This is a genomic window from Aliiruegeria sabulilitoris (genome assembly GCF_001558155.1).
GTDB classification, from domain to species: Bacteria; Pseudomonadota; Alphaproteobacteria; order Rhodobacterales; family Rhodobacteraceae; genus Tropicimonas; species Tropicimonas sabulilitoris.
This window is the reverse complement of sequence record NZ_LOAS01000027.1, coordinates 1-57,281: the sequence shown is the minus strand read 5'-3', so window position 1 is coordinate 57,281 and position 57,281 is coordinate 1. Positions and strand designations below refer to the sequence as shown.

Annotated in this window: 51 protein-coding genes, 1 other RNA gene and 1 riboswitch; of the genes, 29 read left to right on the top strand and 23 right to left on the bottom strand. The window is 63.0% G+C overall.

Annotated elements, in window-relative coordinates:
- Positions 1-346 precede the first annotated feature (346 nt).
- Positions 347-2,809 (top strand): tetratricopeptide repeat protein, encoded by a 2,463-nt coding sequence (locus AX756_RS20065; RefSeq protein WP_163886984.1) that lies wholly within the window; start codon positions 347-349, stop codon positions 2,807-2,809.
- Between the two features lie 38 nt (positions 2,810-2,847).
- Entirely contained in the window at positions 2,848-3,867 is a 1,020-nt protein-coding gene (locus tag AX756_RS20060; RefSeq protein WP_068316137.1) for a glycosyltransferase family 2 protein, read from the top strand.
- On the opposite strand, the gene AX756_RS20055 is transcribed toward AX756_RS20060, so the two are convergent.
- Entirely contained in the window at positions 3,864-4,835 is a 972-nt protein-coding gene (locus tag AX756_RS20055) for a sulfotransferase domain-containing protein (protein ID WP_068316134.1), read from the bottom strand. The genes AX756_RS20060 and AX756_RS20055 overlap by 4 nt on opposite strands.
- Before the next feature lie 122 nt (positions 4,836-4,957).
- Between AX756_RS20055 and AX756_RS20050 the strand changes: the two genes are divergently transcribed.
- The gene (locus AX756_RS20050; protein WP_163886986.1) at positions 4,958-6,430 is read left to right on the top strand and encodes an oligosaccharide flippase family protein; all 1,473 of its coding nucleotides are present in this window, start codon (positions 4,958-4,960) and stop codon (positions 6,428-6,430) included.
- On the opposite strand, the gene xrtD is transcribed toward AX756_RS20050, so the two are convergent.
- Together xrtD and AX756_RS20040 are read right to left on the bottom strand one after the other, a co-directional pair.
- A complete protein-coding gene (xrtD, locus tag AX756_RS20045) occupies positions 6,427-8,037 on the bottom strand; it encodes a VPLPA-CTERM-specific exosortase XrtD (protein WP_068316127.1) in 1,611 nt (536 codons plus the stop codon). The two genes, AX756_RS20050 and xrtD, sit on opposite strands and share 4 nt — an antisense overlap.
- A 146-nt stretch (positions 8,038-8,183) precedes the next feature.
- The gene (locus AX756_RS20040; protein WP_068316124.1) at positions 8,184-9,941 is read right to left on the bottom strand and encodes a DNA polymerase III subunit gamma/tau; all 1,758 of its coding nucleotides are present in this window, start codon (positions 9,939-9,941) and stop codon (positions 8,184-8,186) included.
- Positions 9,942-10,160: 219 nt separating this feature from the next.
- Between AX756_RS20040 and AX756_RS20035 the strand changes: the two genes are divergently transcribed.
- The gene (locus AX756_RS20035) at positions 10,161-11,690 is read left to right on the top strand and encodes an ankyrin repeat domain-containing protein (RefSeq protein ID WP_068316121.1); all 1,530 of its coding nucleotides are present in this window, start codon (positions 10,161-10,163) and stop codon (positions 11,688-11,690) included.
- 68 nt (positions 11,691-11,758) lie between these two features.
- Here the strand turns inward: AX756_RS20035 and rsgA are convergent, their stop codons facing one another.
- Both rsgA and ffs read right to left on the bottom strand, forming a co-directional pair.
- Positions 11,759-12,793, bottom strand: coding sequence for a ribosome small subunit-dependent GTPase A (rsgA, locus tag AX756_RS20030; RefSeq protein WP_068316119.1), 1,035 nt, complete (start codon positions 12,791-12,793; stop codon positions 11,759-11,761).
- Positions 12,794-12,928: 135 nt separating this feature from the next.
- An RNA gene (gene ffs, locus AX756_RS20025) (signal recognition particle sRNA small type) lies at positions 12,929-13,027 on the bottom strand.
- A gap of 616 nt (positions 13,028-13,643) precedes the next feature.
- Between ffs and AX756_RS20020 the strand changes: the two genes are divergently transcribed.
- Positions 13,644-14,156, top strand: coding sequence for a cell wall hydrolase (locus AX756_RS20020; RefSeq protein WP_068316115.1), 513 nt, complete (start codon positions 13,644-13,646; stop codon positions 14,154-14,156).
- Between the two features lie 525 nt (positions 14,157-14,681).
- Here the strand turns inward: AX756_RS20020 and rpiB are convergent.
- The 8 genes from rpiB to pdxR form a co-directional block, all read right to left on the bottom strand.
- A complete protein-coding gene (rpiB, locus tag AX756_RS20015; protein WP_068316112.1) occupies positions 14,682-15,122 on the bottom strand; it encodes a ribose 5-phosphate isomerase B in 441 nt (146 codons plus the stop codon).
- A gap of 116 nt (positions 15,123-15,238) precedes the next feature.
- A complete protein-coding gene (locus tag AX756_RS20010) occupies positions 15,239-16,459 on the bottom strand; it encodes a glycosyltransferase family protein (protein ID WP_068316109.1) in 1,221 nt (406 codons plus the stop codon).
- 9 nt (positions 16,460-16,468) lie between these two features.
- Entirely contained in the window at positions 16,469-17,245 is a 777-nt protein-coding gene (locus AX756_RS20005) for an HAD-IIB family hydrolase (protein ID WP_068316106.1), read from the bottom strand.
- A gap of 10 nt (positions 17,246-17,255) precedes the next feature.
- A complete protein-coding gene (locus AX756_RS20000) occupies positions 17,256-18,011 on the bottom strand; it encodes an ABC transporter permease (RefSeq protein ID WP_068316103.1) in 756 nt (251 codons plus the stop codon).
- Complete coding sequence (locus tag AX756_RS19995) at positions 18,011-18,820, bottom strand: ABC transporter ATP-binding protein (protein WP_068316100.1); 810 nt, start codon at positions 18,818-18,820, stop codon at positions 18,011-18,013. Before AX756_RS19995 ends, AX756_RS20000 begins: the two co-directional genes overlap by 1 nt.
- A 147-nt stretch (positions 18,821-18,967) precedes the next feature.
- The gene (locus AX756_RS19990) at positions 18,968-19,978 is read right to left on the bottom strand and encodes an ABC transporter substrate-binding protein (protein ID WP_068316097.1); all 1,011 of its coding nucleotides are present in this window, start codon (positions 19,976-19,978) and stop codon (positions 18,968-18,970) included.
- Between the two features lie 204 nt (positions 19,979-20,182).
- Positions 20,183-21,076 (bottom strand): DMT family transporter, encoded by an 894-nt coding sequence (locus tag AX756_RS19985; RefSeq protein ID WP_068316094.1) that lies wholly within the window; start codon positions 21,074-21,076, stop codon positions 20,183-20,185.
- A gap of 76 nt (positions 21,077-21,152) precedes the next feature.
- Positions 21,153-21,297: riboswitch (FMN riboswitch) on the bottom strand.
- A gap of 81 nt (positions 21,298-21,378) precedes the next feature.
- Entirely contained in the window at positions 21,379-22,800 is a 1,422-nt protein-coding gene (pdxR, locus tag AX756_RS19980; RefSeq protein WP_068316090.1) for a MocR-like pyridoxine biosynthesis transcription factor PdxR, read from the bottom strand.
- A gap of 80 nt (positions 22,801-22,880) precedes the next feature.
- On the opposite strand from pdxR, the gene AX756_RS19975 reads away from it, so the two are divergent.
- Positions 22,881-23,540: a pyridoxamine 5'-phosphate oxidase family protein gene (locus AX756_RS19975; protein WP_068316088.1), complete on the top strand. Its 660-nt coding sequence runs from the start codon at positions 22,881-22,883 to the stop codon at positions 23,538-23,540.
- Between the two features lie 56 nt (positions 23,541-23,596).
- Here AX756_RS19975 and AX756_RS19970 read toward each other — a convergent pair whose 3' ends face one another.
- Both AX756_RS19970 and nudC read right to left on the bottom strand, forming a co-directional pair.
- On the bottom strand, positions 23,597-24,046 hold the full coding sequence (locus AX756_RS19970) for an SRPBCC family protein (protein WP_068316085.1): 450 nt from the start codon (positions 24,044-24,046) through the stop codon (positions 23,597-23,599).
- Between the two features lie 42 nt (positions 24,047-24,088).
- Positions 24,089-25,057, bottom strand: a complete 969-nt coding sequence (gene nudC, locus AX756_RS19965) for an NAD(+) diphosphatase (RefSeq protein WP_068316082.1) — start codon at positions 25,055-25,057, stop codon at positions 24,089-24,091.
- A 331-nt stretch (positions 25,058-25,388) separates the two neighbouring features.
- Here nudC and AX756_RS19960 point away from each other — a divergent pair, with 331 nt between their 5' ends.
- On the top strand, positions 25,389-27,368 hold the full coding sequence (locus AX756_RS19960) for a bifunctional 2',3'-cyclic-nucleotide 2'-phosphodiesterase/3'-nucleotidase (protein ID WP_068316079.1): 1,980 nt from the start codon (positions 25,389-25,391) through the stop codon (positions 27,366-27,368).
- A 217-nt stretch (positions 27,369-27,585) separates the two neighbouring features.
- On the opposite strand, the gene AX756_RS19955 is transcribed toward AX756_RS19960, so the two are convergent.
- Together AX756_RS19955 and AX756_RS19950 are read right to left on the bottom strand one after the other, a co-directional pair.
- Entirely contained in the window at positions 27,586-28,026 is a 441-nt protein-coding gene (locus tag AX756_RS19955; RefSeq protein WP_163886988.1) for a YybH family protein, read from the bottom strand.
- A 99-nt stretch (positions 28,027-28,125) separates the two neighbouring features.
- The gene (locus AX756_RS19950) at positions 28,126-28,962 is read right to left on the bottom strand and encodes a prephenate dehydratase (RefSeq protein WP_068316071.1); all 837 of its coding nucleotides are present in this window, start codon (positions 28,960-28,962) and stop codon (positions 28,126-28,128) included.
- A 124-nt stretch (positions 28,963-29,086) separates the two neighbouring features.
- Between AX756_RS19950 and AX756_RS19945 the strand changes: the two genes are divergently transcribed.
- From AX756_RS19945 to AX756_RS19910, 8 genes are all read left to right on the top strand, one after another.
- Positions 29,087-29,614, top strand: coding sequence for a c-type cytochrome (locus AX756_RS19945; RefSeq protein WP_068316068.1), 528 nt, complete (start codon positions 29,087-29,089; stop codon positions 29,612-29,614).
- Positions 29,615-29,775: 161 nt separating this feature from the next.
- The gene (locus AX756_RS19940) at positions 29,776-30,252 is read left to right on the top strand and encodes a Tse2 family ADP-ribosyltransferase toxin (protein WP_068316064.1); all 477 of its coding nucleotides are present in this window, start codon (positions 29,776-29,778) and stop codon (positions 30,250-30,252) included.
- A 20-nt stretch (positions 30,253-30,272) separates the two neighbouring features.
- The gene (locus AX756_RS19935) at positions 30,273-30,509 is read left to right on the top strand and encodes a hypothetical protein (RefSeq protein WP_068316061.1); all 237 of its coding nucleotides are present in this window, start codon (positions 30,273-30,275) and stop codon (positions 30,507-30,509) included.
- Positions 30,510-30,617: 108 nt separating this feature from the next.
- A complete protein-coding gene (locus tag AX756_RS19930) occupies positions 30,618-32,498 on the top strand; it encodes an extracellular solute-binding protein (RefSeq protein ID WP_156461577.1) in 1,881 nt (626 codons plus the stop codon).
- A gap of 24 nt (positions 32,499-32,522) precedes the next feature.
- Positions 32,523-33,677 (top strand): microcin C ABC transporter permease YejB, encoded by a 1,155-nt coding sequence (locus AX756_RS19925; protein WP_068316057.1) that lies wholly within the window; start codon positions 32,523-32,525, stop codon positions 33,675-33,677.
- 1 nt (position 33,678) lies between these two features.
- A complete protein-coding gene (locus AX756_RS19920; protein WP_068316054.1) occupies positions 33,679-34,845 on the top strand; it encodes an ABC transporter permease in 1,167 nt (388 codons plus the stop codon).
- Positions 34,842-36,464, top strand: coding sequence for an ABC transporter ATP-binding protein (locus AX756_RS19915; protein ID WP_068316051.1), 1,623 nt, complete (start codon positions 34,842-34,844; stop codon positions 36,462-36,464). Before AX756_RS19920 ends, AX756_RS19915 begins: the two co-directional genes overlap by 4 nt.
- 101 nt (positions 36,465-36,565) lie before the next feature.
- Positions 36,566-36,952: an acyl-CoA thioesterase gene (locus tag AX756_RS19910; RefSeq protein WP_068316048.1), complete on the top strand. Its 387-nt coding sequence runs from the start codon at positions 36,566-36,568 to the stop codon at positions 36,950-36,952.
- Between the two features lie 12 nt (positions 36,953-36,964).
- On the opposite strand, the gene hemN is transcribed toward AX756_RS19910, so the two are convergent.
- Positions 36,965-38,320 carry an oxygen-independent coproporphyrinogen III oxidase gene (gene hemN / locus AX756_RS19905; RefSeq protein ID WP_068316047.1) on the bottom strand — a complete coding sequence of 452 codons (1,356 nt, stop codon included), beginning with the start codon at positions 38,318-38,320 and terminating at the stop codon, positions 36,965-36,967.
- A 78-nt stretch (positions 38,321-38,398) separates the two neighbouring features.
- Between hemN and fnrL the strand changes: the two genes are divergently transcribed.
- Positions 38,399-39,130 (top strand): transcriptional regulator FnrL, encoded by a 732-nt coding sequence (gene fnrL / locus AX756_RS19900; RefSeq protein WP_269432966.1) that lies wholly within the window; start codon positions 38,399-38,401, stop codon positions 39,128-39,130.
- Positions 39,131-39,229: 99 nt separating this feature from the next.
- On the opposite strand, the gene AX756_RS19895 is transcribed toward fnrL, so the two are convergent.
- Positions 39,230-40,066, bottom strand: a complete 837-nt coding sequence (locus AX756_RS19895) for a universal stress protein (RefSeq protein ID WP_068316041.1) — start codon at positions 40,064-40,066, stop codon at positions 39,230-39,232.
- A 198-nt stretch (positions 40,067-40,264) separates the two neighbouring features.
- On the opposite strand from AX756_RS19895, the gene ccoN reads away from it, so the two are divergent.
- From ccoN to ccoS, 8 genes are all read left to right on the top strand, one after another.
- Positions 40,265-41,872 carry a cytochrome-c oxidase, cbb3-type subunit I gene (gene ccoN, locus AX756_RS19890; RefSeq protein WP_068316038.1) on the top strand — a complete coding sequence of 536 codons (1,608 nt, stop codon included), beginning with the start codon at positions 40,265-40,267 and terminating at the stop codon, positions 41,870-41,872.
- A 14-nt stretch (positions 41,873-41,886) separates the two neighbouring features.
- Complete coding sequence (gene ccoO, locus AX756_RS19885; protein WP_068316034.1) at positions 41,887-42,612, top strand: cytochrome-c oxidase, cbb3-type subunit II; 726 nt, start codon at positions 41,887-41,889, stop codon at positions 42,610-42,612.
- A gap of 12 nt (positions 42,613-42,624) precedes the next feature.
- Positions 42,625-42,828 carry a CcoQ/FixQ family Cbb3-type cytochrome c oxidase assembly chaperone gene (locus tag AX756_RS19880; RefSeq protein WP_068316031.1) on the top strand — a complete coding sequence of 68 codons (204 nt, stop codon included), beginning with the start codon at positions 42,625-42,627 and terminating at the stop codon, positions 42,826-42,828.
- Entirely contained in the window at positions 42,825-43,727 is a 903-nt protein-coding gene (gene ccoP, locus AX756_RS19875) for a cytochrome-c oxidase, cbb3-type subunit III (RefSeq protein WP_068316027.1), read from the top strand. Before AX756_RS19880 ends, ccoP begins: the two co-directional genes overlap by 4 nt.
- Positions 43,728-44,357: 630 nt before the next feature.
- Positions 44,358-45,797: a cytochrome c oxidase accessory protein CcoG gene (ccoG, locus tag AX756_RS19870; RefSeq protein ID WP_068316024.1), complete on the top strand. Its 1,440-nt coding sequence runs from the start codon at positions 44,358-44,360 to the stop codon at positions 45,795-45,797.
- Position 45,798: 1 nt separating this feature from the next.
- Positions 45,799-46,245 (top strand): FixH family protein, encoded by a 447-nt coding sequence (locus AX756_RS19865; protein WP_068316021.1) that lies wholly within the window; start codon positions 45,799-45,801, stop codon positions 46,243-46,245.
- A gap of 6 nt (positions 46,246-46,251) precedes the next feature.
- On the top strand, positions 46,252-48,459 hold the full coding sequence (locus AX756_RS19860; RefSeq protein ID WP_082739207.1) for a heavy metal translocating P-type ATPase: 2,208 nt from the start codon (positions 46,252-46,254) through the stop codon (positions 48,457-48,459).
- Between the two features lie 6 nt (positions 48,460-48,465).
- Complete coding sequence (gene ccoS / locus AX756_RS19855) at positions 48,466-48,624, top strand: cbb3-type cytochrome oxidase assembly protein CcoS (RefSeq protein ID WP_068316018.1); 159 nt, start codon at positions 48,466-48,468, stop codon at positions 48,622-48,624.
- A 200-nt stretch (positions 48,625-48,824) separates the two neighbouring features.
- On the opposite strand, the gene AX756_RS19850 is transcribed toward ccoS, so the two are convergent.
- Both AX756_RS19850 and AX756_RS19845 read right to left on the bottom strand, forming a co-directional pair.
- Positions 48,825-50,246, bottom strand: a complete 1,422-nt coding sequence (locus AX756_RS19850) for a D-alanyl-D-alanine carboxypeptidase family protein (RefSeq protein ID WP_082739206.1) — start codon at positions 50,244-50,246, stop codon at positions 48,825-48,827.
- 183 nt (positions 50,247-50,429) lie between these two features.
- Positions 50,430-51,128: an HAD family hydrolase gene (locus tag AX756_RS19845; RefSeq protein ID WP_068316016.1), complete on the bottom strand. Its 699-nt coding sequence runs from the start codon at positions 51,126-51,128 to the stop codon at positions 50,430-50,432.
- A gap of 129 nt (positions 51,129-51,257) precedes the next feature.
- On the opposite strand from AX756_RS19845, the gene clpS reads away from it, so the two are divergent.
- Positions 51,258-51,584, top strand: coding sequence for an ATP-dependent Clp protease adapter ClpS (gene clpS / locus AX756_RS19840; protein ID WP_068316013.1), 327 nt, complete (start codon positions 51,258-51,260; stop codon positions 51,582-51,584).
- A gap of 98 nt (positions 51,585-51,682) precedes the next feature.
- Here the strand turns inward: clpS and AX756_RS19835 are convergent, their stop codons facing one another.
- Both AX756_RS19835 and AX756_RS26125 read right to left on the bottom strand, forming a co-directional pair.
- Positions 51,683-52,615: an endonuclease/exonuclease/phosphatase family protein gene (locus AX756_RS19835; protein ID WP_269432967.1), complete on the bottom strand. Its 933-nt coding sequence runs from the start codon at positions 52,613-52,615 to the stop codon at positions 51,683-51,685.
- Between the two features lie 19 nt (positions 52,616-52,634).
- A complete protein-coding gene (locus AX756_RS26125; protein ID WP_170307768.1) occupies positions 52,635-52,787 on the bottom strand; it encodes a hypothetical protein in 153 nt (50 codons plus the stop codon).
- 216 nt (positions 52,788-53,003) lie between these two features.
- On the opposite strand from AX756_RS26125, the gene AX756_RS19825 reads away from it, so the two are divergent.
- The 4 genes from AX756_RS19825 (at position 53,004) to fusA (ending at position 57,166) form a co-directional block, all read left to right on the top strand.
- Positions 53,004-53,885: a DMT family transporter gene (locus AX756_RS19825; protein ID WP_269432965.1), complete on the top strand. Its 882-nt coding sequence runs from the start codon at positions 53,004-53,006 to the stop codon at positions 53,883-53,885.
- 281 nt (positions 53,886-54,166) lie between these two features.
- Complete coding sequence (gene rpsL / locus AX756_RS19820; RefSeq protein ID WP_008182915.1) at positions 54,167-54,538, top strand: 30S ribosomal protein S12; 372 nt, start codon at positions 54,167-54,169, stop codon at positions 54,536-54,538.
- Positions 54,539-54,550: 12 nt separating this feature from the next.
- Entirely contained in the window at positions 54,551-55,021 is a 471-nt protein-coding gene (gene rpsG, locus AX756_RS19815; protein ID WP_068316003.1) for a 30S ribosomal protein S7, read from the top strand.
- A gap of 27 nt (positions 55,022-55,048) precedes the next feature.
- The gene (gene fusA, locus AX756_RS19810) at positions 55,049-57,166 is read left to right on the top strand and encodes an elongation factor G (RefSeq protein WP_068316000.1); all 2,118 of its coding nucleotides are present in this window, start codon (positions 55,049-55,051) and stop codon (positions 57,164-57,166) included.
- The last annotated feature ends 115 nt before the right edge of the window (positions 57,167-57,281 follow it).

The following is a 57,281-nucleotide window of genomic DNA, read 5'->3' as shown; positions in this document are numbered from 1 at the left end:
CGTATTGGAGCCTGTCGGGTCGAAGGAAACGGCCACCGTTCCGGTAGCTTGTTTCGCCTATCATCGTTAATAAAACTTTCAAAGGATGATGGCCTTTCAGTGACCGAGTGTTGCCACGGAAAAGGTAAAACGGCGCTGCGATACAACAGTTTTGACGCAATTGCGGCGCTGAAGACGTTGTTTTTGCCTTGATGCATGCAGGATTGGTGAGAAAAACTGCCCCCAAAATGGCACTTTTCGGCAGATATGGCAGGGAAACGCGTGACAAGGTGGTGCGATGGGCGGGGGCTGGATAGAGTTGCCGACAAAACCGAGCAGACCCTACAGGCAAATGCGAGAACATAAAGTGACCTATCGAGTGATGGCCGTTGCCGCGGTCCTGGCAACCCTGTTCCTGAGCGGGTGCGATAGCAGCGAGGACCGGGCCGAGGAACATTTTCAGGCGGCTCTGGCATTGCTGGAAGACGGGGACAGCACGCGCGCGGTGCTGGAAATGCGCAACGCACTGCAGCTTGTGCCGACGCATGAGCAGGCGCGCCAAAGGCTGGCCGAGATTCGCCGCGAGCAGGGTGATCTGACCGACGCGGTGGAGCAGTTCCGGGCCTTGATCGAGGATCACCCGGAAAATGGGGCCGGCCAGTTGGCGCTGGCGGAGCTGGCAATGGAGCTGGGCAATTGGGAGGCGGCCGAGAAGCACAGTGCGCTGGCGGCGGAGTTGCTGGGCGAGGTGCCGGCCGTTCGGGTCGTTCTGGCCAACCTGTCCTACCGGGCAGCGCAGGCGGCGGGCGACCGGGAGGCGCGCGATACCGCGATTGCCGAGGCCGAGGCGCTGGTCGCGTCTGATCCGGGCCTGACCTATGCCCGCCGGATCGTGATCGATGGGCTGCTCCGGCAGGAGCGTTGGCGCGACGCGCTGGAGGAAATCGACGCTGCGCTCGTGCATGATCCGGACGGATACACGCTCTACCAGATGCGGCTTGGCGTGTTGGAGCAACTCGGACGGACTGACGAAATCACGCGGCAATTGCAGGACTTGGTGGAGCGTTTCCCGGAGGAGAAATCGCTGCCGCTGACGCTTGTCGGCTGGTATGCGCGGCAGGGGCAGATGGACGAGGCCGAGGCCTTCCTGCGCCGTCGCGCGGAGGCCGCGCCCGATGCGCTGGAGCGGCAGACGCAGCTGGTGCGCTTCCTGAACGAGGCGCGCGGCGCCGAGGTGGCGGCTGCAGAACTGGAACGACTGTCGGCGCAAGGGGGCGACAATGCGCTGACCTATCGCGCAATGCATGCCAACCTGACATTCGAAGGTGGCGATGCGGAGGCCGCGGAGGCGGAACTGACGGCATTGCTTGCAGAGCTCCCCGAGGATCAGCTCCGCTCCGGCATTGCAGATAACGTCCGGGTGGATCTGGCCCGGATGCGGACCCTGACCGGCGATCCGGAAGGCGCCGCCGCGCTGATCGAGGATATCCTTGCCAATGACCCCGGCCATGTCGCCGCGCTCAAGATGCTGGCCAGCCGCCAGATCGAGGAAGACGAGGTGGGCGAGGCGATCGTGAACCTGCGCGCGGCGCTGCGGGAAAGCCCGCGTGACCCGGCTATTCTCACCCTGATGGCCGCTGCGCATGAGCGCGCGGGCGAGACCGACCTTCAACGCGAGATGCTTTCGCTAGCCGTGGAGGTGTCCCGCGCGGCGCCGGAGGAATCGCTGCGCTATGCCCGGATGTTGATCGCACAGGAACGGTTCCGGCCGGCCGAGGATGTGCTGGTCGACGCGCTGCGCCTGCACCGCGACGACATTGCGCTCTATGCGGAGCTGGGGCAGGTCTATGTCGCGCTGGAAGACTGGATGCGCGCCGAGCAGGTCCTCCAGACGCTGCGCCGCCTGTCCGAGGAAAGCGGCGACCGTTCCGCCATGGAAACTCTCAACGCCCTTCAGGTGAAGCTCCTCGCGGGACAGAAGCGCGATGAGGAGCTGTTCGACTTCCTGGAGGACCTTGCCGGGCAGGAGGCTGGCGGGCTGGCCGCGGAGGTTGCGATTATCCGCACCTATGCCGCGCGCGGCGAAACGGACAAGGCGCAAGACCGCCTCGAACAGGCGCTTGCCAGAAATCCCGACCAGCCCTCGTTGCGCTTCCTGTCGGCCACGCTCAAGGCCTCCAGCGGCGAATACGCGCTTGCCGAACAGGAGCTGGAAGCCCTGCTTGAGGACTTCCCGCAGGCCGAGCCGGTCTGGATCGCGCTGTACCGGACCAAACTCACCCAAGGCGAGCGCGAAGCGGCCTCCGAAGTGCTGGACAGGGCCCTCCTGGCGCTGCCCGATGGGGCGAACCTGCTGTTTTCGCGCGCAGGGGAGTTGCAGCAACTCGGCGACTACGACGGTGCGATCGACATCTATGAGGCGCTCTATGCGCGAAACAGCGCCAACGAGATCGTGGCCAACAACCTCGCCAGCCTGCTCTCGATGCATCGCGAGGATGCGGAGTCCATGGAGCGGGCCTATCGGATCGGGCGCCGGTTGCAGGATTCGCAGCGTCCCGCCTTCCGCGACACCTATGGCTGGATCGCGGCCCGGATGGGGCGGCTGGAGGAAGCCGAACCGCATTTGCGCTTCGCTGCCGAGGGCTATCCGGAGCATCCGGTTGTGCAATACCACTATGCGGTGGCTCTTGTCGGGCTCGGGCAGGAGGACGCCGCGTTGGAGCATTTCCGCAAGGCGGAAGAGTTTGCCGGAGACCTCCTGCCCGCGGCCGATCTGGAAGCGGCCCGGGCCGAGATCGCCCGACTGGAAGCGGCGCAGGACGCGCGTTAACCGTTAGATCGCCCAGCGGGGGCGGGGATACTTCGAACATGCAGCGAGACGTCATCTGGAGCAAACTGGAGTTCCGTCAGAAGCGGCTCGCGACCTGGCTGCGCACACGCCACATCAGCGGGCCGTCGCGGTTCCACCTCGCGGCGGACGAGGTCTGCGGTGTCCTTCTGGGCCGCAATATCGCCTATTACATCCCCGGCTTCATGGCGCATTACCGCGCGCTCGGGATGAAGTACCTCATCTACATGGATAACGGCTCCGACGATGGCTCCATCGACCTGATGCGGGGTTTCGAGCGGGTGATCGTGCTGAGCAACCGCTCGAACTTCCGAGAATATCAACCCTATATGCGGATGCATCTGGGCCGCTCCTATGCCGAAGGCGGCTGGCGGCTGGCCGTCGATGCCGACGAGATCCTGCGCTATCCGGGCGAAAGACGGGTCGACCTGCCGGCACTTGCAGGCATCCTGTCTGACCGTGGCCATAGCGGCCTGTTGGCGCAGATGCTGGAAATGGTGCCGGAGGGTCCGCTGTCGGATGTCGATGACCTTGGCTTCGAGGTGGTGCGGGAACGGTTCCGGAATTACAGCCTGAACGACATCTCGGCGCTGCCCTATCATTCGCAGAAGATCCCGTTCCGCGGCTTCCTTGCCCAGAACAGCCTGTCCGACGACCGGGTGAAGATCCTGTTCGGTGGCCTGCGCCGGAGCCTCTTTGCCGAGGAGTGTTGCCTGAGCAAGCATGTCCTCTACCGACCCGGCCCGAACGTCCTGCCGCAACCGCACCCGCATGTCAGCACCGGGCTGCACATGACCGATTTTACCGTGGCGCTTCAGCACTATAAATTCGCCGGCGGGTTTCTTGAGCGGGAGAAGCGGCGGCAGGCCGAGAAGCGGATCTCGCATAACGCAACGGATATGCGGCTGGCTGCCTTTGCGAAAGAGCCGCGGATGGCGCTGAGCGTGCCGGGAATGCAAAGCGATCCCACGCCGGACGGCCTGTTAGAAGCCGGCTTCCTGACCGCTTCGGATCCGGCGCGCGCGACGCTCGGCCTCTAGCCAGCCTTGGCGTCGATCTCGCGCCATGGCGTCAGGTCGAGTCCAGTCAGCCGTTCGATTTCCTCGTAGCGGGACGCGAAATGCCGGGTCAGCCAGGCGCGCGTCTCGGCTGTCATCGGGGGCGGCACTACCGTCTTCACGCCCGTGGCCCGGTTGACCGACAGCAATGCCCGCCGCAGTCCCGCCCGCCAGCTTTCCGGCAGCGCGTCATTTATCCAGGCAGGCACGAAACGACGCTTGAAATCCGCCACCTGTTGCTGTTGGGCGGTCGTCGAGAAATGGTCGCTGGAAGTGTTGCGCGCCTCATACGCGGTGGCGGTCTCGGCCTCCTCCGGGTCCAGCCCAAGGAAGGCGAGGACGGAGGCCAGATTGTCCACGATGTCCTTCACATAATCCTCGAACAGGATGAATCGGATCTGGTCGCGGGGAAAATGGCGCAGGTATTCGCCCGCCTGCAACGCGTAATCGCTGCCATCGAGAAACAGGCCCGGATCGTCCGGCAGATGGGCGTCGAACCGGGCGAAGACCTTCTCGCGCGGGGCGCGCTCGGGGAAACGTTCGGGAAACAGGAATTCCTCGAAGCTCCGGTTCACCTCCCCGGTGCCGTTGTCATTCTGGTAGTGTTTGAGCACTTCGAGATACATCGAGTAGCTGCGGGCAACCGGGTGGCGCACCATGTAGATGATGCGTGCCTGTGGTGCGGCCTCGGCAATACGTTTTGCAGCCCGCGGGAAATACGGGGCGAGGGCGTGGATCGTCGAGCTTTCACCGGTGATCTGGCCCGGCTTGGCCTCGGCAAAGTGCGCGGCATACCATTCTGGCCCAAGGGCGAAGCGGTCGTCGCGGGCAAAGAATTCTGGCTCCTTCGGCGTGGTCATGAACACGGAAGAGCAGGCTTTGAGCTGCGAAGTGAGCGAGGTTGTCCCGGCCTTGGCGGCGCCGACGATGAAGAAATCGGGGAAATGCATGTCTCTTGAGCCACTTGGCTGGGGCGTGTGTTCGAAGGCAGCTCCTATCTTGGAAGAAACCGCTTAACGAAACGTAAAGCCAGGATCGTGGTTGTTTGGTCGGCATGAGGAACCGAAACAGGATGTTGCCGAAGACCGACACAACTCGCTTCCCGTCCGCGTGTGGCTCAGGGCTATTGCCTACGGACCCGGCTTGCAGCATGCACAGACACGGCCCTGAGATTTGCGGGATTTCTACATTGAAGAGGCTCGCGCGCCTGTTTTCTGGTTCAGATATTGCTGCCCGCACCCGGCGCGGCTCGCTTTGGGTCATGCTGGATTTTGGCGGAAACCAGTTCTTGCGGCTTGTCTCCAACCTCGTGTTAACGCGCCTTCTCTTTCCGGAAGCTTTTGGCCTCATGGCCGTGGTTCAGGTTTTCATTACCGGATTTCAGATGTTTTCTGACGCTGGTGTTCAGGCATCGATCATCCAGAACTGCCGCGGCGACGACAAGAATTTCCTCGATACGGCCTGGACGGTACAGATCCTGCGCGGGGTCGTTCTTTGGCTGTTGAGCTGGCTTGTCGCCGGGCCGGTTGCGGCCCTGTATGGGGTGCCGGTACTGGCCGAGATGCTTCCCTGGATGGGGTTGACGCTGTTTTTGCAGGGTTTCACACCAACGGCGGTTCATACCGCAAGCCGGCACTTGCTGCTTGGCAGGGTGACGACGATCAATCTTTGCGCCTTCAGCTTCCAGATCCTGGCGGCCTGTATCCTGGCATGGATATTGAACTCGGTTTGGGCGTTGGTAATTGCGGCAAATATCGGCGTTCTCGCGACGCTTGTCGCGCAGTGGGTGTATTTGCCCGCAGCCAGAAACCGGCTTCGTCTGGAGCGCGAGGCGCTGTCCAGCCTTTTTCATTTCGGCAAGTATATCTTTCTTGGATCAGCGGCTGGTTTTGTCGTGGCGCAGGGAGATCGCGCCATTCTCGGGCTGTATATCCCGATGTCCGAACTCGGAGTCTTTCATATTGCGTTCTCTATGGCGGTGATACCAAGGAACTTTGCCTCATCTCTCCAAAACAAGGTTGTATTCCCGCTCTACCGGCTTAGGCCATTTTCCGAAAGCGCGGCAAACCGCACAGGGATCTTTCGCGCCCGGCGCATACAGGCCGGGACAATGGTTCTTGCAAGCCTGTTTCTTGCGGCGATCGGGCCATGGCTGATTGAACTGCTATACGATGACAGGTACCTCGCTGCCGGCTCCATGATCACGGTCTTCGCGCTGTCACTTGTGCCCTATATCACTCTGTCGACGACAGGGCCGATGCTGCTGGCCATGGGCGATTCCCGCCGTGCATTGATGGCGCAAATGCTGACGGCGGTGTTGCAGACTGGCCTTCTCTTTGTCGGCATAGCCGCCTTTGGGGTTGTCGGCGCGATCCTGGCACCGGGGCTGGCTGCGATTGCCGCCTATCCGCTGCGGGCGTCCTATGCGCGCCGCTACGATGCTTGGGACCCGCTTCAGGATGTTGGGATGACCGTGCTCGGCCTACTTGGCGCGGCAGCGATCTGTGGCTGGCATTGGGACGAGGTCATCGCCCTGTTGCCCTAGTTCGTGTCAGCGGGCAGGAACTCCGGAAGGATCGTCACCACCTCGCCCAGAACCGTGCGCAGCCGCGCCTCCGCCTCGGTCTCGCTCTCCCCGTGCAGGATGATCGTCGTCAGCCGCACGAGTGCGCCATCCGTGCGGCCGCTGCGCACCCCGTCCACGACCAGCCAGGCCTTTGCCGCGAAATCCCAGGCGACCTTTCGTCCCTTCTGGTCGAACCAGTAATAGACGAGTTGGCGCACCAGTCCCTTCTGGATCACGGCCCGGTTCACGTTAAAGGGCGTGGGCCAGCCGATCTCTCCGGCAATGTCGATCCGGTCGAGCGCAGCGATCTCCCACCCCGCGCCGGGCAGGCAGATCTCGGGCGAATGCACGCCGCCCGCGGACTGGTCCGCATACCAGGCGGAGAAGAAATTCACCGCCGCGCGGCTCTCCGGGTGGAACAGGTCGACGCCCAGATAGTCATCGGCGGCAAGGCTCTGCTCGATATCCTCGCTCAGCACGACCGGCAGTCCGGCCCGCCAGCCGTCAATGCTGCGCGGGAAGAGCGCGAAGGGCGCGCGGTCGATCTGCTGAACCCCGCGCTCGGGCAGCACAGCGAGGCCTATGGCCGCCGTGAAGGGCAGCAGCGCGGCGAGCGCCATGGCCGGCGAGGGCCAGAGGAAACGGATCCGGGCCAGCTGCGGCAGGCATCCGGACATGTCCAGATCGAGCGCTTCGCCGCGGGCGCCATCGGTGGGCCGTCGCAGCAGCATCAGCAGCCGGGCCAGCCCGAAAAGCAGCACGACGGAGGTCAGGAAGATCACCCAGCCTTCGAAGAAATGGGTGAAGCTCTCGACATGGCCCACGCCCCAGACCTGCACGAACACCCCGGCAATGGCGATCCGGACGGAGTTCATCACCACCGTGATCGGCGCGGCGGCCAGCAGCAGCACCGCCTTGTGCCATTTCGGCCCCGTATAGAGGATGGCGAAGACGTAGGAAAAGGACAGGATCGGGAACAGGTAGCGCAGCCCCGAACAGGCCTCGGCGACGTGGAGCTGCATCTCGCCGAAATCGATGATGTTGCCTTCGAGGAACACCGTGACGCCGAGCATGCGCAGGATCGACACACCCAACTCGGAGGAAACGAGCTGTAGGAAGGCCGACAGCTTGTAATAGAGCACGCCCGGCAGCGGCAGCATGTAGACCAGGTGCAGGATCGCGGGCCAGAATTCCCGCCCCTGCCGCCAGCCGAAGGAAATGAGCAGCACGCCGCCCGTCCACAGGATCAGCGCATAGGCAACGATGTCGCCGATATTGGCCAGCCGCCCCGCAAGGCCGGCCAGCACCGCGAGCGACACGACGAGCGCTCCCTGCCAGCGCCCTTGCAGCGGGCCCTCGCGCACGGGCACGTCGCGCAGATGGCGCAGGAACAGGGCGAAGGAGATAACGGGGATCAGCGGGCCGTGGCTGTATTCGGGCGTCTGCCAGGCTTGGAACAGTGTCTCCAGCCCCGGCGCGAAGAACCAGCCCGCCGCCAGCACCGCACAGGCAAACAGCACAATGCCCGGTGTGGCGAAATCCGCCAACCGGCGCGTTGGAAGCGCTGTCTGGTTCTCGTCGGTCACCTGTCTGCCCGGCCTGCCGCTTTTTCTCCTGCTTGCCACAGGGGAGGGGCACCGATCCAGCCGCTTGCAAGCCTTGCACGGGAAAGGAGGCCCGACTGTGTGTCTTGGGCCGCGAAATCGCGATCAGTGCGGCTGGAAACGGGCGTTCAGTCCTCTTCGAACGGGTCCCATTCGTCCTCGACCTCCGGCAGCGCTTCGACGGCGGCTTCGGCGGCGATCTGTGCGGTTGTGCGGATGTCGGCGATCTCGGCCTGCGGGAAGTGCTCCAGCACCGCCTGTACCAGCGGGTGCTTCAGCGCCTCGGCGCGCAGGGCGTGATCCTCGGCATGGCGGGCCTCGTCAATGGTGGGCGCCCCGCCCTCGTTGACCACGATCACGGCCCAGCGATTGCCGGTCCAGCGTTGGAGGGCGGCGCCCAGCCTTGATGCGAAGTCAGGCGCGGCATTGGGCGTCGGCTCGAACTCGATCCGGCCGGGAGAATATTTCGCCAGCCTTAGCGTGCGCTCCACCTCGATCTGGAGCGCGATGTCCCGGTTGGAGTTGATCAGCTCGATCACGTGATCGAAGCTGGCATAATGCGCCAGCGCCTGATCCGGGGTGACGCGAAGGGCGGCGACCGGCCCGGCACCGTGCGGCGTTCCGGCTGGTGCGGAAGGCGGCGGCGCGTAGCCCGTCGGCCCACCTGTGGGCTGCGGTTGCCCACCACCCGTTCCGGGCCCGGGGCTCGTCGGGGGCGGCGCGTCGCGTAACTGGCGCACGAGGTCGCCCGGTGTCGGTAGGTCCGCGACATGGGTCAGGCGGATGATCGCCATCTCGGTCGCCATCATGGAATTGGGCGCCAGCGCCACCTCGTCCAGCGCCTTCAGCAACATCTGCCAGAGCCGCGACAGGATCGGCATGGAGAGCGCTTCGGCCATGGTGCGGCCACGATCACGTTCGTCGGGCGGCACGGTCGGATCGTCCGCGGCCTCTGGGGTGATCTTGATGATCGAGACCCAGTGACAGACCTCCGCCAGATCGCGCAGCACGGCCATCGGGTCTGCCCCGTCGGCATATTGCGCCGAAAGCTCGGCCAGCGCTCCGGCGGCGTCGCCCTTCAGAACCATGTCGAAGAGGTCGAGAATGCGCCCGCGATCGGCCAGCCCCAGCATGGCGCGCACGGTATCGGCGGTGGTCTCGCCCACGCCCTGGCTCAGCGCCTGGTCCAGCAGCGAAGTCGCGTCCCGCGCCGAGCCTTCCGAGGCCCGCACCAGCAGCGCCAGCGCCTCGTCGGAGATCTCACCACCCTCGGCATCGGCGATACGGCGGAGCATCTTAAGCATGTCCTCCGGCTCGATCCGGCGCAGATCGAAGCGTTGACAGCGCGACAGCACCGTGACCGGCACCTTGCGGATCTCGGTGGTGGCAAAGATGAATTTCACATGCGCGGGTGGTTCTTCCAGCGTCTTCAGGAGCGCGTTGAAGGCGCTCTTGGACAGCATGTGAACCTCGTCGATGATATAGACCTTGTAGCGCGCGGAGGAGGGCGCATAGGCCACCGAATCCAGCACCTGGTTGCGGATATCGTCGACGCCGGTATTGGAGGCCGCGTCCATTTCGAGCACGTCGACATGGCGGCCCTCGGCAATCGCCCGGCAAGGCTCGCACGTCCCACACGGTTCGGTGGTTGGCCCGCCGGTTCCGTCCGCGCCGATGCAGTTCATGCCCTTGGCGATGATCCGCGCGGTGGAGGTTTTTCCGGTGCCCCGGATGCCGGTCATGATGAAGGCCTGCGCGATCCGGTCCGCCTCGAAGGCGTTTTTCAGCGTCCGGACCATGGCCGCCTGTCCCACAAGGTCGGCGAATGTGTTGGGGCGGTATTTCCGCGCCAGGACCTGGTAGCCGCTCTCGCCCGTCTCGCTCATATTGCCTCGCTCCGCTGACCGGCCCAACCTAGAGCCCCGCGCGGACAAGGTCCACCATTGCGAAACGCATGCACGCCGCTATGATCGCCCGTGCCGCTCCGAGGCGGCTCCCTGGTCCGCGGAAAGCCGTTGCCGGCACCTCGTCTTCGAAGAACCCATATCGGTTTTTCACGTTGCCCGAACAGGCGGACCACCGGGCGAAGACGGGAGAAACCACCGATGAAATCCATCGAACAATTGCGTCGCGATGCCAAGGCGCTGAAAAAGGCGCATGAGGCTGGCGATGCGGACGCGGTCCGCCGGCTGGCCGTGCATCCGCCCAAGGCATCTGGACCGCTCAGACATGCCGACTACCTCCATGTCATTGCGCAAGAACAGGGCTTCGCATCCTGGCCGCGGCTGAAACTTGCCTCCGAGACCGAGGGGCTCGACCGGGCACAGATGATCCAGCGTCTGAAGGTTGCGCTTTTTCACGGCCAGATCGCCGTGGTCGAGCGGTTGTTGGAACAGGGGCCGGATCTTGCCGATGGCCTCTTCGCACTCAAGGTCGCGCTGCTGGATCGGGACGCGGTCGAGGCGATGCTGGCCGAAGATCCGAGTCGCGCCACGCAGAGCTACGGTCCACGCGGCCGGCCGATCTGCCACCTCGCCTTTTCGCGCTGGATCCACGCGCGGCCCGAGCGGATGCCGGAGATGCTTGCAATCGCCGAGTCGCTGCTGGCCCATGGTGCCGACGTGAACGACAGCTGCCCCGTGGGGCCGGAGAATGACCACCCGCTTTCGGCGCTCTATGGCGCGATCGGGCATGCCGACAACATGGCGCTGGCCCGTTGGCTTCTGGAACACGGCGCCGATCCCAATGACGACGAGTCGCTTTATCACGCCACCGAGCTTGGCCACCACGAAGGGTTGACGCTTCTATTGAATCACGGCGCAGACCCGAAGGGCACCAACGCGCTGCTGCGGGCGATGGATTTCAACGACCATGTGGCGGTCGAAATGTTGCTGAAGGCCGGTGCGGACCCCAACGAATTCGCCGCCGAGCCGGTGGGCGGCGAGCGGCCATGGGTCATCCCGGCGCTTCACCAGGCGGCCCGCCGCATGTGCGATGCGCGAATGATAGAGCTTCTTCTCGATGCCGGTGCCGACCCCGCGTGCCGCTTCGAGGGCGCAAGTGCCTATGGCTATGCCCGCGTCTTCGGCAACCGCGCGCTCGCGAAGGCATTGGAAACGCGCGGTGCGGCGACGGAATTGACGCCGGAGGAAACCCTGCTCGCCCGCGCGGCGGATGGCGACGACACCACCGGTGCCTATATCGACCCTGCGAGATTGCCAGAAGCCTATCGCAATATCATTCGCACGATTCTGCACCTGCCGGGCAAGCTCGACCAACTCCGCCGCCTTGCAGCACTCGGTGTCGAGACCGACCGTGCCGATGCCGAGGGGCTGACCCCGATCCAGGTCGCCGGGTGGGAAGGGTTGCCCGAGATCATGTCCTGGCTGCTCAAACAGCGGCCCGATCTCGGTCATGTCAATGGCTATGGCGGCACGTTGCTCGCGACCATCCTGCACGGATCGGAAAACTGCCCCGCACGAGCCGAGCGCGATCATATCGGCTGTGCCCGCATTGCGCTGGAACATGGCGTGGCCTTGCCGCGGCCATTCATCGAGGCAGCCGGCGCTCCCAACATGGCGGCGTTCCTGGCCGATTGGGCGGAGGCGCGCCCGGGACAGGTGACGCCGGGCTGACCCCCGCGCCATCTCTGTGTGGCTGGTCGGCAACCGGGGAGGGCGGTACACCCTCCCCGGAGCTCCATTCAATCGGTGTTGCGCTCCTGACGCTTGCGCGCGACGACGCTCCGAACCATCTTGCCGAAGCGGCGGTCGCGGGAATGGGCCTCGGAGATGCTCTCGGAATTGCGCGCATCCTCGCGCTGCAACTTCTCCCAGCGGGCGAGCCGGTCCGGCTCCAGCCGACCTGCGTCGATCTCCGCCCGAACCGCGCAACCCGGCTCGCTGTGATGGTTGCAGTCGGAGAATTTGCAGGAAGTCGCGAGTTCCGTGATATCGGCAAAGACGGCGTCGATGCCCTCCGCCGCCCCGGTCAACTGCAACTCGCGCATGCCGGGCGTGTCGATCAGCCAGCCGCCGGCAAGCGTTGCGTACAGCGCCCGCGAGGTGGTGGTGTGCCGCCCCTTCGAGTCGTCTTCACGGATATCCATTGTCGCGTCGCCGCGCCCGGTCAGCCCATTGGACAGCGTCGTCTTGCCCACACCGGAAGAGCCGACCAGCGCCAGCGTCTGTCCGGCAGAGCACCAGGGCGCGAGCCGCTCGATTTCTTCCGGGTCGAGGGCGTTGAGCGTCAAGGCACTGACCAGCGGTGACAGGCGTTCGGCTTTTCGGCGATAACGAACCGGATCCTCGGCCTCGTCGGCCTTGGTCAGGATCACCAGCGGCAGGCAGCCGGAGGATTCGGCCAGCGCCAGGTAGCGTTCCAGCCGCGCCTCGTTGAAATCGGCATTGCAGGAGGAGACGATGCCGAGCGTGTCGACATTGGCCGCGATGAGCTGGCTGCGGGCCTCGCGCCCGGCCGCCTTGCGCAGAATGCGGGTCTTCGGCTCCAGCCGTTCGACCACGCGAAAGCCGTCATCATGGAGAACCCAGTCCCCTACAGCGAATTCGCCGGTGGATTGGCCGCCGGTCAGTGAGAGAGAGACAATTCCGGCCTCGCCAATCGCTTCCAGCCGGTCGCGCGCGACCGAGGAAATGCGCGCGGGCGTGCCGGTTGCATCAAGGCACTGCTTGCGGAAATGAGCCGACCATCCAAGGTCGGAAAGAGTATGGTTGTTCAATGATCTGATCCCTGAACACGTCAAAAGGGGCGGCGGGTGAAGCCGCGGCTTGGACGGTCGGGCGAAGGCCTGTTCAGCCGAACGCCCGGAGGATGGTGACACGCTCTGCCATGAGAACCTCCGTTCAAAGGGATATGGTGAGAGGCTGGACAACGACCCAAGCGGGGCTCGTTACGGCTGCTTCCTTCCGGATCTGACCGGGTTGGCGAGGCGCCTGCCCGCGCCAACCTCTCAAGGGGTCAGGTAAGCGATGCGGAGCCCATTTGCAAGCCGCAGGATCGGTTGAAACGACCGAAACGGGGGGTGTTTTCGACCGAAAAGGCGACCGAAACAGGTGCTTGCAGCGGATTTTGGGGCCGGAATCGCTCTATCCGACCCGTGAAACTCCGATTGAGTCGCTTTTTCGGTCGTTTTCGCCGTGGGATTCGACCGAAAGGACGACCGAAACGCAAGTCCTGACCGGCGGTGGTCAGAACCGGACTGGAATCTCGGCTGTTTTGGTGGCGGCTGCTGTCACTTCGACGGCCCGAGACTGCGCGTTGCCAACGCCCGGATTCTGTGGGGGCGTCGTTCCTGCAGCATCAGTAGAAATCGCATTTCCACCCGCTCCGAAGTGCTTCGCGAAGGCTATCAAGTGAGCATGTCCCGGCCAATAGCCGGAACATCATTTCTCGCGGACCAGCGCAGGCATCAAAGTCCGAATCTAGGATCGACCTCTCGTCGTGATCGGGGTCAGGTTCATACGCAAGCGGCCGCCGAGCCTTTAAACCGGTTATTGAATGCGACCGGCCAATTCCGATACACGTTCTGCAACGAATGAAAGCTTCCGCTGCCGCAGGTGATAAAGCGTATGCGCTACAGTTACGTTCTGCCCATCGTGGGCGCATTCCTCGGGTTTGCGACACTTTCCGCGTGTACAAAACAATCTGGCGACGTTGCCGTCAGCAAACGCGCGGCGGATTGCATGGCGCGGGCGATGTATTTCGAGTCCAACCGGTCGAGCCGCGACGGCATGATTGCTGTCGGGAGCGTGGTTATGAACAGGGTCAAGTCAGACGCGTACCCAGGCAGCGTCTGCGGCGTCGTCTCTCAGGCAGGCCAATTTGCTCCTGGTGTCATGACGTCTCGGATGAGCAGCAGCGGTCTTCCCCTGGCGCAGGAGGCCGCCCGATCTGTGCTTTCGGGAGAGCGGCACCCAATGATTGCCAATGCCGAGTTCTTCCATGCGGCGAATTACCATGCGGGCTACAATAACATGCATTATGTACTCGTCGCCGGCGGAAACGCCTTCTACGAGAAACGGCCGCCCGAGTTGGTCACGCAGCCAACACCGCCTCGGCCAATGGTAGCGACCACTCGCTGAAGATGTGCTGTCTCGGAAAACCTGTTGGATGAGCGGAGCAAGCAGACAGGATTTTTGAGTTCTGAATGAAAGTCTCATTCGTCCGTTCGCCGGCCATCATAGCGAACTTGAAGTGTTTCCGATTTTGGTTGGAGGCGTAGTACTGGAATCCGAACATAGGCCGATAGGAGAAGCACAATGATCCGGGAATGGTTGGTCGTCGTCGGGTTCGTCGCTGCGTTGGCCGGTTGCAGCCCCAGCAAATATCCCACTCCGGCGAGTGGAGATGTTGTCGATTCTCCCATCTCATTATCCGGTACCGCTGTTATGGGCGTGGCCGGCGGTTCGGGACGACCTACGCAAATGGTCTCGGGGATAAAGGATCTGGAAATGTCTGTTGGACTGACGTTGGGCGGCCGTTGATATTTCGGTGTGGCGTTTGTTCCGGACGTATGGCTTGCCGCCAAGCGGAGCTTGAGCGGCGGTAGCGCCGCTGGCGCGGCGTGGGCGTCTTGTCCTTTCGGTCAAGACGCCTTGGGGTCGGTGTCAGGCTTCGATCATGTCCACGCGGGTTGCGTGGCGGCCGCCTTCGAACTCGGTCTCGAGGAAGGCATCGACGATGTCGAGCGCGAGCCCCTCGCCCACGACGCGGGCGCCCATCGAGAGGATGTTGGCGTCGTTGTGCAGGCGGATCATCCGGGCCGAGAAGGTATCGGAACAGACACCGCAGCGGATGCCCTTGACCTTGTTCGCAGCCATCATGATGCCCTGGCCGGTGCCGCACAGGATGATGCCGAGATCGCAGTCGCCCGACACGACCCTCTCGGCCGCGGCCTGGCCGTGCTTGGGGTAATGGGTGCTCTCGGGCGTTGTCGGTCCGATATCGACGACCTCCAGTCCCTTGGCCGCGATATGCTCGGCGATGGTCTGGCGGAGCGGGATGGCGGCGTGGTCGCTGGAGAGGACAATGCGTTTCTTGGTGGTCATGGGGCGCTCGTCTGGGGGTTGGAAGGTGATCTGGCGGCCCGGCCGTGGGCCGGGCGCGCCTTCACGTCTCTACAGGAAGATGTGCGGGACATCCAAGAAGGTGCGTCTCAGCCCCGTCACGAATACTCGGCGTCGTCTGCCTCCACCGCCTTGAGCATGTCGCCAAGCAAGGCCGGGTCGGCTGAATGCACCCGGTTCCAGGTCGGGATGGAGGGCGGCTCGGCCGGATTGTCGAGGAAGATCTGGCCCGCCAGCACAACGTTGCGGGAAAAGAGCTCGATGGCGGCCTCTTCCTGGTGACGGTCGATGGCCAGCCCGTTCATCCTGGCGTCGTTGTAGTAGCATTCCAGCAGGTCGAGCGCGGAGCGATAATAGGTGGCCTTCAGCGTGCGGAAGACCTCCTCGGAGAACACCGTGCCGTCGGTTGCAAGCTTGCGGTAGAGCGCCTTGCAGATATCCACGGACATCCGCGACAGCCCCGCCGTGGCGTCTTCCTCGGAAAGTGGCTGGTGCTTGTGATCGTAATTGTCGGCGATCTCCACCTGGCAGACCGATTTCGGCGCCAGGTTCCGCCACCCTTCCGACAGCACGCCGATCTCCAGGCCCCAATCCGACGGGATCCGCAGATCCGCCAGCGTCGAGACCCGCATGGCGAACTCGCCCGAGAGCGGGTAGCGGAAGCTGCGCAGGAAATCGAGATAGTCCCGGTCGCCGATTGTGCGCTTCAGCGCGATCAGCAGCGGCGAGACCAGCAGCCGCGAGACGCGCCCGTTGAGCCGTTGTCCATCGGTGCGCGGATAGAAGCCCTTGGCCATCTGGTACTGGAAGGCGGGGTTCGTCACCGGATAGACGAGCCGGGCCAGCATGTCCTTGTTGTAGGTGGTGATGTCGCAATCGTGGATGGCGACGACCGAGCTGTCCTGGCAGGCCAGGAGGTAGCCGATGCAACTCCAGACATTCTTGCCCTTTCCCGGCTCGCGCGGGGCAAGGTCCATTGCCCGCAGGCGGTCCTGGATTGCCAGCATGCGCGGGCTGTCGTTCCAGATCACGGCATGGGTCTGCGGGAGCACGGAGAAGAACTTGCGCGCGTGCCGGAACTGTTCCTCGTTCGCCCGGTCCAGCCCGATGATGATCCGGTGCAGGTAGGGCGCACCTGCCAGCTCCTTGAGAATGTTTTCGAGCGCCGGCCCTTCGAGCTCCGAATAGAGCGACGGCAGGATAAGAGAGATCTTGCGGGAACCGGCCAGTGTGACCAGCTCGTGGGTCAGGTCTTCCGTGGAGCGGGTGCGCAGGTTGTGCAGCGTGGCAATATTGCCGTTCTGGTGAAAGTCGGCCATGTCGTCTCCTCAGAGGTCCATCTGGTACAGAAGGTCGAGCACGGCGGAATTCCAGCCCTGGGGGCCGGGCAGCGCCGTGCGACGGATCAGCCCGGCGGCTTCGCCGGGCAGGGGGGGCAGATCGTTGCCGTGTGGATTGGCAATGATGACGCCGTGATCGGCGGCTTCCAGCATCTCGACATCATTGGGCGCGTCGCCAAGCGCGATCCGGGGCGGGTTGCCGAAGCGCGTGGCGACCTCGTCCATCCGGTCCGCCTTGGTGCCGCCGAAGGAGAGTGTCAGGAACCGCCCGCCCCGGCGCGCCTTGACTCCGAGCTTTCCGAGCGCGCGGAGAAACTCGTTCAGGTCTTCCGGCCCGCCATAAAACAGGCCGGGCTCCGAGAACTGCCGCTTCGCCGCCAGCCGGGCCGCTTCGGGCGAAAGGCCGGTGGCCTGAACGATCCCCTCGGGGCCGAGGTCGTGGAAGCCTTCGAATTGCGACCGGATATAGGGCGAGACCTCGTTGATCGCGGCCAGCAGTTCAAAATAGCGCCCGCCATCGGCCCCGCCGGACCCAGGTTCCAGCAGCCCGGCGCCATTCTCGACGATTGCCGGGTAGGCCTCGCAGCCGACGGCGCGCTGGATCTCGACAATCTCCGCCGACGTCTTGGAGGAGGCGAGGATCAGCGGGACTTCCAGCGCCCGAAGCCGCTCCAGCGCGGTGCGCGCAGGTTCGAAACTGTAGCTCTCATGGTCCAGCAGGGTGCCGTCGAGATCGGTGAAAACGATCAGCGGGGGTGTCCCCATTCGCCGCTCCTCAGTCGCGCACGGCCCATCCGGCCAGTGCCTTTTCCAGTGCGATGACCACGTAATAGAGCAGAATGCCCAGGGCTGCGAGGGCGATCAGCACCGCAAACATCAGCGGGTAATCGGAATTTGTCTTGCCGGAGTCGAACAGCGCACCCAGTCCGCGGCCATGCGGCGAGACGATCTCCATCAGGTTGGTGCCGATAAAGGCAAGCGTGACCGAAACCTTGAGCGCGCCGAAAAACTCCGGCAGCGTCTTGGGCAGGGCGATCTTCCAGAAGATCGTGAGCTTGGAGGCGCCGAGCGCGGCCAGGATGTCGCGGTATTCCGGCTCCAGCGTGGACAGCCCGATCGAGACGGAAACCGCGATGGGGAAGAAGGAGATCATGAAGGCAATCAGCACCGTGTTGAAGTCATGCGCGCCCACGAACATCAGCGCGACGATGGGGACAACCGTGGCCTTCGGAACGGCGTTGAAGCCGACAAGGAGCGGATAGAGCGCCTCCCGCATGATCCGGGAAAACCCCATGACCATGCCGAGCAGGGTGCCGAAGATTATGGCCAGCCCGAGCCCGGCGACGGTGCGCCAGAGCGTCTGCCAGGAGTTGATCAGGAACAGGTCGGCGTATTTGACATAGGCCGGCCAGAGATCCGAGGGCGAGGCCATCTTGTAATTGGGCCATCCCATGGCCCAGACAAGTGCCTCCCAGAGCAGCAGGAAGGTCACCATGGCGGCGACGGGGACGAGAACTTTGTGCACGAACATCAGGCGGGCTCCGCGGGGCTGCCCACCGGCGCACGGCCCTGGGCGATTTCGATCTGGTGACGCAGGATGGTCAGCATTTCGGCCGCCTCATGCGTATAAAGGTGTTCGAGGTCGCGCGGCCCATCCATCGGCACGTCCAGCACGTATTGGGCCCGCGCGGGCCGGCCCGACAGGACGACGACCTGATCGGCCAGGAAGATGGACTCGCGCAGATCATGGGTGATCAACAGGCCGGTAAAGGGCTCCTTCTCCTTCACCTTGTGCATGGTCTGCCACAGGTCCTCGCGCGTGAAGGCATCCAGCGCGCCGAAAGGTTCGTCCAGGATCAGCACGTCCGGCTGGTGCACCAGCGACCGGCAGAGCGAGGCCCGCTGCCGCATCCCGCCGGAAAGCTCGGACGGCCGCTTGCTCTCGAAGCCTTCGAGGCCGACGAGGGCAAGCAGGTAGCGCGCCCGCTCCTCCTGCTGCTTTTTCGTCGTCTTGGTGGGCACGATCTCCATCGGCAGCATGACGTTCTGCAGGATCGTGCGCCATTCCAGCAAGACCGGATTTTGAAAGGCCATGCCGACCGTCGAGCGCGGCGATTTCACCCGTTCGCCGTGCAGCCAGACCTCGCCCTCATCCGGCTTGAGCAAGCCGGCGACCAGCCGCGTGAGGGTCGACTTGCCGCAACCCGAGGGGCCGACCACGGCACAGAATCCGCCCTCGCGCACCGAGATGTTGAGATCGTCCAGCACCTGGAGGGGGCCGGACTGGGTCTGGAACGTGTGGGTGACGTTCTTGATATCGATCAGGGGGGCGTCGCTCATGTCCTGCCTTCAGAGTTTTTCGCCTCCGGCGGGCGTATTTCGTCCAGGAAGAAGCCCGAGAAAACTCATGCTTCTCATTGGTCTGGATACGCCCGCCGGAGGCATGAAAGTAATGGCGCGCCCGTTGGTTGGGCGCGCCAGATAGGCTCATTTCAGCGCGAAGAGCCCTTCGGGAAGGAAGGCAGCGTCAAAATAGAGCGACGCGTCGGGGGCATTCTGGAACTCGTAATTCTTGGCCAGCTGCTCGATGCCCGCGGCCATGCGCGCCTCGTCGATGCCGCCAAAGCCGTTCTCCATGACGTAGTCGGTCAGGACATTGGCCTCCAGGCACAGCTCCAGGCGGCGCTGTTCGAGCGCCTCGTCGGCGGCCGGGTTGCGCGCGATCACGGCCTTCGCGCCCATGGCCGGGTCTGCGGCCACGTCTTTCCAGCCGGCTGCGACAGCGGCGAGGAAGCCCTTCACCGTCTCGGCGTTCTCCTTGGCGTAGTCCGTGTTGACGATGATCGCGTTGCCGTAAAGCTCCAGCCCGTGATCGGCCATCAGGATGGTCGAGATATCGGCCTCTTCGACGCCAAGGCGCACGAGGTTGAGATAGGACGAGAAGGAGAAGCCGGTGACGGCCGCGACCTTGCCTTCGGCCAGCATCGGCTCGCGGGTCGGGAAGCCGACGGGCTCGACGGTGACCTTGCTGGTGTCGATGCCGGCGGCTTCGGCAAAGGCCGGGAACTGCGCCCATGCGCCATCGGGGGGCGGTGCGCCCAGCACCTTGCCTTCGAGGTCCTTCGGCGCCTCGACGCCGAGCGACTTGCGCCCGACAATGGCGAAAGGCGGCTTGTCATAGATCATCATGACCGCGGTCACCGGCGCGCCGGGGTTCTGGTCGAGGAACTTGATCAGCGAGTTGATATCGGCAAAGCCAACCGGATAGGCACCCGTGGCGACCTTCGGAATCGCGTCCAGCGAGCCCTGGCCGGCGGTGACTTCGACGTCGAGCCCGGCTGCTTCGAAATGGCCGTTGTCGATGGCGGCGAAGTAGGCGGCCGATGGCCCCTCGAATTTCCAGTCGAGGGCAAAGGGCATCTTGATGGTCTCGGCATTGGCAATGCCGGCCGTCAGTGAAACGGCGAGAGAAATGGCTGTAATGGTGCGGTGGAACACGCGCGTCCTCCTTGGTTCAATTTCTGAGCGGAGCCTGCGTGGTTTCGCTCAGACTGGGGAGGCGGCAGCCGGGAAAGCCCGGGACAACAGGTGCCGCCCCGGGAATATGTACAAGAAATGAGCGTAAATGCAAAAAATCCGGGCAGATCGCGCAGTTTTCTGTCCGGATTTCTTGACCGCTTGGTTGATTCTCTGCCGCTCGGATCAGGCGGCGCGACGCTGGCCCCCGCTTTCCTGAGACAGCAACCAGGAGGATGCCCCGATGATCAGCGCGGCGCCGATCCAGAGGCTGCCCTGCGGGTAGAAGCCGAAGACGGCAACGCCGAGGACGACGTTGAAGAGCAGCTTCACGTTGTCGAAAGGCTGCAGATAGGCGGCGTCCGCGAGGCTGTAGGCGCGGGCGATCGCGTATTGGGCCAGCGCGGTCAGAAGCCCGGTGCAGATCAGCAGCAGGCCCGAAGGCCCGACATCGAGCGAGAGCCCGCCATCCCAGGCAACCAGCGCGTTGATCGGTGTCAGCAACAACAGCAGGTAGACGGTCAGCGACTCCGGGGATTCGGTATCGGTGAGCTTCTTGGTGACCAGCGACGAGCTCGCCCAGAGCGCGGCTGCGGCCACTGGCAACAGGGCGTATGGCGTAAAGGCGTCAGACCAGGGCGCCAGGATCAACATGCCGCCGCCAAAACCGACGGCAACGGCGGCCCAACGCTGAAGCGTTGTTTCCTCGGCGAGAAAATGGGTTGCGCCGAGGGTGACGAACATGGGCGAGAGCATGATCAGCGCGATGGCCTGCCAGATCGGCACATGGGCGAGACCCGCGGCCCAGAGTTGCACGCCCGCGACGGCAAAACCGACACGCAGCAGGTGCAGGCCGAGCGATTTGGTCCGCATGGCCTTGATGCCGTTGGACCACAGCCAGGGAAGTGAGAAGAGCAGCGCGATCAGGTATTGCCAGAAGGTCAGCTTGGTCGATGGGAGGCCATGCACCATCGCGCCGTATTGGAGCAGTGTATTGACGGCGGCGAATAGCGCGCCGGCGGATATCATGAAGAAAGCGCCGGCGGCAGCCGGGCCGAGGGATGCAATAATGCGAGTCATGCCGTTGTCCTTTCCTGTACGTGCACGACTCAAGGCAGACAGGACAACGTCGCCGCCCCCGCGAGGGTCGGCGTTTGTCCGTTCTCTTTCATCCGGACTTTAACCGTCGGCTCCGGAGTTGCACCGGATCTGCTGACCCTCCCCAAGGGGAGGCGCTCGCGGGCTTGCGGAGGGAACCGCTTACCGCCGGTGGGGAGTTCCACCCCGCCCTGAGAACGACGCGGCCCAATCGACCGCGGCGCGACCATAGGGGCGGTCTCCGAAAAACACAATCTCCGCCGAATACGCCTCCGTGTCGCGGCTCAGGAGCGCAGCGCGCGCGTCATTTCCCATACCCCGTTGCGGATCGTGTCGTCGTCGAAACCCGCGAATCCGAGCACCAGTCCCTGCTGTGTCGGCGTGTCGGCAAAGAAGGCTGAGAGCGGGCGCACATGCAGGCCAGCCGCCCGGCAGTGCCGCGCGGCCTCCGCGTCATTCATGCGGGCCAGAAGGGCGGGGCGCAGGCGGGCGACGAGGTGCATGCCGGAGGGTTCCTCCGAGGCCGAGAGCAGGTCGGGGCAGTCGTTTGCCATGGCATCCAGAAGGACCTTTTGCCGATGGGCATACAGGCGGCGCATCCGGCGCAGGTGGGTGGCGAAATGCCCGTCCCGCAGGAAGCGGGCGAGCACGGGTTGGGCCAGAATGCTCGCCCGTGTGCCACGCCGTTCGATCCGGGCCTGCAATTGCGGGCCGAGCGCGGCGGGCACGGCGAGATAAGCGAGGCGGATCCCCTGGAACATCACCTTGGAAAAGCTGCCCGCATAGATCACGCAGCCGGTCTCATCGAGGCTCATCATCGCCGGCAGGGGCTGGCCGCGATAGCGATACTCGCCGTCATAGTCATCCTCCAGGATCCACCCGCCCGATTTGGCTGCCCATTGCAGAAGGCGCAGGCGTCTTGCGAGCGGCAGGGTCATTCCGAGGGGGAATTGCCGGGACGGGGTGACGGCGATTGCCCGCAGGCCGGGAGTGAGGTGCGCGGGATCGAGTCCCTCCGTGTCGACCGGCTGCGGGTAAACTTGCAAGCCGCAATCGGAGAACGCGGCGCGCAGGGGGGCGTGGCCCGGCTCTTCCATCCCGACACGGTCGCCGGTGGACAGCACGGTTTCCGAGATCAGGGCGACCGCCTCGCCAAGCCCCGAGGTGATGACGATCTGGGAAGGGGTGCATTGGATGCCACGCCAGTCGCGCAGGTGCTGCGCGATGGCCGCGCGCAGCGGCCACCAGCCGAGTGGGTCGGGCCGGCTCATCAGCGCGGGATCGGGCGCGCGCCAGACCTGATCCAACAACTTCGCCCATTGCCGATGCGGAAAACTGGCAGTGTCCGGCGCGCCGGTGTCGAAGGGGCGCGGGGCGTGCGACGGCGGAGGAGCTTCCTCGGGCGCGGTTTCCAGTGGCGGGCGGGGTAGGGCGGACAGCTCCGGGGCGACGAACATCCCCGCCCCGCGTTGCCCGACCAGGTAGCCTTCGCTAACGAGCTGGTCGTAAGCCGTCACGACGGTGATCCGGGAGACGGACAATTCCTCGGCCAACCCCCGGCTTGGCGGCAGGCGGTCACCGGATTCCAGCTGGCCGGATTGCACAAGCCGGCGGATTGCATCGCAGAGCTGAGCCTGCAGCGGTGTCGCGAGGTTTCGATCCAGCGAAACAGAGAGCCAGGATGTCTCAGAATTGGACTTATTCATTTTTCGTATTTTGGATATTTTTCAGATCCAAACCAAGGGCTATTTCATCCTGAAAACGATACAGGATCAGGATCACGACCATGCCACGGGATGACATCCAGCAACCCACCGAGCGCAGCCGCCTGCGCCGCACGCATGAAAGGGGCGCCTATGATGCGGCCTCGCTTTATGCCGTTCTCGATGCCAACCCGATCTGCACCATCGGCTACGTGATCGATGGCAGGCCCTTTGCCACGCCCACGATCCAGTGGCGGGAGGGCAACCATGTCTATTGGCACGGGTCCTCGGCCAGCCGGATGCTGAAGAAGACGCTGGGCCACGAGGTCTGCCTGACGGTGACGTGCCTCGATGGATGGGTGCTGGGGCGGTCTGCCATGCACCATTCGGTGAATTTCCGCTCCGCCATGCTCTTCGGCACCGCCTTCAAGGTGGAAGACCCGGAGACCAAGACGGCGCGGCTCAAGGAGATGGTGGACGGCTTCTTTCCCGGCCGCTGGGACATGCTGCGCCCGATGACCGAGCAGGAGCTCAAGGCAACGGCCGTGTTCGGCATGGAGATCGACGAGGGTGCGGCCAAGGTCCGCTCCGGTCCGCCGGTCGATGACGAGGAGGATTACGCCCTGCCGATCTGGGCCGGCGTGATCCCGACGCGGACGGAATACCTGCCGCCGGAGCCCGATCCGCGCAATCTCGACGGGGTCGAGATGCCGGACCATGTGGGCGCGTTCGGGAAAGGCTGACCTGATGGAATCATGGGCCAGCGCCTTGCCGCTGGCCCATGTCAGGCTGGCCCTCGTCAGGCAGCGGCGATCTGCTTGACGTATTTCCCCACCTGTTTCTTGAAGCGATTGTCGAGCTTGCCCTTGGCCAGCTTCGCCGTCTGAACCATGACCCGCGAAGCAAGCGTCGTGGGCTTGACCTCAAGGCCGATCATCACGCGGGTCACGTTTTGCGACAGCGCCACCAGTTCGACGGTCAACACGGTGTCCAGCCCGCCGACATGGCCGGTGAATTCCAGAGTGTTCGGCGGCTCGCAGCCCGTCACCTCGGTCTCCAGCATACGTCGGGCGCCGCGAAAATCGAAGCCAAGGGTCCATCCGGCGCCAAGTCCGGCCTGATCATCGGCCTTGCGTGCAACCTCTATGCCGTTTCGCAGCGCACGGCGCTCGAAGCTGCGAAAATCGGTAACGGTCTCCCAAACGCTGTCGATGGGGGCGGAGATGTCTTCTCGGGTCGAAAACTTCATCTGTAAACCTGTCCAATCTCGCTATGCAGGAATGTCTTTTCGTCAATCGAGCCGATCCGCAAGCCAGTTTTCCAGCAGGAACCGCGCGATGGCGCCACGGCGGGCGCCCCAGATGCTCGGATGCTCGCCGGCCATGATCGACAGCATCTCTTCGCGGCTGATCCAGCGGGCATCCTCGATCTCCTTCGGATCGATCTGGATTTCGTCGGTCACCGCTTCGCCCCGGCAGCCCAGCATCAGGGATGCGGGAAAGGGCCATGGCTGGGAGGCGAGGTAGCTGACGGTGCCGACGCGCACGCCGGCCTCCTCGAACACCTCGCGCCGCACGGCGGCCTCGATCGTCTCTCCCGGTTCGATAAAACCGGCCAGCAGGGAATACATGCCTTCGGGCCAGGCCGGGGAACGCCCCATCAGGACCGAATTGCCATGGGTGATGAGCATGATCACCACCGGGTCCGTGCGCGGGAAATGTTGTGCGCCGCAAGCGGGGCAATTGCGCTGCCAACCGGCCTGTGCCGGCGCACTTTTCTCGCCGCAACGCGCGCAGAAGGGGTGCGTGCGGTGCCATTCCAGCAAGCCGCGCGCGGCGGCGGCAAGCTCGGCATCCTTGGGCGAAAGGTGGATCATCGACTGGCGCAGCTCGGCGAAGCGGGCGTCGTCTTCGGCACCGGGATAGCGCTGTTCGGACTGATCCACGAAACTGTCGAGTGTCGAGAGATCCTGCTCCTCGGGCGTCCAGGCCGCGATGTCGGCCACGAACCAAGCTTCGCTGTCGTGAAAGCCAAGGAAGAACGGGGGCTCCTTCATATGCGCCAGCATTGGGTGGCCGGGGGCGACGGGGGCCAGTTCCAGCGTTTCCTCGCCGCGCAGATGGGGCTTGGCGCGCCACATGGGCAGAATGCGGGCCTCTGGTGCGGCAACCAGTTCCGCCAGCTTCGCGTCATCGCCCCGGATCTCCGCCGACCGGTCGAGCCCGCCGCCGCCGAAAGTCACCGTCTCCGCCAGCTTCATCCCTGCCTCCGTATTCACTGCTATGCCCGGCTCTTGGCATGTCGGATCGGCCAAGGCAATCGCCCCGTCGGCGGAAGCGGGGATGGGGAGGGCCGGGGGCACCTTCACGACGTCGCGCCATCCGAAGACAGACCGGGTTTCGGGCGGCGGCCCGCGCGTGCTATGTTCCCCGCAGGGAGCTTCGGTTTCGGATGCGGGGAGGCATCTCATTACAAGCCAGACGATTTCGGGGCTTCGAAACTGGTTTAAGTCGCGTTTCCCGTCAGGGGTCATCTTGGTGTGATCTGACGGGCCTATTCCGCGACATGACATTTACCGAAAAGGTGCGCCCATGGCTCAAAAACCTTCTTTCCAGATCTCCCGCCGCGGCTTCATTGCAACCGGCATGGCCGGGGCCTCGATGATCGCTCTGCACCCCTATTCGGCCCGCGCGGCCGGCAACCAGGCGCATCTGCGGATCATGGAGACCACGGACCTGCACGTCCACGTGTTCCCCTATGACTATTATTCGGACAAGCCGCGCGACACGGTGGGCCTGTCGCGCACGGCGTCGCTGATCAACGAGGTTCGGGCCGAGGCCACCAACTCGATGCTGCTCGACAATGGTGACTTCCTGCAGGGCAACCCGATGGGCGATTACATCGCCTATGAGCGCGGCATGAAGGAAGGCGACACGCACCCGGTGATCACCGCGATGAATACCGTGGGCTTCGATGCCTCGACGCTGGGCAATCACGAGTTCAATTACGGCCTCGATTTCCTGATGAAATCGCTGGCCGGGGCCGATTTCCCGGTGGTGTCCGCCAACGTCGTCAAGGAAATGGGCGCCGATCCGACCAAGGACGTGACGCTGCTGAAGCCCTACGTGATCCTCGACCGCGAGGTGACGCTTGGTGACGGCACCACGGCGCCGATCAAGGTTGGCGTCATCGGCTTCGTGCCGCCGCAGATCATGAACTGGGATCGTCGCCATCTGGAAGGCAATGTGCAGGCGCGCGATATCGTTCAGGCGGCGCAGGCCTACGTTCCGCAGATGCGGGAGGAGGGCGCCGATATCATCGTCGCGCTCTCGCATTCCGGTATCGGTTCGGCCGAGCATACCGAGGGCATGGAGAACGCCTCCGTTCCCGTCGCGGCCGTTGACGGCATCGATGCGGTTATGGCCGGTCACCATCACCTCGTCTTCCCCTCGCCGGCCTATGCCGACTTGCCGGCCGTGGATGTCCAGGCCGGTTCGATCCATGGCAAGCCCGCCGTGATGGCCGGCTTCTGGGGCTCGCATATGGGCCTGATCGACCTGATGCTGGAGCGCGACGGAAATGCTTGGAAAGTGGTGAATTTCACCAGCGAGGCGCGTCCGATCGCCAAGCGCAACGAGGATCGCTCCTATACGGCCCTGGCCGAAGACGATGCCGCCGTGCTGGCATCCGTTCAGAAGGAGCATGACGAGACGCTGGCCTATGTGCGCCGCGCCGTGGGCAAGACCGACGCCCCGCTGCATTCCTATTTCGCGCTGGTTGCCGACGATCCCTCCGTGCAGATCGTCTCCATCGCGCAGCGCTGGTATGTGGAGCAGATGCTTGCGGGCACCGAGTATGCGGCCCTGCCGCTTCTGTCCGCTGCCGCGCCCTTCAAGGCCGGCGGTCGGGGCGGTCCGGAATACTACACGGATGTCGCCGTGGGCGACGTCGCGATCAAGAACGTGGCAGACCTCTATCTCTATCCCAACACCGTGCGTGCGGTGAAGGTGACCGGCGCCGAACTCAAGGGGTGGCTGGAGCGTTCGGCGGGCATGTTCAACCAGGTCGAGCCGGGCGCCCAGGATGCGATCCTGCTCAACCCGGACTTCCCGTCGTACAATTTCGACGTGATCGACGGGGTCGAGTACCAGATCGATCTGTCGCAGCCCTCTCGTTTTGGCCCAAAGGGCGAGGAACTGAACCCGGAGGCCAGCCGGATCGTCAACCTCACCTATAACGGCGCGCCGATTGCCGATGACGCGGAGTTTGTCATTGCCACCAACAACTACCGTGCTTCCGGTGGCGGAGATTTCCCGGGCGCCAAGGGCGATACGATCATCCTCGAAGCGCCGGATACCAACCGCGACGTGATCGTGCGTTATATCGTCGAACAGGGCACGATCAGCCCGACGGCTGATGCGAACTGGTCCTTTGCGCCGATGGCCGGCACGACGGTGATCTTTGAGACCGGCCCGACGGCTTCTGAGCATCTCGACGACGTGAAGGGCGTGAAGATCGAGGCCGCGGGCGACGGTGCGGACGGCTTCGCGGCCTATCGTATCACGCTCTGAATGCACGAAAAGGACTCGCTGTTCGCGTGCTCTTGAAGATGACGTTGAAACTGCGGGCCAGCATCAAGTTCCCGTTGCTGGCCTGCCTCCCCGCGCCCCCCCAGACGCAAATCCAGTGAGGATTTCTCGGAAGTCCGTGCTGGTTGGTTGCGCGGCGCCCCCTCCCGGAGATTGCGTTCCGCAGCGCCGCGTCAACCGTGCCTGCATTCCGCGTGAGTCATTCCGCATTCATGCTGAAAGCATCGCGATAGATGCGCCACGTGCCATCCTCTTGACGACGGAAGATCGTCAGGAATTTCCCTTCGACCGCGTTGTTCACGGTAAAGGTTCCGCGCGAATAGGCGTAGTCGCCCAGGATCATGACTTCCTCGGCCTTGATCTCCATGGACGCCGGTGCGTTGGCAAAACGCTCGGGCGTTCCGGGTGCGAAAGTGGCGAAATCCACGGCGGGGACGCCAGGCGGCATGCGAATGCCCTCCTTGTCCCACAGGTTCAGCCATGACTCCGCGTCTCCGGCAACACGCGCCGCGCTGTAGCTCGACCAGATGTCAAGGATCGCCGCCTCGTCAGCCGCCATATCTGCGGCCGCCGTCACGGGAATGGCGCAGGCAAGCGCAATAGCTCCCGCAGCTAGAATTCGGATGGTTCCTGGTCCCATGATGTGCCTCCATTCAACAAAAAACGGGCACATGAATTATAACCGAACCGGGACCATTCCGCTTTGACGTGTTTCAAGCCAGCGACAAGTGGTCGACGCTCAGGGTCGCTGCGGATCCGCCGGGTAGACGCCGAGAATATCCAGCCGGTCGGTGAAATACTCGAGCTCTTCGAGCGCGAGTTGCACCGAGCGGTCATCCGGATGGCCTTGGATATCGGCGTAGAACTGCGTGGCGGAGAAGGAGCCGTCGACCATGTAGCTTTCCAGCTTGGTCATGTTGACGCCATTGGTGGCAAAGCCGCCCATCGCCTTGTAGAGCGCGGCCGGGATGTTGCGGACGCGGAAGACGAAGGTCGTCATCATCGAAGCACCGCGGCGCTCCATGTTCGGTTCGCGCGACATGATGAGGAAACGGGTCGTGTTGTGGTCGCGGTCCTCGATATGGCGGGCCAGGATGTTGAGGCCATAGGTCTCCGCGGCAAGGTCCGAGGCCAGCGCGCCCACGTTCCTCAGCCCGTGCTTGGCAATGTCGGCCGCGGCTCCCGCGCTGTCGGCGGCGGCCTCACCGCGAATTCCAAGCTGGTTGAGGAAGCCCCGCGATTGCGGCAGCAGAACCAGATGCGCGCGGACAAGCTCGATCTCGTCCAGATGCACGCCCGGAAGCGCCATCAGCGAGATGTGCACCCGCACGAATGCCTCGTCCACGATATGCAGGCCGCTCTCGGGCAGCAGGCGGTGGATGTCGGCAACCCGCCCATAGGTCGTGTTCTCCACCGGCAGCATGGCCAGTTCGGCGGCGCCGGATTGCACGGCTTCGATCGTTTCGTCGAAGCTGTGGCAGGGCAGGGGCTCGTAGCCGGGCCGGGCATCGTGGCAGGCCTGGTGGGAATAGGCGCCAAGCTCTCCCTGGAACGCGATACGGGGACGGTCTGTCATTGTTTTTTCGCCGACATATTCAAGATGATGCGACTTTTTGGCGGGTCGCTGGGCAAAGTTCAACTTGCACCATAGGGGTGGAAACATGATAGATGCGCGAAACGTTCATTTTACGGGATGCGACATGTTCGACACGATGACCCTTACAAAGACCGTCGGCGCCGTTTGTGGTTCGCTGCTGGTATTCCTCCTTGCCGGTTGGGCGGCCGGTGGCCTCTATAGCACGGGGGGCGGCGGTCACGGCGACGAGCATGCCCAGGCCTATGTAATCGACACTGGCGAAGGTGGTGGCGCTGCCGAAGAAGAAGCCGCACCGGTTGATTTCGCGACGCTGATGGCCAGTGCGGACGTGGCCGATGGCGCCAAGCTTTTCAAGAAGTGCCAAGCCTGCCACAAGCTCGAAGATGGCGCCAATGCCACCGGCCCGACCCTCTACCAGGTCGTGAACCGCCCGGTGCAGGCAGTCGACAGCTTCGGTGGCTATTCGGGCGCTCTTGCCGAAGTTGCCGATGTCTGGACGCCGGAAAACCTCAACGGCTTCCTCGAGAACCCGAAGAGCTATGCCCCCGGCAACAAGATGTCCTTTGCTGGTTTCAAGAAACCCGAGGATCGCGCCAATATCATCGCCTTCCTGGAGAATCCCGAAGGCTGATCCGGCAAGACGCCGCGACAGGAATTTGCAGCCCTCCGGAAGCGCGCTTCCGGGGGGCTGTTTCCTTTCCGGCTGTCTGTCTTGTAGCGGCAATGTAGCGACGTTGACCGGTCGGGCTTGCACTGTGTAGCCTTTGACGTGTCACGGCGGAGGGACAACAGGTGGCTCGGACGCATAACGACCTGTTCAGGGCGATCATCGACGGTACTTTCATGGCCGATCTCGAACCGGCCACGGAAAGAACGGTTCTTGGTGTTCTCTATCCGCGATGCGAGGCGGAAACCCATATCGACCGCCGTGGACGGGAATGGACCCGCCGTGCGGAGATGACCGTCTACTGTATCGACCAGGACTGCATGGCCGACACCGATGGCGGAACGGTCCTGTTCGATGTCGCGGGGTGGTACGGTCACGTCGGCTGGCAGTATTTTGAGGTTCCCGAGGGAACCGAACTGCCCGATTGCCTTGTCATCGAAACGACAGGAGGGGTCAGGCGCAATCGGAGCGGGGCCTTGCAGGGCAAGCTCCACATGATCGTTCCGCGCAACCGGATGACGCTTCAGGCCTATCGGGCTGCGCTTGACGGGTTGGCCCGAAATGCGATTGTCCGCCAGATCCAGCTCGCGGCGAGCGGCTGAAGCGGAAGGAAAAGCGGAAGATGGCGGAAGTCGGCGGTTGGGCCCTCGTGATGGCCATACAGGCGGTGCAGAGCGAAATCATCCGGTTGCGCCGGCTGGAGGAGGACGCGGTTGTCTCCGGCGACGAGCTTCTGCTGGTGGATTTCGAACGCGCGGCCGAGGAACTCGAAGCGGCATATGCGGAGGCCGTCCGTTTGCAGCCGAATCTGCCCCCCTATCCGCAGTTGGTGAACCGGCGCGGTCCCGGCCGCTTCTGAGCCCTCGCGCGCGATCACGAGCGTTCACGCAATCTCGCCTTGTTCCTTTCGGGCCTGCTCTCTAGCTTGTGGCCGATGGATATTGTCAGACGCGCGAAGGATTTCCCGATGACGCTACTGCCTGCGCTTGGATCGCTTCGGATGGGAGCCTGCTCCCTTCTCTCCGCTGTTTCCCTCTTGGCCGCTTCGAGTTTTGCCAATGCCGCGCCGGAGGGCTGGATCTCGTCGCACGGGATCTCGACCTTTCCGGGAGAGCTGAAATACCAGGCGGGTTTCCCGCATCTCGACTACGTCAACCCGGACGCGCCCAAGGGCGGGGAGATGTCGGTCTGGGCCTTTGGCGGGTATGATTCGATGAACCCCTACACGATCAAGGGTCGGGGCGAGCGGCTGGCCGCGGCCCCCTACGAGACCTTGCTCGAAGGGGTGGCCGACGAGATCGGCTCAGATTACGGGCTTCTGGCCGAGACCATCGAATATCCCGAGGACCGCAGCGAAGTGATCTTTACCCTGCGCGAGCAGGTCCGCTTTTCCGACGGCTCGCCGCTGACGGCCGAGGATGTTCTGTTTTCCTATGAGCTCTTCCGCGAGAAGGGCCTGCCGAGTTTCCGCGCGGTTCTGAGCCAGCAGGTCGAAAGTGCCGAGGTGCTGGACGACCGCCGCATCCGATTTGTCTTCCCCGAGGACCAGCCCAAGCGGGACCTGATCCAGACGGTGGGCGGGCTGCCGGTCTTTTCCAAGGCGCATTACGAGGCCAACGGGCTGGATCTGGAAGAGAACTCCATGACGCCGTTCCTTGGCTCTGGTCCTTACGTCCCCGACCAGCTCGATGTCGGCAAGCGCGCGGTCTACAAGCGCAACCCCGATTACTGGGGCAAGGACCTGCCGCAAAATATCGGACGGCACAATTTCGATTCCATTCGGCTGGAATATTTCGGCGACTACGTTGCCGCCTTCGAGGGCTTCAAGGCAGGGGCGTACCATTTCCGCAACGAGGCCAGCTCAAAGACATGGGCTACGAGCTATGATTTTCCGGCGCTCGCGAATGGCGATGTGATCAAGGCGGAGTTGCATGACGGCACGATTGCCACTGGACAGAGCTTCGTGATGAACATGCGCCGGCCGCAGTTCCAGGACCCGAAGGTGCGCGAGGCCATCGGGCTGATGTTCAATTTCGAGTGGTCGAACGAGCAACTCTTCTATGGCCTCTACGAGCGGGTCAACTCCTTCTGGGAGAACTCGGACCTGGCCGCGACCGGTCTGCCGTCGGAGGCGGAACGCGCGCTGCTGGAGCCGCTCAAGGACAAGTTGCCCGAAGGCGTGCTCGACCAGGAGCCGCCGATGGCGCCGGTGTCCGGGCCGCGCCAGCTTGATCGCGGAAACCTGCGCAAGGCACTTGCCCTGCTGGACGAGGCGGGCTGGGAAGTCGGTCCTGACGGGATGCGTTCCAAGGACGGCAAGACGCTGAAGGTCGAGTTCCTCAACGACAGCCAGACCTTCGACCGGGTCATCAACCCCTATGTCGAGAACCTGCGCCGCGCCGGCATCGATGCCGTTCACAGCCGCGTCGATCAGGCCGAGGCCACGAACCGCGAGCGTTCCTATGACTTCGACATCGTGACCGATCAGTTCCCGATGGGATATATCCCGGGTGCCGGGCTGAAGCAGTATTTCGGCTCCGAGACGGCGGACACGAGTGTTTTCAACGCGATGGGCCTGAAGTCGGAAGCCGTGGACGCGCTGATCGAGCATATCATCGCCGCCGAGACCCAGGAGGATATGGAGACCGGCGTGCGTGCGCTCGACCGGGTGCTGCGTGCCTACCGTTTCTGGGTGCCGCAATGGTACAAGGACAAGCACACGGTCGCCTATTTCGACATGTACGAACACCCCGATCCATTGCCGCCCTATGCGCTCGGCAATCTGGATTTCTGGTGGTATAACGCCGAAAAGGCCGAAAAGCTGAAGGCAGCCGGCGTGCTGCGATAACAACGGGCAGGTAAGAGCACCTCCATGGGCGCCTATATTCTCCGGCGATTGCTGCTGATCATTCCGACTCTGTTCGGAATCATGCTGATCAATTTCACCCTGACGCAGTTCGTGCCCGGCGGGCCGATCGAACAGATCATTGCCCAGGTTCAGGGCGAAGGCGACGTGTTCGAAGGCATTGCCGGGGGCGCGGACGCTGGAAGCGGTGCGGGCGAAGGCTCCGACGACCGTTATCTTGGCGCGCGCGGCTTGCCGCAGGATTTCCTCGACGAGCTGGAAGTCGATATGGGCTTTGCCCGAGTGGTCTGTGCGGAGGGGTTCGAGGGCACGCCCACTCTGGACGATCCCCTGTGCGAGAAGGAGACCATCGGCATTGTCGAACGTTTCGGCATCCTGATGGGCAATTACCTGCGGTTCGATTTCGGCGAGAGCTATTTCCGCTCGATCTCGGTGGTCGATCTCGTGATCGAGAAGATGCCGGTCTCGATCACGCTCGGCCTCTGGTCGACGCTGATCGCCTATATCGTCTCGATCCCGCTGGGCATTCGCAAGGCGGTGAAGGACGGCTCGCCCTTCGATACCTGGACCTCCGGTTTCATCATCGTTGCTTATGCGATCCCAGGGTTCCTGTTCGCCATCCTGCTTCTGGTGCTCTTCGCGGGTGGCTCCTATTGGCAGATCTTCCCGCTGCGCGGGCTGGTCTCGGACGGGTTCGACCAGATGACGACATTGGAGAAGATCGGGGACTATTTCTGGCACATCACGCTGCCGGTGCTGGCCTCGACTATTTCCAGCTTTGCGACGCTCACGCTGCTGACCAAGAATTCCTTCCTCGACGAGATCAAGAAGCAATACGTGATCACGGCCAAGGCGAAGGGGCTGTCGGAGAGCCGTGTGCTCTATGGCCACGTGTTCCGCAACGCGATGCTGATCGTGATCGCGGGATTTCCGGCCGCGTTCCTGTCGGTGTTTTTCGGGGCCTCGATCATCATCGAGACGATCTTCTCGCTCGACGGTTTGGGGCGGCTCGGCTTCGAGGCGGCGGTGGCGCGGGACTACCCGGTGGTCTTCGGTACGCTCTACGTGTTCGGGCTGATCGGGCTGCTGGTCGGGATCCTGTCGGACATGATGTATGTGCTCGTCGATCCGCGGATCGATTTCGAGAGCCGGCAGGTGTGACATGAGCAATCAAGCCATCTCCCGCGCCGAGGCCGCCGAACCGAAACGGGGCTTCTTCAGCCTGTCGCCGCTCAACCAGCGCCGCTGGCGGAACTTCAAGCGCAATCGGCGGGCCTATTGGTCGCTGATCATCTTCTCGGTGATCTTCGTGGCCTCGCTCTTTGCCGAGTTCATCGCCAATGACAAACCGATGCTGGTGAGCTATCGCGGCGAGCTGCATTTCCCGATCCAGAAATTCTACCCGGAGACGGCTTTTGGCGGCGATTTCCCGACCGAGGCAGTTTATCGCGATGTCGAGGTGCAATGCCTGATCGTGACGGGCGGCATCGTCGACTGTTTCGACGCGCCAGAAGAGATCATTGCCCAGGTCGAGGGCGGGGCGACGGAGGTGAATGGCGAGGAGGTAGTCAAGGGCTGGATGCTCTGGCCGCCGGTGCCCTACAGCTACAACACGCCCAACACGCTCGGCCAGCCGGCCCCGTCACCGCCCGATTCCGAGCATTGGCTGGGAACGGATGACGCGACGCGGGACGTGCTGGCGCGGGTGATCTACGGCTTCCGGCTGTCGATCCTGTTCACGCTGATCGTCACGGTGACCTCGTCGATCATCGGCATCATCGCGGGCGCGGTTCAGGGCTATTTCGGCGGCTGGATCGACCTCGTGTTCCAACGCTTCATCGAGATCTGGGTGAGCACGCCCTCGCTCTACATCATCATCATCATGTTCGCGATATTGGGACGAAGTTTCTGGCTGCTTGTCTTCCTCACGGTGCTGTTCGGTTGGCCCGCGCTGGTGGGCGTGGTGCGGGCGGAGTTCCTGCGGGCGCGCAACCTCGAATATGTGCGTGCGGCCAAGGCGCTCGGCGTGTCCAACTGGAAGATCATGTTCCGCCACATGCTGCCCAACGCGATGGTGGCGACGCTGACAATGCTGCCCTTCATCGTCACGGCGACCATCGGCACGCTGGCCTCGCTCGATTTCCTTGGCTTCGGCCTGCCATCCTCGGCGCCGTCGCTGGGCGAGTTGACGCTTCAGGCGAAGCAGAACCTTCAGGCGCCCTGGCTTGGCTTCACGGCGTTCTTCGTTTTCGCAATCATGCTCTCGCTGTTGGTCTTCATCTTTGAAGGTGTGCGGGATGCGTTCGATCCGAGGAAGACCTTCCAATGAGTTTCGGAAAGAGCATCCTCAAGGTTCGCGATCTCAAGGTCTCCTTTCGGCAGGACGGGCGCGACATGCCCGCCGTCAAGGGCGTTTCCTTCGAGGTGGGCGAAGGAGAGACCGTGGCGATCGTGGGGGAATCCGGTTCCGGAAAATCGGTGACCGCGCTCTCCACCGTGTCTCTGCTTGGCGAGAACGCGACCATCACCGGTTCCATCGATTACAAGGGCAAGCAGATGGTGGGCGCCTCCGAGACGGAGCTAATGGAGGTTCGCGGGAACGATGTCAGCTTCATCTTCCAGGAGCCGATGACTTCGCTGAACCCGCTGCACACGCTGGAGCGGCAGTTGGTGGAATCGATCACGCTGCACCAGGGGCTTACGGGCGATGCGGCGCGGGCGCGGGTTCTCGAGCTGCTGCACAAGGTGGGGATACGCGACCCGGAGAGCCGGCTTGGCGCCTATCCGCACCAGCTTTCGGGCGGGCAGCGGCAGCGCGTGATGATTGCCATGGCGCTGGCGAACGGTCCGGAGCTACTGATTGCGGATGAGCCGACCACGGCGCTCGATGTGACGATCCAGGCGCAGATCCTCGAGCTGTTGGCGGAGCTGAAGCGAACCGAGCAGATGAGCCTGCTCTTCATCACCCATGACCTCGGGATCGTGCGCAAGATCGCCGACCGGGTCTGTGTGATGAAGGATGGCGAGATCGTCGAGACCGGGCCGACAGCAGAGATTTTCGCCAATCCGCGGCATGACTACACCAGAACGCTTCTGGAGGCAGAGCCGAAGGGCGTGATGGCGCCGGTGGAGGGCGATCCGGAAGTGGTGGTCTCGACCGATGCGTTGCGGATCTGGTTCCCGATCCAGCGGGGTTTCCTGCGCAAGACCGTGGGGCATGTGAAGGCCGTCAACGACGCAACGCTATCGGTCCGGGCAGGCGAGACGCTTGGCATCGTGGGCGAGAGTGGCTCGGGAAAGACCACGCTTGCGCTGGCCATCATGCGACTGATTGCGAGCGAAGGCCCTGTCGTTTTCATGGGCGAGAATGTGCAGGGGCGGCCGCAGCGCAGCCTGCGCGACCTGCGCCGGCATATGCAGATCGTGTTCCAGGACCCCTATGGCAGCCTCAGCCCGCGGATGACGGTGGAGCAGATCATTGCCGAGGGGCTGGGTGTGCATCGCATCGACCGCCAGCGGTCGAAACGGGAAATGGTGGCGGATATCATGGAGGAGGTCGGGCTCGACCCGGCAATGATGCATCGCTACCCGCACGAGTTTTCTGGCGGGCAACGGCAGCGGGTCGCCATCGCACGGGCGATGATCCTGGAGCCACGGCTGGTGGTGCTGGACGAGCCGACCTCGGCGCTGGACATGACGGTTCAGGTACAGATCGTGGAGCTGCTGCGGCGGCTGCAGAAGAAGCACGGGTTGGCCTATCTGTTCATCAGCCACGATCTGCGCGTGGTTCGGGCGCTGTCGCACAAGGTGATCGTCATGAAGCAGGGCGATATCGTCGAGAGCGGCACCGCGCAGGATATCTTCCATGCACCGAAAACCGACTACACGCGGGAGTTGATCGCGGCGGCGTTCAACCTTGGCGAGGCGACGGGGAACGTCTCCGCATGAGCGGAGTGACGGCAAACCTCGTGTTCTATGGGATTGGCGTGATCGGGGTCGTTCGGGCGCGTGCCCACAAGCCCCGTTAAGCTGTGAGGACAGGAGGATACATGACCGAAACCGAGGAGCCCCATGGCGAGCTGGCCTTGCGAACGCTGGCCATGCCGGCCGATGTGAATGTGAGCGGCGATATCTTCGGTGGCTGGGTGCTGGCGCAGATGGATATCGCGGCGGGCATGGCGGCCGGGCAGCGGGCACAGGGGCGCGTGGCCACGATCGCCGTCGATGCAATGAAATTCATCCGGCCGGTCCGTGTGGGCGATGTGCTCTGCATCTATACCCATATCGCGCGGGTCGGGACCAGCTCGATGGGGGTCGCCATCGAGGCCTGGGTGCTGCGCGACAGGATTGGCGCGCGCGAGAAGGTGACGGAGGCGGTCTTCACCTTCGTGGCAATCGATGAAGAGGGCAAGACGCGCCCGGTTCCGGTCGAGTAGCGCGGGGCGCGATCAGATCGCCGAGCTATGCCCGGTCTTCGCCATTTCATAGGCGTCGAAGGCCTTGGCGATCATGCGGGTGAGGGGGCGGCCCTCGGGCGGGATCTCCAAACCGCGCGCATCCACTGTGACGAACTGGCCGAACTGCGCCTTGGCTGCGGCGAAGAGCGACGTTATGAAATCCGGTCGGGCACCGAAATCGCGTTCGATCTCGGCCCGGTCAATACGGAAATCGCACATCAGGGTTTCGATCATCCGGGCACGGATCAGGTCCTCGCCGGCAAAGACATGGCCGCGCCCCGTGGCAAAGCGGCCTTCGCGGATCGCCTTGGTGTAGTCGCTCGTGCCAGAGATGTTTTGCGCGTAGCCCTGCGGGAAACGCGAGATGGCGGAGGCGCCGAGGCCGATGAGCGCCGGGGCCGGGTCGACCGTGTAGCCCTGGAAATTGCGACGAAGGGTGCCGTCGCGTGCGGCGACGGCCATGGAATCGTCCCTGGCGGCGAAATGGTCGATGCCGATCTCGTCATAACCATCCCAAAGGAACAGGCGGCGGGCGGTTTCGAACAGGTGCAGCCGTTCCTCGGGGGTCGGCAGGGCGTCCGCGGGAATCATCGTCTGGCGGCGCGCCATCCAGGGCACATGGGCATAGCCATAGAGCGCGACCCGGTCTGGCGAGAGCGAGAGCAGCTTCTGCACCGAGTCGGTGATCCTGGCGCGCGACTGGTTCGGCAGGCCGTAGAGGATGTCGGTGTTGAGGCTCGTCACACCGCGCGCGCGGATGCCGTCGACTGCCGCCTGCGTCACCTCGAAGCTTTGCTCGCGGCCGATGATCTTCTGGATTTCCGGGTCGAAATCCTGAACCCCGATCGAGGCGCGGGTCATGCCGGCGGCGGCCAGCGCATCGAGGCGCGCCTCGTCGATCTCGTTGGGATCGATCTCGACGGAGAACTCTCCGTGTTCGGCAAGCGGAATCGTGCGGAAGACCGAATCGGCCAGCTCCGTCATCATTTCCGGGGCCAGCAGCGTCGGCGTACCGCCACCCCAATGCAGGGCGGACAATTTGACGCCACTGGGCAAGGCGGCCGCAAGCAGGTCGATCTCGGCCTTCAGCGTTTCGAGATAGCCGGCAACCGGTGACAGGCTCGATGTCCCCTGCGTTCTGCAGGCGCAGAACCAACAGAGCCTTCTACAAAAGGGAATATGAATATAAAGTGACACGTCCGACTCGGGCGGCAAGGCTGCCACCCAGTCGGTAAAATGAGTCGAGTCCACGGCGTTGTTGAAATGCGGCGCGGTCGGATAGCTGGTATAGCGAGGGACCCGGGCGTCGAAGAGCCCGAGCTTCGCAAGTTGCGATACGGTTTCCATGGCCCTACATCTAGGGAAGGGGCGCCGGGAGGACTTTGATTGAAATCAAGTGCGCGCGCGCGAGTGGAAATGCAGGACATGGAACTTGGACATGTGGAATGCGCTGACTGCCCGATCCGACATCGGGCGGTTTGTTCGCGTTGCGAGACGGATGAGCTCGTCCTGCTGGAGGAAATCAAATATTACCGGACCTTCGAGGCCGGCCAGACAATTGCCTGGACCGGTGATAAGCTGGATTTCGTCGCGACCGTCGTAAGCGGCATCGCAACGCTGAGCCAGACGTTGGAGGATGGGCGCACGCAGATGGTGGGCCTTCTGCTTCCGTCGGATTTCATGGGCCGACCCGGGCGCGAGATGGCGACCTATGACGTGACCGCGACCACCGAGGTGGTGATGTGCTGTTTCCGCCGTCGTCCCTTCGAGGAACTGATGCGCACCACGCCGCATATCGCGCAACGCCTGCTGGAGATGACGCTGGACGAGTTGGACGCCGCGCGCGAATGGATGCTGCTTCTCGGACGCAAGACCGCACGCGAGAAAATCGCGTCACTGCTGGCGATCATCGCGCGCCGGGATGCCTCGCTGAACCTGTCGAAAGTTGGTGGCTCGCTGGAGTTCGACCTGCCGCTGACCCGCGAAGCGATGGCTGATTACCTCGGGCTGACACTGGAAACGGTGAGCCGGCAGGTCTCCGCGCTGAAACGCGAAGGTGTGATCGAGCTGGCCGGAAAGCGGCACATCTCGGTTCCCGATTTCGATCGGCTGATGCTGGAAACCGGCGACGATTGCGATGGTGGCATGCCGGTCTGAACGGGAATTCCTTCCTGACAAGACCTTCTTCTGACCCGACAAATCCCGGGGGAAGCGCTCGTCAGAGCGCGCGGGGGCGACGCCCCCATCTTTTCGGTGTCAATGGCTCATGAATACGGGGATCTTCGCCGCTTCCAGCATGTCGCGGGTCGCCCCGCCCATGATCGCCTCGCGGAACCGGGAATGCCCATAGGCGCCCATCACCAGAAGGTCTGCCTGCTGGTCGTCGCAATGGCGGGCGAGCACGTCGGCGGTGCGCGGCATCGTGCCGGCAATCACCGAGATTTCGGCGCGAACGCCATGGCGGGACAGCATTTGCGAAAGCATGCCGCCGGGGTCCGAGCGGTCCGGGCCGTGGCGCGGCGGGTCGATGATGACGATATTCGTCATGGCGGCCTGTTGCAGCAGCGGCAGGGCAGCACGGACGGCGTCCAACGCCTCGGCGCTCTGATTCCACGCCAGAACGACCTTCTCCGGCCGTTTCAGTTCGCATTGCCGCGGCAGTACCAGCACTGGCACATTGCCGGCAAAAAGCGCCGCTTCAAGCACGGCCTCCTCGGCAACGCCCTTGTCCTCGCCATAGGGCTTGGGAAGAATCACGAGGTCCGAGAACCTTGCGCGGTTCCCGACGATGGTCTGGACTGTTCCGATCTGCGCGAGGGCAGAATCGGTCGCCCACCGGCATTGGCGCCTTTCCATCTTTTCACGCAACGCAGTCTCGATTGCCTCGGCATCCTCACGGGCGCGTTCCAGAGTTGCCTGCTCGATCAGGGCATTGGTGCCGGCATAATAGTATCCCGGGGTCGAGTGATCGATTCCCAGGGCGAGGATCTCCAGGTGCGCATCCTGGGCCTGGGTGAGCGCGATGGCACCTTCCAGAGCAGAATCTTCCAGCGCGGGTGACGTAACGACGGTAAGAACAGACTTGTAGGCCATTGCGGAGCCTTTCCAGTTTCTACTTGCCGGAAGCATAGATTGTGTGGAGTTGCGGCACCTTGACCTGTCTCAATGCTGGACTGCGACGACATTGACCTAGATCAAAGCGGGTAAGGCTTCGTACCATCAGAAGCGGATAAGGAACACGAAGGGGGAAGTGTATCTGCGCTTCCCCGAATTATAACTAAGGGACACACCATGTGGGATTACGCCAAGATCGCGGCGTTGGGATTGTTGACGCTGTGCGCAGCGATCGCAGCCAACTACGCGCGCGACGCAGCCTATCTCGTCCATGCGATCATTATCATGCTCGCAGCGGGCGCGGCTTTCGTCTGGTCGATTCGCCAGATCGACGAGGAAAAACCAGCGCCGGAAGTGGCAACAGGATATCTTGATGGCGTGGTGCGCTACGGCGTTATCGCGACCACTTTATGGGGCGTTGTCGGTTTTCTGGCCGGTACTTTTATCGCTTTCCAGCTCGCTTGGCCGGTTCTGAACTTCGAATGGGCTCAGCCTTACGCAAATTTCGGCCGGCTGCGCCCGCTGCACACCTCGGCGGTGATTTTCGCCTTCGGTGGCAACGCGCTGATCGCAACCTCCTTCTATGTCGTGCAGCGGACCTCCGCGGCGCGGCTTTGGGGCGGTAACCTCGCCTGGTTCGTGTTCTGGGGCTACAACCTCTTCATCGTGCTGGCCGCGACCGGCTACCTGCTCGGCGCCACCCAGTCCAAGGAATATGCCGAACCCGAGTGGTATGTTGACCTCTGGCTGACCGTCGTCTGGGTCGCCTACCTGATGGTGTTCCTCGGCACGATCCTGAAGCGCCAGGAAAAGCACATCTACGTGGCCAACTGGTTCTTCCTGAGCTTCATCGTGACCGTCGCGATGCTGCACATCGTCAACAACCTCAGCCTGCCGGTGTCGGTCTTCGGCGCCAAATCGGTGCAGGTCTTCTCCGGCGTGCAGGATGCCATGACGCAGTGGTGGTACGGCCACAACGCGGTGGGCTTCTTCCTGACAGCGGGCTTCCTCGGCATGATGTATTACTTCGTGCCGAAGCAGGCCGAACGTCCGGTCTTCTCCTACAAGTTGTCGATCATCCACTTCTGGGCGCTGATCTTCCTGTATATCTGGGCCGGTCCGCACCACCTGCACTACACCGCGCTGCCGGATTGGGCCTCGACCCTCGGCATGGTGTTCTCGATCATGCTGTGGATGCCCTCCTGGGGTGGCATGATCAACGGCCTGATGACGCTCTCGGGCGCCTGGGACAAGCTGCGCACGGACCCGATCATCCGCATGATGGTCGTCTCGGTCGGCTTCTACGGCATGTCCACCTTCGAAGGCCCGATGATGTCCATCAAGGCGGTGAACTCGCTGAGCCACTACACCGACTGGACCATCGGTCACGTGCACTCCGGTGCGCTCGGCTGGAACGGCATGATCACCTTCGGTGCTCTCTACTTCCTCGTGCCGAAGCTCTGGAAGCGTGAGCGTCTCTACTCCATGGCCGCCGTCAACTGGCACTTCTGGCTCGCCACAATCGGCATCGTGCTCTACGCGGCGTCCATGTGGGTGACCGGCATCATGGAAGGCCTGATGTGGCGTGAAGTCGACGCCAATGGCTTCCTGGTCAACTCTTTCGCCGATACCGTCGCCGCGAAGTTCCCGATGTATGTTGTTCGGGGTCTGGGCGGGGTCATGTATCTCACCGGTGCCATCATCATGGCCGTCAACCTCTACCTCACCGCGACCCGCGGTGAGCCGAAAGCCGAAACCGCAGCAGTCGCTGCGCCGGCTGAATAAGGGAGGGAGACACAATGGCCCTTATCGACAAGCACAAGATCATCGAAACCAATGCGACGATCCTTTTCGCGCTGAGCTTCTTCGTGGTCACCATCGGCGGTATCGTCGAGATCGCACCGCTCTTCTACCTTGAGAACACGATCGAGGATGTGGAGGGCGTGCGCCCCTACTCCCCGCTCGAGCTCAAGGGGCGGGACATCTATATCCGTGAAGGCTGCTATGTCTGTCACAGCCAGATGATCCGCCCGATGCGTGACGAGGTGGAGCGCTACGGCCACTATTCGCTGGCGGCCGAATCGCAATACGATCACCCGTTCCAGTGGGGTTCCAAGCGGACAGGTCCCGACCTTGCCCGCGTGGGCGGCCGTTATTCGGACGACTGGCATGTGGATCACCTGATCAATCCGCAATCGGTCGTTCCAGAATCGGTTATGCCGAAATACGGCTTCCTGTTGGACAAGATGGTGACCGACAAGCACATGGATGAGCTGATGGCGACCCATCGGACCGTCGGCGTGCCCTACACGGACGAGATGATCGCGAATGCATCGGCGGACTTCAACGTCCAGATCGATCCGGATGGCGACTACGAGGAAATGCTCGAACGCTACCCGGGCGCGCAAGTGCGCAACTTCGACGGACAGCCTGGTATTTCGGAGATGGACGCCCTTGTGGCCTATCTGCAGATGCTCGGCACGCTCGTCGACTTCTCGACCTTCACACCTGTCGCAAGCCGTTAAGGAGACCCGGGAATGGACACATACGGCCTCATGCGTCACTTCGCAGACAGCTGGATGCTGCTGTTCCTAACGCTCTTTTTCCTTGGAGTGATCTTCTGGGTGTTCCGCCCCGGGTCCTCCAAGGAGCAACGCGACAGCGCCAACATTATTTTCCGCCATGAGGACTCGCCGGCCGAGGATTCATCGGAATTGAACCCGAAGGAGGTTCGGGAATGAGTAAAAAACCGACAAGCAAGAAAGAGGACCAGGTGGGAACCACCGGTCACAGCTGGGACGGGATCGAGGAACTGAACAATCCCATGCCCCGCTGGTGGCTGTGGACATTCTATGCCTGTGTCGTCTGGGCGCTGGCCTACACGGTCGCATATCCTGCGTGGCCGCTGATCAATGGTGCCACCGCCGGTCTGCTCGGAAAATCGACGCGCGCCGATGTGGCCGCCGAGATTGTCCGTTTCGAAGAGGCCAATGCCGGCATCAAGCAACGTCTGGTCGAAGCGGAGTTGACCGAGATTTCGGCCGATCCGGAGCTGAACAGCTATGCCCAGAACGCCGGCGCCGCCGTGTTCCGGACCTGGTGTGCGCAGTGCCACGGCGCGGGTGCGCAGGGTGCGGAGTCCAAGTACCCGAGCCTGCTGGACGACAGCTGGCTCTGGGGCGGCACGATCGAGGATATCCACACCACGATCAGCGTCGGCATCCGCAACGAGGAGACCGACGAGGATTTCGTGCGTCAGGGCGAGATGACGGCTTTCGGCCGTGACGAGCTGCTGAGCGAAGAGGAAATCCGCCAGGCGGTGGCCTTTGTCCAGAAACTCTCGGGGCAGGAGCATGATGCAGCGCTTGCCGAAGCCGGTGCGGTTGTCTTCGAGGACAACTGCTCTTCCTGCCACATGGAAGACGGTACGGGCGAGCAGACGTTGGGTGCACCAAACCTGACGGATGCCATCTGGCTCTATGGGGGTGACGCCGAGTCGCTCTACGAGACGCTTTGGAATGGTCGTGCTGGCAACATGCCGGCTCGCGGTGGTGCTCCGGAAGGCGTTGTGGACGAAGCCATGGTGCGCGCCGTTGCGACCTATGTGCATAGCCTCGGTGGCGGTGTGGCCTCGGAATAACTCCCGGCCAACACGTCAAAAGATCATGCCCCGTCATCGCTTGTCGATGGCGGGGCATTTTCTGTCCAGCCATGTCCGTTCCGGCAGGAATCGCCAGGGATGTGCCTGAAGTCAATAAGTGTACTTGAGGGGCCGCGTTCCTGAGGAATGGGTCGGAGACCGACAGTTTCGGCGAGTCGAGGCAGGTCGTCTTGTCGACAAGTCATGGCCGCTATGCATCACAAAAGGAATATCCTTGGTTCGCATTTGATCTGGATCAAAGTGGCGACCGGTCAAGACACCTAAACAGGATCCAACGGCAACGACAAAGCGTCCGGAGCTTCGCTCCTCTGCCAAGTCACGCCAGACCTTACATAGCGTTTCCAGAGGGTGTCCTCCCCTGGAAGATACGCCCCGGCTCTCCGTCCTGTTCGCGCGTTTCCTAGGAGAGCTGGGGCGCCTTTATATTCAGCCCCCAGATCATCACATTTGCGTTGCGCGACACGCGGGCGCAGGGTTGGAACCGTTCCATTTTGGTATGTCTGCCCGAACCCGTCCGAAATGCAGTCTTTTGATGCATGTCAAAGACGCTTTTTTTATCAAGCCCATAGAACGGGCGGAACCTGAACCTTCAGCCACCGGAGATTATCCGTGAGCGATACTGGCAGCCAGCCCGAACAGCTTTACGTCGCCCGAGAGCCCGTCTTCCCCCGAAAAGTGTCCGGTGCGTTCCGGAATTTGAAGTGGGGGATCATGATCGTGACTCTGGGCATCTACTACCTGACGCCCTGGATTCGCTGGGATCGTGGTCCGAACCTCCCCGACCAGGCGGTGCTCGTGGACATGGCCAATCGCCGCTTCTTCTTCTTCTGGATCGAGATCTGGCCGCATGAGTTCTATTTCGTCGCCGGCCTGCTGATCATGGCCGGGCTCGGGTTGTTCCTGTTCACCTCCGCGCTCGGGCGCGTCTGGTGCGGCTATACCTGTCCGCAGACCGTCTGGACCGATCTTTTCATCCTTGTCGAGCGCTGGATCGAGGGCGACCGGAACGCGCGTCTGCGCCTGCACCGTCAGAAGACGATGGACGCCCGAAAGATGCGTCTGCGGGTCACCAAATACATCGCCTGGACGCTCATCGCGGTCGCCACCGGTGGCGCCTGGGTGTTCTACTTCACCGATGCGCCGACACTGTTCGTGGATCTCTTTACCTTCAGTGCACATCCTGCAGCCTATACCTCGGTCGCCGTGCTGACCTTTACCACACTGGTTTTTGGCGGTTTCATGCGCGAGCAGGTCTGTATCTACATGTGCCCATGGCCGCGTATCCAGGCCGCGATGATGGACCCGGACACGCTGACCGTCGGCTATCGCGACTGGCGTGGCGAGCCGCGTGGCAAGCACCGCAAGAAGGCTGGCGCAGAGGAGTTGGGCGATTGCATCGACTGCATGGCCTGCGTGAATGTCTGCCCCACCGGCATCGACATCCGCGACGGCCAGCAGCTGGAATGCATCACCTGTGCGCTTTGCATCGATGCCTGCGACGACATCATGGACAAGATCGGAAAGCCGCGTGGCCTGATCGGCTACATGGCGCTGTCCGATGAGGTCCGGGAACGCGCCGGAGAGCCACCGAAATCGGTCTGGAGACACGTCTTCCGGATTCGCACCATCCTTTACACGAGCTTGTGGACCGCCGTCGGCGTCGGCCTCGTGGTGATGCTCTTCATTCGTCCCGATATCTCGGCGACCGTGCACCCGGTCCGTCAGCCGGTCTTCGTGACGATGTCGGATGGCACGATTCGCAACACCTATGATTTCGGACTGCGCAACAAGCATGGCGAGGATCGCCGCTTCCGTGTTTCGCTCTTCTCGGAGGAGCCGGACCTGCGGATTGCCGTCGAGGGCACGCCCTATGAAAGCTTCATGGTGCCTGCCGACACGACCGGAAAGCAGCGCATCTACGTGCTGGCGCCAAAAGGCTCGACCGCTGCCACTGCCGACCGGACCGACATCCGTTTCTGGATCGAGGACTTGTCGAATGGCGAGCGGGTTTATAAGGATTCAACCTTCGTGGGAACCGGAGCACGCTGACATGGTACTGACTGGCCGCAAGGTATTCATCATCACCGCAAGCGCTTTCAGCGTCATCATTGGGGTCAACCTGACCATGGCCTATCTGGCCGTGGGCACATTCCCCGGCCTGGAGGTGAAGAATTCCTACGTGGCCAGCCAGCACTTCGACGACGACCGCGCCGCGCAGGAGGCGCTTGGTTGGGATGTGGCGGCCAAGGTCGAGCAGGGGATGCTGAGCATCGCCTTCACCGGCCGGACGGGGTATCCGGTGGACGTGGCGAGCATCGACGCAACGGTTGGCCGGGCAACCCATGTCCGCGATGATGTCACGCCAGAGTTCGCTTATAAAGACGGGACCTTTACCGCGCCGGTAGACCTGGCCACTGGAAACTGGAATATTCGGATGGTCGCAACGGCGCCTGACGGAACGCCGTTCCGGCAGCGGATCGTTCTGCACGTCGATTGACGGACCATGTCTGACAGCACATTTCCCGAGGCGCCCACCGCCTCTGCCTGCCCTGCCTGCGATGCCGCGCCCATGGCGCGCCGTCTGGCGGCAAGCGGTGCGCTGGACGACAAGCCGGAGCGGGGGGGGCTCATGCTCTCGCTGCCGGGAATACACTGCGCGCTCTGCATCACGACGGTCGAAAAGGCACTGATGGCGCATCCGGGTGTGCGCTCCGCACGGGTGAACCTGACGCTCCGGCGGGCGACGGTGGAGGCCGAGTCGGAGGTGACCGCCGAGGCGCTGGTCAAGACGGTCAACGCTGTCGGCTACGAGGCCCACGAGATGGACCCTTCCGCGCTTTCGACCACTGCCACGGACCGGCAGGGGCGCGAGCTGCTGATGCGGTTGGCGGTTGGCGGCTTCGCGGCGATGAACGTGATGCTGCTCTCGGTTGCCGTATGGTCCGGTGCGGCGGATGCCACGCGCGACCTGTTCCACTGGATCTCGGCCGCCATTGCCATCCCGGCCATCGCCTTTTCCGGCCAGCCCTTCTTCCGCAATGCCTGGATGGCGCTTCGGCATGGCCGGCTCAACATGGATGTGCCGATCACGCTTGCCATCCTGCTGGCGCTCGGAACCTCGCTTTACGAGACGGCGCATTCGGGCGAACATGCCTATTTCGACGCCGCGATTTCTCTGACCTTCTTCCTGCTCGCGGGCCGGTATCTCGACCATCGCACCCGCGCCATTGCGCGCTCTGCCGCCGAGGAACTGGCCGCGCTCGAAGTGGCCCGCGCGGACCGTCTGACCACAGACGGAGAGCAGACGGTCGATGTGGCCGATCTCGTCGCGGGCGACCTGATCCGGGTGCGTCCCGGCGGGCGGATGCCGGTGGACGGCGTTATCACCGAGGGGACGAGCGAGTTGGACCGCTCGCTTCTGACCGGGGAAACCCTGCCTGTTTTTGCCGAACCGGGCCGGATTGTCAGTGCGGGAGAGGTCAACCTGACCGGGCCGCTGGTGGTCGAGGTCACCGCCGCGGGCAAGGATTCTTCTCTGCACCGCATGGCAGATCTTGTGGCAATGGCCGAGACCACCCGCAACCGCTATACCTCGCTCGCCGACAAGGCGGCGGGGCTCTATGCGCCGGGGGTGCACATCCTGTCGCTGGTGGCTGGGCTGGGTTGGTATTCCTATACCGGCGACGCGCGCCTGGCGATCAATATCGCGGCGGCTGTTCTGATCATCACCTGCCCTTGCGCGCTCGGGCTTGCAGTGCCGGCCGTGACCACGGCGGCCTCCGGGCGGCTCTTCCGCAAGGGGATGCTCATCAAGAGCGGAACCGCGCTGGAGCGACTGGCAGAGGTGGACACGGTGGTCTTCGACAAGACCGGCACGCTGACCCTGGGCGCCCCGGAACTCGACGCCTCCGAGAGCCACGAACGCGGGGAGCTTGCCTTGGCGGCCGGGCTTGCGCGGGCATCTTCGCACCCGCTGTCGCGGGCTCTCTGCGAGGCTGCAAAGGCCGCTGGCATCGAGGCGGCTGATGTGTCGGCGATCACCGAAGTGCCGGGCTACGGGACCGAAGGAACCTGGTCGGGACGCCGCGTCCGTCTGGGCCGCGCGGCCTGGGTTGGTGCGGAGCCGAGCCAAAAGACAGCGGCCTGGCTGGCTGTGGAGGGCAAAGCGCCGGTCTGTTTCACCTTCACCGACCGTTTGCGTCCGGGCGCGGAGGAGGCCGTGCGGGGCTTGAAGGAGATCGGGCTGCACGTGGCCCTGATTTCCGGCGATGCGGCACCGGCAGTGCACGCCTTTGCAGAGCGGATCGGAATCGAGGACGTCACCGCCGAAGCCCTGCCGGAGCAAAAGGCCGCGCGCATCTCCGAACTGGCCGCCCAAGGGCGCAAGGTGCTGATGGTGGGAGACGGGCTGAACGATACCGCAGCGCTTGCGGCCGCGCATGCCTCGCTCTCGCCGGCCTCCGCGCTCGATGCGGCCCGCGTGGCCTCCGATCTCGTACTGTTGGGGGAGGATATCTCGCCGGTCGCCTCGGCGGTGACCACCGCGCGCTCGGCCGTTCATCGGATCAAGGAGAACTTCACCATCGCGACGGTGTATAATTTCATCGCGGTGCCGATCGCCATCGCCGGCTGGGCCACACCGCTCGCGGCCGCGTTGGCGATGTCCGCCTCGTCGATCACGGTGTCGCTCAATTCGTTGAGGTTGAAATAACCCCGTATGGAAGTTCTGGTATTCCTGATCCCGATTTCGCTGTTTCTCGGTGGAATCGGTCTGGTGGCGTTTTTCTGGACAGTGAAAAGCGATCAATACGACGATCCGGAAGGCGACAGTCACCGGATTCTCTCATCGGAATACGACGATCACCCGAAGGAGTGACCGGTCGGCCATGAGCCGTTTGCTGATGTTGAACTGAAGCCTTGTCCTGCGTGCTCTTGCAAGCGCACCCGTCGGTCAACCGGGCTAGATGACGGAAATGCGCGCCGGTGGACGACCGATTTGCCCGCCAACCTGCGCAATGGGGAATAGTAGGCAGGACGAGCCCGCCTGATCAGTTGGCTTGCGCCCTCAATTCGCTGTCAGGATCCCGACGGCCCGAACGGCGTGCATTCAGCCCCGCGCGCTTCGAGCCTGCGGCAAGCAAGGGCGGCCTGCTCTTCGCTCATGCCGACGAAATTGGCATTATAACCCTTGTTGTTCTGGGAAACCTTGCGCAGCGCGCCGTCCAGGGTTGCCATCTCCTTGAGCGCTGTTTTGAGCAGAACACGCTCGGCCTTGTAGCGCGAGGGGTAGGCGCCGACATTGATCCCCCAGTGCTGTCCGCCGGAGGTCGATGCGCGGGTCACGACAATCGGATCGGACTGATGCGTCACCGCCGGTTTGAGGGCGGCAAAGTCGATTTTCGGTGGGCGCGCCTTGGGGGTCAACGAGTCTGCCGCCGTTGCTTCGGTTGCGGGGGCGGACGTGGATGTCGCCATCGCAATCGCCGCCTCGATGCCGGATTTCAGCCCGTTCTTGCCGGCAGCACTGGCCATGGCGACCGTACCCGGCCGGCTGAGCGGTCGGACGGATTGGGAAACGGCGCTGGCGACGCGAATCGTCTTGCTCGTGGTCGGGGCGGTGTCATTGCCAGCATATTGCGGCATGGCGGGCTTCCGAATCGAGGCCTGGCGCGGTGCGCGTTTGAAGCCCAGATCCATCAGCTCGGCCACCTTGGCGTTGCGTGCCGCCGAGGAGGTGCCGCCAAAAACGGTGGTGATGATACGTACATTGCCCCGCTCGGCGGAGGCCACCAGGTTCGAGCCCGCGGCGCGCGTGTAGCCGGTCTTGATACCGTCGGCGCCCTTGTAGGCGGCGAGGAACTTGCGGTTCGTGTTGTAGACGGTGCGGATCTTGGCATCCGTGGAGCGGCGGGAGAACAGATTGTAGTATTCAGGATAGTCGTAGAACAGGTGCCGGCCGAGGATGGTCATATCGTGCGCGGTCGACATGTGGCCATCCACCGTCAGGCCATGTGCGTTCTTGAAGGTCGTTCGGGTCATGCCGAGCGCCTTGGCAGTCCGGTTCATGCGCCGGGTGAAGCGCGCCTCGCTGCCCGAAATCGCCTCGCCAAGAGCCGTTGCGGCGTCATTGGCCGACTTCACGGCGGCGGCGCGGATCAGGTAACGCAGTTCGATCCGCTGACCGGCCTTGAGCCCGAGCTTGGATGGAACCTCGTTCGCGGCCTTCTTGGAGATAGTGACCTTGGTGTCGAGGCCAATCTCGCCATGCTCGACCGCTTCGAAGACAACGTAGAGCGTCATCATCTTGGTCAGCGAGGCCGGGTGCAGCCGCGTGTCGGCATTGCGTGAGTGCAGGACTTCCCCGGTTCGTGCATCCATGACCATCGCCGCATAGGGCGCGGCTCCGGCCCGCAGGCTGGCGCCCAGCAGGATCACGAAGAACAAAAGGAAGAACACGGATACGAATAGGGCATTACGCCCCCGGATGCTCGACGTCATCACGATGTTTGCCTCTGTCTGCCTCGAACCGCCCTGTTTTCAGGGTCGGAAATCTATTTTATTTCCCAGAAGACTAGCACGCGGGAGTGCTTTGGAAAAGTGTTCCTTTTCAAGATCTTTCGCGGTGATATTCACGCAACATCGCAACATGTCGGGGCGAAGGGAGGTCCAAACCACTAGATTTCAACCGATCCGGGTGACGAGCGCCTCCAAATGGCCGAGGTCTTCCAGCGTGTGGAAGCGGTCGCTTTCGGTCGGAGGCTCGGCGGCTTCCAGGGCCCAGGCAAGGTCGAAGGGGATATGCGCAGCCCAGGCACCGACTTCGATGGCGGGGCGAATGTCCGATTTCATGGAATTGCCGACCATCATGGCACGCTCGGGGCCGTCGCCATGTTCGGTGAAGATGCGTCGATAGGTTCCGGCTGTCTTTTCCGAGACGATCTCGACCCGGTCGAAAAAGCGGCGCAAGTCTGATTCGGCCAGCTTGCGTTCCTGGTCGAGCAGGTCCCCCTTAGTGATCAACAGTACCCTGTGATGCGACCGCGCCATTGCCTCGACCGCTGTCCGGGCATGGGGCAGAAGCTCGATCGGGTGGCGCAGCATTTCCTGCCCCATGTCGAGGATCTGCCGGATGGCCGCTGCGGGTATGCGCTCCTCGGTGATCTCTATGGCGGTCTCGATCATCGACAGCATGAAGCCTTTGATACCGTAGCCGTAATGGACGATATTGCGTTTCTCGGCTTCCAGCAGGCGTTCGTCGAGGTGATCGCGCGGCGCGTAGTCCGCCAGCAGCTCCGCGAATCGATCCTGAGTGAGGACGAAGAATCGTTCGTTGTGCCAGAGCGTGTCGTCTGCATCGAAGGCAATTGTCGTAAGTTTCATGCAGAGTGATCCCTTCGATTGTCGGCTTGGCCTTTTCAGACCCCACCTGCCGCCTATATAACTCCGAGCATCACTGACAATCCCAATTGCCGTGGAGCGCACCGCGCCTTGACCCGCATTTTTGAAACCATGATGTCCGACCGCGACGATGACAAACCCGACGGAGATGTCGGAGTTGCCACCAAGACGCGCGCCCGGACACAGCGGCCGCCGCTCTACAAGGTGCTCCTGCTCAATGACGACTACACGCCGATGGAATTCGTCGTGCATATCCTTGAGCGGTTCTTTGGCATGACCCATGCGCAGGCCTTCGAGCTGATGCTGGTCGTGCACAAGAAGGGGGTCGCCGTGGTGGGTGTGTTCAGCCACGAGATCGCCGAGACGAAAGTGGCGCAGGTGATGGATTTCGCGCGTCGCCATCAGCATCCGCTCCAATGCACGATGGAGAAGGAGTGAACGCCTGAGAGGCGTTGGCGCTTTTTCTCGGGCGCGACCGGGGGGCTGTCTGCCCCGGATCCCCGAAGGTATTTCCGGAAAGGTAAAGCCGGTCCCTCTCACGCTTCGATGAGATCAATCATCAGGGCGGCGTGGTCGCTTGCGTGTGGGCGGTGGCGGCCTACGCCGTGCAGCCTTGGGCCCGGATAGCGGCGGGCCATGCGCGACATGCCCTCGCGGACAAGGCGCGGCATGGCGGCGGGGAATTTCCGCGCCAATGCGGGGGAGGCCAGCATCGCATCGGGCCGGGAATAGGTGCCGCGGCTGGCCTCGTGATAGGACCACCGCTGACCGGCGGGGCGGCGCTCAAGCAGGTCTATGGAGAAGCCGTCGCGCAGGGGAGCGATGGCTTGTTGGGGCAGTGGCGCGCGGGCGTCGGGTTCGTTGAGATCGCCGAGGATCATCCAGAGGGATTCGCCGGGCCGCGCAAAGCGCCGTTCGATGAGGCGCCGAACGGCCTGTGCTTCGGTGCGGCGAAAGATATCCGCCGCGGCCCGGTCGGGGTAGGGAGCCTTGAAATGGCACAGGAACAGGGTCAGCTTGCCGATCTCCACAACGAGGCAGTCGCGGCAGAAGACGGGCCGCTCCGGCGGTTGGCCCTCGGCAGGTGCGAGGTCCAGATCCGCGGGGCGCACCCAGGCGTTGCTCTCGACGGCACCGGGCGGGACGCGGCTGAGCAGGGCGATGTTGCGCCCCATGCCGTCATTGCCGGGCAGGCAGACGCGGTGGTGATATGGGGCGAGCCCTGTATGGACGAGGTAGCTTTCGTGGAAATAGTCCAGCGTCGCTGCATCGTGGACCTCCTGCAGGGCAACCACGTCGGCATTCATGTCATGCAGGACCGCGGCTGTCAGTCTGCGGTCCGCCCGGTCGAAATCGGGCGCACCGCTGGTCTGGTCCCCCGGCATGTCACCGTCGCGCGCACCGTCCAGAAACGGTTGACCCGCCGCGTCTTGGCGCAGCCGAAGGTTCTGGACGTTGAACGTCGCTATACGCAGGGGCTGCTCCCGGTCAGGCCGCCTTGGCGCATTGTTGCACGGAGAGATCCAGTACCGGATCGTCGGGTGCACATTCTTCGCCGGTCAGCGGGTAGTGGTCGGTATCGGTGCAGGCAAAGCCGAGAAAGGCGAGGCCCAGAATGGCAAGAAGGGACTTCAGTTTCATCGTATTCTCCTTGAAGGAGCGGATATCCGGGCCCTGTTTGTCCTGCCCGGTTGTCCGCACACTAGCAAATTCGTTCAACGCGGTTCCATGACCCGTATCAAGCGCCTGCAAATTGTTCCGTTCCGTCATTTCCCGACGTCAAAACGCCGCGGAATTGGTTTGACAACGCGTCGGGGCTGCCGCATGGCCGATAGGCAACAGCCTGACGGGTGATCAGTGTCTCCAAATCTGCGCGGTGCGCTTCTCATGGCAGCCTGTATGGCCGCCTTCACGTTCAACGATGCTTTCATGAAGTCGGTTTCCGACGAGATGGGGCTGTACCAGGCGTTGTTTATCCGTGGGATCGCAAGCACCTTGCTGATGGTTGTGTTGGCGGCCGCGACCGGCTCCTTGCGGTTCGGCGTCTCGCGGCGCGACTGGGGAATCATCCTGTTGCGAACCGTGGCGGAGGTTGCCGCGGCGTTTTTCTTTCTGACGGCCCTGTTCAACATGCCGATCGCGAATGCCTCGGCGATCATGCAGGCGCTGCCCCTGACGGTCACGCTTGCCGGGGCGGTGTTCCTGGGAGAAGCCGTGGGATGGCGGCGGTTGTCCGCGATCCTGGTCGGGTTTGCCGGGGTCATGCTGATCGTCCGGCCGGGCGCGGAAGGCTTCACCATTTATTCTGTCTATGTCGTCTTGGCGGTCCTCAGCGTGACAGCCCGGGATCTGGCAGCGCGCGCGGTTTCGGTGGAAACCTCGTCAATGACGGTCGCCATCGCGGCTTCCTTGGGCGTCTGGGTCTTCGCGGGGGTGGGCTTGCTCGGGGAAGAGTGGCAACCGGTCAGCACCGGAGGTTTCCTGTCCCTGATGGGCGCCTCGGTCTTGATCATCGGAGGGTATTTCTTTTCCACGGCCGCAATGCGCGTGGGAGATATCGCCTTCATCGCACCGTTTCGCTACACGTCGCTTCTCTGGGCGCTGCTGCTCGGCCTGGTGCTGTTCGGGGAGTGGCCGGACGGGTTGACCTTGCTGGGGGGCGCCATCGTGATCGCAACCGGGATATTTACTTTCCACCGTGAGCGAAAGCTGGCATTGAAGGCCGGGGAGTGCGCGTAGCAGGGGCTGCCGAGTCAAGCTTCTGTTGACAAGGCTTGCGATTCTATCTAGAGCGCTCCCACTCGGTCGCGGGGACTCCGTTTGACCGGCCCTACAGAACTGAAGTGGACACGATCCGGGCCAACGCCCCGATCCTCTGAAATCCCACCCGCGTCGTTTCCGCGTACGAGGAAACGCCTGCGGTTTTTCGCGCTTTGCGGACGCGCAAGGTGCGAGCGACGAAAAACAACCCCTCGCGGTACGCGCGAGAAGAAAAAGAAAGCTAGACTGGGGAAACCGGAATGCCGACGATCCAACAGCTGATCCGCAAGCCGCGGCAGCCGAAAGTAAAACGATCCAAGTCGCAGCACCTTGAGAGCTGCCCGCAGAAGCGTGGGGTTTGTACCCGCGTCTACACCACCACCCCGAAGAAGCCGAACTCGGCCATGCGTAAGGTGGCGAAGGTTCGTCTGACCAACGGTTTCGAGGTGATCAGCTACATCCCCGGTGAGAGCCACAACCTGCAGGAGCACTCGGTCGTGCTTATCCGCGGCGGTCGTGTGAAAGACCTTCCCGGTGTGCGCTACCACATCCTGCGTGGTGTTCTGGATACCCAGGGCGTCAAGGATCGGAAGCAGCGTCGCTCGAAGTACGGCGCCAAGCGTCCTAAGTAAGGAGAGACAGACATGTCCCGTCGTCACGCCGCTGAGAAGCGCGAAGTCCTGCCTGACGCCAAGTATGGCGATAAGGTTCTGACCAAATTCATGAACAACCTGATGATCGACGGCAAGAAGTCCGCTGCCGAACGCATCGTGTACAGTGCCTTGGACCGGGTGGAGAGCAAGCTGAAGCGCTCCCCGATCGAGGTGTTCACCGAGGCGCTCGACAACGTCAAGCCGTCGGTGGAAGTTCGTTCCCGCCGGGTTGGCGGTGCGACCTATCAGGTTCCCGTCGAGGTTCGCATCGAGCGTCGCGAAGCGCTGGCCATCCGCTGGATGATCAATGCTGCCCGTGCGCGCAATGAGAACACGATGGAAGAGCGGCTGGCCGGCGAACTCGTCGACGCCGTGAACTCCCGCGGTAGCGCCGTCAAGAAGCGCGAAGACACCCACAAGATGGCCGACGCCAACAAAGCGTTCAGCCATTATCGATGGTAACACCACTTTACGTCTAAGGACCCTTCCATGGCCCGCGATTATCCTCTGGACCGATACCGTAACTTCGGCATCATGGCGCATATCGATGCCGGCAAGACCACTTGCTCGGAGCGTATCCTCTACTACACCGGCAAGTCCCACAACATCGGCGAAGTGCACGATGGCGCTGCAACCATGGACTGGATGGAGCAGGAGCAGGAGCGTGGTATCACCATCACCTCCGCTGCGACGACCACGTTCTGGGAGCGCACCGAAGACGGCAAGACCCCCGACACGCCGAAGCACCGCCTGAACATCATCGACACCCCCGGCCACGTTGACTTCACCATCGAAGTCGAGCGTTCGCTGGCCGTGCTCGACGGTGCGGTGTGTGTTCTGGACGCCAATGCCGGCGTCGAGCCGCAGACCGAAACCGTCTGGCGCCAGGCCGACCGCTACCACGTTCCGCGGATCGTCTTCGTCAACAAGATGGACAAGATCGGCGCCGATTTCTTCAACTGCGTTGCGATGATCGAGGCCCGTACGGGTTCTCGTGCCGTTCCCGTGTGCCTGCCGATCGGCGCCGAGACCGAGCTCGAGGGTCAGATCGACCTGATCACCATGAAAGAATGGCTCTGGAAGGGCGACGACCTTGGTGCTTCCTGGGAAAAGGTCGAGATCCGCGATGAGCTCAAGGAGCTCGCCGAGGAATGGCGTGGCAAGTTGATCGAAGCCGCCGTCGAAATGGACGACGACGCGATGGAAGCCTATCTCGAAGGCGAAGAGCCGGATCAAGAAACGCTTCGCAAGCTGGTCCGCAAGGGCACGCTGGCGCTGGAATTCGTTCCGGTACTGGGCGGTTCCGCGTTCAAGAACAAGGGTGTGCAGCCGCTTCTGAACGCCGTGATCGACTTCCTGCCCTCGCCGCTGGATGTTGTCGACTACATGGGCTTCAAGCCTGGCGACGAGAACGAAGAGCGTAACATTCCCCGCCGCGCGGACGACAACATGGCCTTCGCTGGTCTGGCCTTCAAGATCATGAACGACCCCTTCGTGGGCTCGCTCACCTTCACCCGCATCTACTCCGGTAAGATGAACAAGGGCGACTCGATCCTGAACTCCACCAAAGGCAAGCGCGAGCGCATCGGTCGTATGATGATGATGCACTCGAACAACCGTGAAGAGATCGACGAAGCGTTTGCGGGCGACATCATCGCGCTCGCCGGCCTCAAGGACACCACCACCGGTGACACGCTCTGCGCCGTCAACGACCCGGTCGTCCTCGAGACCATGACCTTCCCCGATCCGGTTATCGAGATCGCTGTCGAGCCCAAGACGAAGGCCGACCAGGAGAAGATGTCCCAGGGCCTGCAGCGTCTGGCTGCCGAGGACCCGTCCTTCCGCGTCGAGACTGACATCGAGTCCGGTCAGACCATCATGAAGGGCATGGGCGAACTTCACCTGGACATCCTCGTCGATCGTCTGAAGCGGGAATTCAAGGTCGAAGCCAATATCGGTGCGCCGCAGGTGGCCTATCGCGAGACCATCTCCAAAGAGGTCGAGCATTCCTACACCCACAAGAAGCAGTCGGGTGGTTCGGGCCAGTTCGCCGAAGTCAAGATGGTCATCACCCCAACCGAGCCCGGCGAAGGTTACTCCTTCGAGAGCAAGATCGTGGGCGGTGCGGTGCCGAAGGAATACATTCCCGGCGTCGAAAAGGGCATCAAGTCGGTCATGGACTCCGGTCCGCTCGCCGGCTTCCCGGTCATCGACTTCAAGGTGGCGCTCATCGACGGCAAGTTCCACGACGTCGACTCCTCGGTTCTGGCGTTTGAAATCGCTGGCCGCATGTGTATGCGCGAGGGCATGAAGAAGGCCGGCGCCAAGCTGCTCGAGCCGATCATGAAGGTCGAAGTGATCACACCGGAAGAATACACCGGTGGCATCATTGGCGATCTGACCTCTCGTCGGGGTCAGGTGACCGGTCAGGAAGCGCGCGGCAATGCCGTTGCGATCAATGCCTTCGTGCCGCTGGCGAACATGTTCGGCTACATCAACACCCTGCGTTCGATGTCTTCCGGCCGCGCCCAGTTCACGATGCAGTTCGATCACTACGATCCGGTGCCGTCGAACATCTCGGAAGAGATCCAGGCCAAGTACGCTTAAGAGAAAAAACGAATTCGGGTGCCCTCTGCCGGGCACCCGCAACGAGACAAGGAGGCCATCATGGCTAAGGAAAAGTTTGACCGCAGCAAACCGCACGTGAACATCGGCACGATTG

Bases quoted from the DNA above. Each gene is read 5' to 3' on its own strand.
- AX756_RS20060 (WP_068316137.1), top strand. From the start codon at position 2,848: ATGCAGCGAGACGTCATCTGGAGCAAACTGGAGTTCCGTCAGAAGCGG.
- AX756_RS20055 (WP_068316134.1), bottom strand. From the start codon at position 4,835: ATGCATTTCCCCGATTTCTTCATCGTCGGCGCCGCCAAGGCCGGGACA.
- AX756_RS20050 (WP_163886986.1), top strand. From the start codon at position 4,958: ATGTTGCCGAAGACCGACACAACTCGCTTCCCGTCCGCGTGTGGCTCA.
- AX756_RS20040 (WP_068316124.1), bottom strand. From the start codon at position 9,941: ATGAGCGAGACGGGCGAGAGCGGCTACCAGGTCCTGGCGCGGAAATAC.
- AX756_RS20035 (WP_068316121.1), top strand. From the start codon at position 10,161: ATGAAATCCATCGAACAATTGCGTCGCGATGCCAAGGCGCTGAAAAAG.
- AX756_RS20020 (WP_068316115.1), top strand. From the start codon at position 13,644: ATGCGCTACAGTTACGTTCTGCCCATCGTGGGCGCATTCCTCGGGTTT.
- rpiB (WP_068316112.1), bottom strand. From the start codon at position 15,122: ATGACCACCAAGAAACGCATTGTCCTCTCCAGCGACCACGCCGCCATC.
- AX756_RS20010 (WP_068316109.1), bottom strand. From the start codon at position 16,459: ATGGCCGACTTTCACCAGAACGGCAATATTGCCACGCTGCACAACCTG.
- AX756_RS20005 (WP_068316106.1), bottom strand. From the start codon at position 17,245: ATGGGGACACCCCCGCTGATCGTTTTCACCGATCTCGACGGCACCCTG.
- AX756_RS20000 (WP_068316103.1), bottom strand. From the start codon at position 18,011: ATGTTCGTGCACAAAGTTCTCGTCCCCGTCGCCGCCATGGTGACCTTC.
- AX756_RS19995 (WP_068316100.1), bottom strand. From the start codon at position 18,820: ATGAGCGACGCCCCCCTGATCGATATCAAGAACGTCACCCACACGTTC.
- AX756_RS19985 (WP_068316094.1), bottom strand. From the start codon at position 21,076: ATGACTCGCATTATTGCATCCCTCGGCCCGGCTGCCGCCGGCGCTTTC.
- pdxR (WP_068316090.1), bottom strand. From the start codon at position 22,800: ATGAATAAGTCCAATTCTGAGACATCCTGGCTCTCTGTTTCGCTGGAT.
- AX756_RS19975 (WP_068316088.1), top strand. From the start codon at position 22,881: ATGCCACGGGATGACATCCAGCAACCCACCGAGCGCAGCCGCCTGCGC.
- AX756_RS19970 (WP_068316085.1), bottom strand. From the start codon at position 24,046: ATGAAGTTTTCGACCCGAGAAGACATCTCCGCCCCCATCGACAGCGTT.
- nudC (WP_068316082.1), bottom strand. From the start codon at position 25,057: ATGAAGCTGGCGGAGACGGTGACTTTCGGCGGCGGCGGGCTCGACCGG.
- AX756_RS19960 (WP_068316079.1), top strand. From the start codon at position 25,389: ATGGCTCAAAAACCTTCTTTCCAGATCTCCCGCCGCGGCTTCATTGCA.
- AX756_RS19955 (WP_163886988.1), bottom strand. From the start codon at position 28,026: ATGGGACCAGGAACCATCCGAATTCTAGCTGCGGGAGCTATTGCGCTT.
- AX756_RS19950 (WP_068316071.1), bottom strand. From the start codon at position 28,962: ATGACAGACCGTCCCCGTATCGCGTTCCAGGGAGAGCTTGGCGCCTAT.
- AX756_RS19945 (WP_068316068.1), top strand. From the start codon at position 29,087: ATGTTCGACACGATGACCCTTACAAAGACCGTCGGCGCCGTTTGTGGT.
- AX756_RS19935 (WP_068316061.1), top strand. From the start codon at position 30,273: ATGGCGGAAGTCGGCGGTTGGGCCCTCGTGATGGCCATACAGGCGGTG.
- AX756_RS19930 (WP_156461577.1), top strand. From the start codon at position 30,618: ATGACGCTACTGCCTGCGCTTGGATCGCTTCGGATGGGAGCCTGCTCC.
- AX756_RS19925 (WP_068316057.1), top strand. From the start codon at position 32,523: ATGGGCGCCTATATTCTCCGGCGATTGCTGCTGATCATTCCGACTCTG.
- AX756_RS19920 (WP_068316054.1), top strand. From the start codon at position 33,679: ATGAGCAATCAAGCCATCTCCCGCGCCGAGGCCGCCGAACCGAAACGG.
- AX756_RS19915 (WP_068316051.1), top strand. From the start codon at position 34,842: ATGAGTTTCGGAAAGAGCATCCTCAAGGTTCGCGATCTCAAGGTCTCC.
- AX756_RS19910 (WP_068316048.1), top strand. From the start codon at position 36,566: ATGACCGAAACCGAGGAGCCCCATGGCGAGCTGGCCTTGCGAACGCTG.
- hemN (WP_068316047.1), bottom strand. From the start codon at position 38,320: ATGGAAACCGTATCGCAACTTGCGAAGCTCGGGCTCTTCGACGCCCGG.
- fnrL (WP_269432966.1), top strand. From the start codon at position 38,399: ATGGAACTTGGACATGTGGAATGCGCTGACTGCCCGATCCGACATCGG.
- AX756_RS19895 (WP_068316041.1), bottom strand. From the start codon at position 40,066: ATGGCCTACAAGTCTGTTCTTACCGTCGTTACGTCACCCGCGCTGGAA.
- ccoN (WP_068316038.1), top strand. From the start codon at position 40,265: ATGTGGGATTACGCCAAGATCGCGGCGTTGGGATTGTTGACGCTGTGC.
- ccoO (WP_068316034.1), top strand. From the start codon at position 41,887: ATGGCCCTTATCGACAAGCACAAGATCATCGAAACCAATGCGACGATC.
- AX756_RS19880 (WP_068316031.1), top strand. From the start codon at position 42,625: ATGGACACATACGGCCTCATGCGTCACTTCGCAGACAGCTGGATGCTG.
- ccoP (WP_068316027.1), top strand. From the start codon at position 42,825: ATGAGTAAAAAACCGACAAGCAAGAAAGAGGACCAGGTGGGAACCACC.
- AX756_RS19865 (WP_068316021.1), top strand. From the start codon at position 45,799: ATGGTACTGACTGGCCGCAAGGTATTCATCATCACCGCAAGCGCTTTC.
- AX756_RS19860 (WP_082739207.1), top strand. From the start codon at position 46,252: ATGTCTGACAGCACATTTCCCGAGGCGCCCACCGCCTCTGCCTGCCCT.
- ccoS (WP_068316018.1), top strand. From the start codon at position 48,466: ATGGAAGTTCTGGTATTCCTGATCCCGATTTCGCTGTTTCTCGGTGGA.
- AX756_RS19850 (WP_082739206.1), bottom strand. From the start codon at position 50,246: ATGACGTCGAGCATCCGGGGGCGTAATGCCCTATTCGTATCCGTGTTC.
- AX756_RS19845 (WP_068316016.1), bottom strand. From the start codon at position 51,128: ATGAAACTTACGACAATTGCCTTCGATGCAGACGACACGCTCTGGCAC.
- clpS (WP_068316013.1), top strand. From the start codon at position 51,258: ATGATGTCCGACCGCGACGATGACAAACCCGACGGAGATGTCGGAGTT.
- AX756_RS26125 (WP_170307768.1), bottom strand. From the start codon at position 52,787: ATGAAACTGAAGTCCCTTCTTGCCATTCTGGGCCTCGCCTTTCTCGGC.
- rpsL (WP_008182915.1), top strand. From the start codon at position 54,167: ATGCCGACGATCCAACAGCTGATCCGCAAGCCGCGGCAGCCGAAAGTA.
- rpsG (WP_068316003.1), top strand. From the start codon at position 54,551: ATGTCCCGTCGTCACGCCGCTGAGAAGCGCGAAGTCCTGCCTGACGCC.
- fusA (WP_068316000.1), top strand. From the start codon at position 55,049: ATGGCCCGCGATTATCCTCTGGACCGATACCGTAACTTCGGCATCATG.